The sequence below is a fragment of the Kribbella sindirgiensis genome (assembly GCF_004331435.1).
Classification (GTDB): domain Bacteria; phylum Actinomycetota; class Actinomycetes; order Propionibacteriales; family Kribbellaceae; genus Kribbella; species Kribbella sindirgiensis.
In genome coordinates this window covers 449,663-503,722 of record NZ_SJKA01000001.1, presented here as the reverse complement: position 1 = coordinate 503,722, position 54,060 = coordinate 449,663, and the positions used below count along the sequence as shown (strand labels likewise).

Below are 54,060 nucleotides of genomic sequence, written 5' to 3'. Positions count from 1 at the left end.
GCTCGTGGCAAACGGAACCCGATCGCCGCCTGGCTGGACGGCCTCGGTCTGTTCGGCTTGCGCAGCCACGAGAAGTTCGTACCCGACGGTGTGTTCGGCCTCCCGAAGGAACAGGTCGCGCAGTTCATCCGCCACCTCTGGGCCACCGACGGCTCGGTCCGCTGGGACGAGAAGGCCGACCAGGCACGCATCTACTACGCCAGCACCAGCCGCCGCCTCGTCGACGACCTCGCCCGCCTCCTCCTTCGCCACAACATCTTCAGCCGCATCAAGACCGCGAAGAAGGCGGGCTACCGCGACAGCTATCACTTGCACATCTACGGTGTAGAGAACCAGTTGCGGTTCTGCGCCGGCATCGGCGTCCACGGACTCCGCGGACTGAAGGTGCTGGAGGTTGCGACTGCTCTGCGGGACGTCAAGGCGAACACCAACCTCGACACGGTTCCACAGGAGGTTTGGGCGCAGGTCCGTCAGGTGCTTGCCAACCGCAACGTCACGCACCGCGAGTTCGCCGCGGCCATGGGCACCAAGTTCTCCGGCTCGACGATGTGGAAGCACGCTCCGAGCCGGCAACGCCTCGCCAAGGTCGCCGACATCCTCGACGACGCCGACCTCGAAGTCGTAGCCACCAACGACATCTTCTGGGACACCATCACCTCGATCGAGAGCCTCGGCGACCAAGAGGTGTACGACGCAACGGTCCTAGGCACCCACAATTTCGTGGCTAACGGAATCGCCCTGCATAACAGTCTTGAACAGGACGCCGACGTAGTCATCCTGCTGCACCGGGAGGACGCCTACGAACGCGAGTCGACCCGCCCCGGCGAGGCCGACTTCATCGTCGCCAAGCACCGGAACGGGCCGACTGCGGATGTGGTGGTTGCGTTCCAGGGGCACTACTCACGGTTCGTGGATATGGCGCACGACGGGTAGCTCAGAGGCGTTCGATTGCTACGAAGACTGCTAGGGCGAGCAGTACGGCGTTGATTGCGACGCTGGAGAACTCGGAGCGGCGGGTGTGGGTGATGATGGCGCCGATCATGATGGCGGCCAGGCCGGCGGCCGCGGTGGGGACCAGCCAGGTGGCGAGGTCGAAGAGGCGGGGGAGGATCAGGCCGGCGGCGCCGGCGATCTCCGCGACGCCGATGACCTTGATCAGTTCGATCGGGAACGGGGCCGCCCAGCCCATCCGGGGGTTGCCGGCCAGCGAGGCCTTCGTGGCCGGCACCTTCATCGCGCCGGACATCAGGAACATTGCGGCGAGCAGACCGGAGACGATCCAGACGACGATGCTCATGCCGCCACCGGCTGCCCGACGCGGACCTGCTTGAGGGCGGCGGCCCACGATTCGAGCTGGTCGAACAGGATGGTTGCCTGGTCGGCGTACTGCGGGCCGGGGCGGAACTGGGAGAAGTTCTCGAAGTCGGTGAAGAGCGAGAACGACAACTGCTGACGTATGTCGGCGATCTGGAGCTCCGCGCTGATGGCGCGCAGATGCTCGATCGCGCGGGCTCCGCCGAGCGAGCCGTAGGACACGAAGCCGGCAGCCTTGTTGTTCCACTCGGCGTACAGATAGTCGATCGCGTTCTTCAACACGCCGGACGTGGAGTGGTTGTACTCCGGGGTGACGAACACGAACCCGTCGTACGCCGCGATCGTCGAGGCCCAGGCCTTCGTGTGCTCACCGGCGTACTGCCCGGCCGACGGCGGGATCGCCTCGTCCAGGTGCGGCAGCGGGTAGTCGAGGAGATCGATCAGCTCATAGGTGGCGTCGCGCCGCTCGGCCTGGGTCAGTACCCAGTCGGCGACGGCCTTGCCGTTCCGACCGGGGCGGGTGCTGCCGAGGATGATCGCGATCTTCAGGTCGCTCATGATTCCTTCACAGGGTTGACTTGAATGTTCATGTCAACGGCCACGATAGGTCGATTGACGTGAACGTTCAAGTCATTGCCGTGGTGGCTATGCTGCAGGCATGGGGAAGGAGCCGCGCTGGCTGACGGCCGACGAGCTGGAGACCTGGAAGACGCTGCAGCTCGTCATGGCGCTGCTGACCGGGGAGCTGGGTGAGCAGCTGCAACGTGACTCCAGCCTCAGCTTCCTGGAGTACTACGTCCTCGCCGGCCTCTCCGATCAGCCCGATCACACGATGCGGTTGAGCCGCCTCGCGATCCTGGCCAACTCCGAGCTCTCCCGCCTGTCCCACCTCATCCGCCGCCTGGAGAACCGCGGCCTGGTACGGCGTGAACCCGACCCGGATGACGGACGGTTCACGAACGCGATCCTCACCCCCGACGGGTACGCCGAACTCGTGAAGGCCGCTCCGGGACATGTCGAACGGGTCCGCAAACTGGTGTTCGACCCGCTGACCGAGACCGATCGCCGTGCGCTGCACCGGGCGATGACGAAGCTGCTCCCCGGGCTCCTCGGCGACTGTTAGCGGTTCTTCCAGCGATCCGCGGAGATCGACTCCTGGGCGAGTAGGCGCAGCGAGGCGATCAGGGTCTCGCCGAGGATGGTGCCGATGACCACCGATTCGGCGAGCTGGTCGCGGGTCGGGTTCGAGGTGACGGCATCGATCTCGAGCCGGGTGAAGCTTTCGACCGCGTCCGCATAGGTATCGAGGTGGGCGACGAGGCTGTCCTGGCCGAGGCTGCGGAGCGCGGCGACGGTGTCGATGAGGGTCGCCAGAGCCGGGGCCGACGGCTCGACGGCCCAGCCGCGGGCGGCGATGAGGTCGGTGACCTGCGCGGCGGCGGCCGTCCGCGCCTCGTCGGTGGCGGTCAGGCGGCGGGTGGGCGTGAGCGCGCGGTGGGCGCGGCCGATCTGCTCGTGCAAGGGCTCGGTGTCGGAGTCGAGCGATTCGAGGATCTCCTTCACCGTGGCGACCGGGACCTGTGCGAGTTCGATCAGTGCGCGGATCAGCCGGAGCCGGCGGACGTGGGTGTCGCCGTACGACGCCTGGTTCGGGCTGCTGAGTTCGCCGGCGGGCAGCAGGCCTTCGCGCAGGTAGTACTTGATCGTCGGCACCGGGACGTCGGTGACCTTGCTGAGTTCCCCGATTCGCATCGCTTGCCTTCCTGTTGTCTGTGATGGATAGTATCAGTATCCATAAGCGGATACTTCAACTATCCATAAGGAGCTCAGGATGATCCCGCTCGTACTGATCCTGGGGGCCGTCGGCTTCCGCGCCCTGGGCGCGCTCGGCGTCCGGCGGTTCACGACCTGGCCGGTGGCCGCGGCGCATGCGATGGCGGTGATGCTGGTGCTGACCGCGAGCGCCCACTTCGTCCCGGCGAGCGTGACGGTGATGCCGAACCACGCCGACATGGTGCGAATGGTCCCGCCGTTCCTGCCGTACGCCGACGCGCTCGTCTACCTCACCGGCGTACTCGAACTGCTCGGCGCCGCCGGCCTGGTGCTCACCGCGACCCGCAGGCTCGCCGGGTACGCACTGGCCGCGCTCTTCGTCGGCCTGCTGCCGGCCAACATCCACGCTGCGGTCGCCGACGTACCGTTCGCGGGTGGCGAGGCGACCCCGCTCTGGCAGCGCATTCCCGAACAGATCCTGTACCTCGCCGTTGCCCTCTGGGTAGCGCGCACCGCCCGCGCAGCCGCGCCCGTCAAGGAAGAGGTCTACGCATGAGCGACGCGTCCCGCGTCATCGCCGGCGTCATCCTGCTCACCGTCGTGACGATCGAGTTCGGCGGCTACTTCATGACCAGGATCGTCCGCGGCCAGGTCCCGATGACCGGGTTCCAGAAGTCGTTCGCGCGGGCCGGTCACGCCCACGCCGGCGTCCTGGTGATCTTCAGCCTGGTCGGCTTGCTGTACGTCGACCAGACCGGCCTGACCGGCTTCTGGTTGTGGGTCGGCCGGCTCGGGATCCCGGTCGCCGCGATCCTGATGTCCGGCGGCTTCTTCGCCTCCTCGGCCGGCAAGGACCGCACCGCGCCGAACCAGTTCCTGTGGATCCTCTGGCTCGGCGCAGCGTCACTCGCCGTCGGTGTGCTCACCCTGGGCATCGGCCTGATCGTTGCTTAGGGGGTGTGTGATGGTTCCACGCCTACTGCGGGGCACTCGGCACGGCACCTCGCCGAGCACCTCCTCGCGACGGCGTCGAACCATCACACACCCCCTAGCGCAAAGGCCTGGGCGAGGCGTCCGCCGGCCTCGGTGACCAGTGCGGCCGTCTCCGGTGAGGCCTGGTCGACCGTGAACGATCCGAGGGCGGCGATCGCGGCGACCTGGGTGAGGAGCATGGCCGGGGTGTCGGCGCTGAAGCGGACCTTGCACGACGACGGGCTGACCGGTTCGACGATGCCGCGGACGATCCCTTCGAACGTCGAGGTGACGTCGGCGGCGGGTACGTCGACGGTCAGCTCGATCGTGTGCTGGTACTGCGCCGACACGAACGACTCCAGCAGGTACGACGGCCCGTCCAGCACCCGTGGCGTGAAACGGTGCAGCACCGGGGTCACGGAGGCGATTCGGTCGACGCGGAAGATCCGCCAGTCGTCGCGGTCGGGGTCGAACGCGAGCAGGTACCACCGCCCCGCCAACGTCAGCAGTTGATGCGGCTCCACCCGGCGCCGCGTCGTACCGCGCTGCCGGCCGTGGTAGTCGAAGGCAACGATCTCGTGGTTCCGGCAGCAGCGCGCGAGGACGGCGAGAACCTCCGGATCGACCTGCGGTACGCCGGGTCGCGGGATCGCCTCCGCTGCCGAACCCACGGCCGCGAGCTGCGGCCGGAGGCGCGCGGGCAGCACCTGCTCCAGCTTGGCCAACGCGCTCATCGAGCTCTCGGCCATCCCGCTCACCCCGCCACCGGCCGCGCCGACGAGTCCGAGCGCGACGGCGATCGCCTCGTCGTCGTCCAGCTGCAGCGGTGGCAGGTGCGTCCCGGAGCCGAGTCGGTACCCGCCCGCGGTGCCGGTCGTGCCGGTCACCGGGTAGTCGAGGGACCGGAGCCGTTCGACGTCTCGCCGTACCGTGCGCTCGGTGACGCCGAGCCGGTCGGCGAGCTCGTGACCGGACCACTCGCGCCGGCTCTGCAGCAGCGACAACAGCCGCAGCATCCGGCCCGGCATCTCCTTGCGAGCGCTCATGGACCGATCATGCCTTGAGGACAAGATGTGTCCGCAAGGGTGTCTAGCGTGATCTGCATGATGTTGACGACGACCAGTAACAGGTATGACGAGGCGCGGCTCGGCTTCCAGCGGCGAGACTCGCATCGGCCGGCCGTGATCTTTCCGGTGACGAGCACAGCTGAGGTCGAGGAGGCGGTGCGGTACGCGATCGACCACGACCTGCGGATCGCGGTCCAGGCGTCCGGGCACGGCCTGACGCAGGGGATCGACGGTGGCGTGCTGATCGCGACCGGCAGCTTCAAGAACGTGACGGTCGACGCGAAGGCGAAGACGGCGTGGATCGACGCGGGCGCGACCTGGCGGGACGTGCTCGACGCGACCGCGCCGTACGGTCTTGCGCCGCTGTCGGGCAGCGCACCAGGCGTCGGCGCGATCTCGTACACGCTCGGCGGTGGCCTCGGACTGATGGCACGACGGTTCGGGTACGCCGCGGATCACGTCCGCCGGATCGAGGTCGTGACCGCGGACGGCGTACGACGCGACGCCGAGGAGGACCCGGACCTGTTCTGGGCGCTCCGTGGCGGAGGCGGGAACTTCGGTGTCGTGACGGGGATCGAGATCGAGCTCTTCGACGTACCGACGCTCTACGGCGGCAGCCTGTACTTCGATCTCGCCGAGCACCCGACGGTGCCGGAGCTGTGGCGGGACTGGACCAGGTCCGTGCCGGAGGAGGTGACGTCGGCGATCGCGATCCTGCCGATGCCGAACATCCCGCAGGTGCCGGCGCCGCTGCGCGGGAAGTACATCGGACAGGTGCAGCTCGCGATCCTCGGCGACCGTGGTGAGGACCTGATCGGGCCGCTCCGGGCGATCGGCAAGCCGGCCCTCGACACCGTGGGGGAGCTGCCGTACGTCGACTCGGGGAAGATCTTCGCGGAGCCCGAGCGCCCCGACAGCTACACCTCGCTCAACGTGCTGCTGAAGGACCTCGATGCGCTCGAGACGCTGCCCGAGCTCGCCGGGCCGGGCGCGTCGCGGATGCACGTGATCGCTATCCGCCACCTCGGCGGCGCGCTCGCCCGACCGCCGGAGGTCCCGAACGCGATCGGTCACCGCGATGCGGCGTACTCGCTGACCGTCCTCACCCCGGGCAAGGGCGACGCCGGGCGGGACGTGCTCGAACCGTGGACCGCGTCAACCGTTGGCCGCGCCCTCAACTTCACCTTCGCGAAACTCACCGACGACGAGATCGCCGAGGCGTACGACGACTACGAGCGCCTCGCCGCCCTCAGGCACCGCTACGACCCGACCCGCCGACTGCACGCGAGCCACCCGCTCTAGCGATCAACGCGCAACCTCGGCGGGAACGATCACAGGGCTGCTGTCACGTCGATCTCGACGAGCTGGCCGGGGAATCCGAGTTGGGCCACACCGAGCAGTGTGCTCGCCGTCGTGAAAGCCGGCGCGAGCGGCGATTCGTTGAGCTGCGTCCACACCGCACTCAGGTCCTCACGATCCGGGCTGGCCACGTAGATCACCGTGCGTACGACGTTTTCCGGCGTGGCGCCCGCCGACTTCAGCGCGGTGAGGATGTTCGCGATCACCTGCGCGGTCTGACCCTGGAGGCCGCCCGGGGCCAAGTCACCGGGCGCTTGCAACGGACACTGACCGGCGAGGTAGACCGTGGTGTTCGCCTGCACCCGCGTCACGTGGTGGTACCCAGGCGTCGCATGCAGCCCGTCGGGGTTGGTCCGCTCGATCGTCACGCCTCGACCCAACGCGATCCCTCAGCCCTGGGTCAACAGATTTAGCACGTACCGCTTCTGCCACGGCGTCTCCACCGCGTGCTTGTCGTAATGCCGTCGTACATAGTCGACTGCCTGATCCGCGGGCAGCCCGTCCAGTACCGCGAGACACGCGAGCGCTGTCCCGGTCCGCCCGCGGCCGCCCCCGCACGCGAACTCGACCCGCCCGGTCCCGGTCCGCTCCAGCGCCTCGCGAAAGGTCGTCAGCGCCTGCGCGCGATCCACGGGCAGCCGGAAGTCCGGCCACTTGATCCAGTGCGTCTCCCACGGCACGTCCGGCGGTTCCTTACCGAGCAGATACACGCCGTACGTCGGGAACGGTTCCGCCGCCGCGCCGTTGCGCAGACCACGTCCGCGCACGAGCCGGCCCGACGGCAGCTCCATCACACCTGGTGCGTCCTTGATCCAAAGGCCCACGGGGCCAAACTACACAAGCCGCTCCTCGGTGGACGTGGAGAAGAGGTGCAGCTTGTCGGGGTCCGGCGCCAGGTGGACGACGGTGCCCTTGTCGTTGTGCAGCCGGGTGCCGATCCTGGCGATGATCTGGTCACTGGTGTGCTCGGCGGTCCCGTACAGGAACGCGTCCGACCCCAGCTCCTCGATCACCGACACCTTCACCGGCAGACCGTTGTCCGCGAGATGCAGCGCCTCCGGGCGGACGCCGAGCGTCAGCGTCGTGTCGTCGCCGGCCTTGGCCAGTACGTCGCGCGCGATCGGGACCACGTAGTCGCCGACCTTCGCGCCGCCCTCGACGATCTCGGCCTCGATCAGGTTCATCGCGGGCGATCCGATGAAGCCGGCCACGAACTTGTTCCGCGGACGGTCGTAGAGGTTCAGCGGGGTGTCGACCTGCTGCAGCACGCCGTCGCGAAGGACGGCGACCCGGTCGCCCATCGTCATGGCCTCGACCTGGTCGTGGGTGACGTAGACCGTGGTGACGCCGAGCCGGTGCTGCAGTTCGGCGATCTGGGTGCGGGTCTGGACCCGGAGCTTGGCGTCGAGGTTCGACAGCGGCTCGTCCATCAGGAAGACCTGCGGGTTACGGACGATCGCGCGGCCCATCGCGACGCGCTGACGCTGACCACCTGACAGTGCCTTCGGCTTGCGGTCGAGGTACTCCTCCAGACCGAGCAGCTTCGCGGCCTCCTGCACGCGCTGAGCGCGCTCGTCCTTGTGGATGCCCTGCATCTTCAGGGCGAAGCCCATGTTGTCCGCGACCGACATGTGCGGGTACAGCGCATAGTTCTGGAACACCATCGCGATGTCGCGTTCCTTCGGCGGGGCGTTGGTGACGTCCCGGTCGCCGATGAAGATCGCGCCCTCGTTCACCTCTTCGAGCCCGGCGAGCATCCGCAGCGCCGTCGACTTCCCGGAGCCGGACGGGCCGACGAGCACCATGAACTCCCCGTCCTCGATGTCCAGGTCGAGTGCGTCGACCGCGGCGAGGTCGGTGCCCGGGTAGACCCGGGTGGCTCCCTTGAACGAGACAGTTGCCATGTCGCGCTTCCTTCCCTTCGCCGGCTGGAACGTGCCGGACGATCCGTAGCAAAGGCCCCCAGGTTTGGGTGTCTGCTTGGTGATACATCACCAAGCGTCGTGTACAACGAGCGAACCGGAACTTACATTCCCGGGTGATGTAAGTCTCGCGAACGTCAGAAGTACGGACCTTCTGCACGGGTCGAGTCGCCGATCAGATCGAGCAGGGCGGTGACCGCTCTGCTCGGTCGTCGTCCGGCGATCGTCACCACGGACAGCGTCCAGGTGAGGTCGGCGCCGGTGATCGGGAGTTTGGCGACGCCCGGCTCCGCGGCCAGTTCGAGGTCCGGGACGACGCCGACGCCCAGACCGGCGCGCACGTAGTCCGGGATCGTGGTCAGCTCCGGCACCTCGACCTGGATCCGCCGGGGCCTCCCGATCGCGTCGAAGGCCCGGTCGACCATCTTCCGGTTCCCGAAACCCGTCGGCATGTCCACGAACCGCTCGGTCGCGAGGTCGCCGAGCTCGATCCCGGTGCGATCGGCGAGCGGATGCGACGACGGGACCAGCGCCACGAACGGAACCGTGGCGATGTCGCGGACCTCCAGGCCGGACAGCTCCGGCCGCGGCAGCCCGAGCAGCGCGATGTCCAGCCGGCCGTGCCGTACGTCGTCCGCGAGGCCGGTCGACCCGGTCGGCGAGGTCGCGACCTGGACCTCGACCAGCGGGTACGTGCGATGGAACGCCCCGAGCAGCTCGGCCATGTTCACCAGGCTGAGGCGGGCCAGCGTCCCGATCCGGATGCTGCCACGCAACCCCGACGAAGCCTCCTCCACGGCGGCCCGCGCGCGGTCCAGCGCCTCGAGTGCGGCCTTGGCCTCCGGCAGCAACGCCTGACCGGCCGCCGATAGCACGACGCGCCGGGTCGAGCGATCGAAGAGCGTCGTCTTCAGATCGGTCTCCAGCGCTCGTACGGCGGCCGAGACCGTGGACTGCACCGTGAACAACCGGTGCGCCGCGCGGGTGAAGCTCAGTTCCTCGGCGACGGCGACGAAGTACTCCAGCTGGCGACTGTCCACAGCTCCAATTATCGGATTCGCCGATAAGAGCGTGCAAGAACTTTCGTTGGACTCGATAGATGCGGCGCGGCACGCTGGAACCATGTCCACCATGACGTCTTCGCGAACCGGCGTACGGATCCGGTTCGCTCATGCTCCGGGGTTCTGGGTGATCGCGGCGGCCTTCCTCACCACGATGGCCTTCTCGACGATCCCGACACCGCTCTATGCGATCTACCAGCAGCGCGACGGCTTCCCGACGTACGTGATCACGGTGATCTTCGCCAGCTACGCGGTCGGGGTGATGGCGGCGCTGTACCTGGCCGGGCATGTCAGTGACTGGCTCGGGCGGCGGAGGGTCGCGTTGCTCGCCGTCCTCGCGGAGGTGTTGTCCGCGGCGATCTTCCTGATCTGGCCGGACGTTCCGGGGCTGCTGCTGGCGCGGTTCATCTGCGGTGTCGGTGTCGGCGTACTGACGGCGACCGCGACCGCGCACCTGTCCGAGCTGCGGCAGGTCGCGCGTCCCGGTGAGGATCCGAGTCGGTCCGCGCTGATCTCGAGCATGGTGAACCTCGGCGGGCTGGCGTTCGGGCCGCTCGTGGGTGGTCTGCTGGCGCAGTACGTGTCGGCACCGCTGGAGCGTCCGTACGAGATCTTCCTGGTGCTGCTGCTGATCAGCGCGGTGGGGATCGCGCTGGTGCCGGAGACCGTGGAGCGGTTGGAGGAACGTCCGGCGTACCGGCCGCAGCGGGTCGCACTGCCCTCGTCCGCGCGTCCGCTCTTCTTCGCGTCCGCGATCGGCGCCTTCGCGGCGTTCGCGATCTTCGGTCTCTTCACGTCCCTGGCGCCGACGTTCCTGGCCGGCGTCCTGCACCACACGTCCCGTCTGCTCGCCGGGGTCGTCACCTTCGCCGTCTTCATCGCCGGTGCCGTGAGCCAGGCCGTCTTCGTCCGCCTCTCGCGCCCGGCGCAGCTCCGCCTCGGACTGGTCGCGATGTCCGTCGGTCTGGTGGGCGTCGCGGTCGGCGGGCTCCTCCCGAACCTGTACCTCTTCGTCATCGGCGGGGTCGTCGCCGGTGCCGGGGTGGGCCTGGTGTTCCGCGGTGCCGTGGCGACCGCCGCGGCGCTCGCCGACCCGTCGTCCCGCGGTGAGGTCCTGGCTGCCCTCTTCCTGATCGCGTACGCCGGACTCGCGATCCCGGTCCTCGCGATCGGCCTGGGCATCGCGCTCCTCCCGGCCGAGGTCGCGCTGCTGCTCTTCTCGGCGCTGATCCTGATCCTGGTGAACGCCGCCGTAATCCGGATGCTCGCCGCCCAGCACAGGTGATGTGATGCGGGTGTGGACCTGCAACGCGACTACGGACTGACCGTCTCCTCGCTCGAGCCGCACCCTGGCGGCTTCGCGACCGACGGCTGGGTGGCAGACGGCCGATGGTTCGTGAAGGTGTGGAAGGAAGGCGAGGAGCCGTCAGGGTTGTTGCAGTTGGCCGAGTTGCACGCTCTCGGGCTGCCGGTGGTGGAGCCGTTGCGCACGCTGCAGGGTGAGCTGTCCGCGAAGAACGTCGCTGTCTTCCCTTATATCGAAGGGCGTACGGCGACCTGGAGCGACTGGCGTGTGGTGGCGCGGGCATTGCGGCAGGTGCACGAGGCGCCGGTGCGGGTGACGCTGCCGCCCGCAGACGTCAGCGAGCCGCACATCCGGACCCTGGGGCGGCACCTGCAGCACCCGTGGATCGCGGACCGGGCGGACGTGGTGGCGGCGGCGATCGCGCGGTTGGACGACGTACGAACGCGACTCAAACCGGTGCGCGACGTCCTGTGTCACACGGATCTGCATGGTTTGAACGTCTTGATCGACGACCACGGTGAGGTCGCGGCGATCCTCGACTGGGAGAACGCCGTGATCGGGCCCCGGGAGTACGACGTGTGGGTCGCGGCCGATGGGGATCGGCTGGCGGAGTTCCTCGACGAGTACGGCGCCGACGACCTGGACGCCGACCACCTCGAGTTCGCGCTGCTCGCCCGCGGTCTGCGGGACATGTCCGCCCGGGTGCTGACCGAGGTCGACCGACCCGGCGTCGACACCTGGGGCTTCGACCGAATCGCCCGCGTGGACAGCGATCTCGAGGTGTTTCGCGAGTACTGCAGCTAGACCGCGGCGCCGGGGCCGGGGAGGATGTCGATGTCGTCGGCGTGCATCGGCTTGCCGCAGTGCGCGCAGGCCAGGTCCACGTGGCTGATCTCTCCGCAGGCGTGGTGCCGGTAGAGGACCGGCGGTCCGGCCTGGCCGGCCAGCCATTTGTCGCCCCAGGCAACCATCACCATGAGGACGTCGACCAGCTCCCGGCCGCGGTCGGTCAGCACGTACTCGTACCGCGGCCGGTTGTCGTACGGCCGGCGCTCCAGGACGTCCCGGTCGACCAAGTGGTTCAGCCGCTCGGTGAGTACCTTGCGGGAGATCCCGAGATCCGCCTGGAGCTGCTCGAACCGGGAGAACCCGACCCAGACGTCGCGCAGGATCAACGGAGACCACGGCTCGCCGATCACGTCCAGCGTGCGCGCGATCGAGCACGCCATCTCACTGAAGTCCGTTCGCTGCATGAAACCAGTCTAGCTCTTGGGGTTCCCTAAAGAAACTCCAACATGTTAGCGTTCCTTCAAGGAACCCCAAGGGAAGGTGAACACGATGAGCAAGGTGGTCTGCGCCCTCGCCGTCTCGGTCGACGGGTACATCACCGGACGCGGCTCCGGTCCGAAGCGGGGTCTCGGCGACGCCTCGATGCTGTTCGACTGGTACTTCGACGGCGACACCCCGAGCCGGGTGTTCGACGGCTTCAAGCTGAGCGCACCGAGCGCACGGGTCTTCGACGCGCTCGCCGGTCGGGTCGGCGCGATGGTCGCTGGGCACAAGACGTACGACGACTCGGGCCACTTCGGCGGCGGGAGCCCGCACCCGAAGGCTCCTCTGGTCGTGCTGAGTCATGGTCCCGTGGCGGAGATCAGCGAACAGCAGACGCTCGCCAACACCATCGAGGACGCGATCGCGGCAGGGCGTGAGTTGGCCGGCGGGAAGGACGTTGGCCTGATGGGCGGGGGAGTCGCGACTGCGGCACTCCAGGCGGGTCTCGTCGACGAGATCGTGCTGCATCAGGTGCCGATCCTGCTCGGCAGCGGCCGGCCGTTCTTCCAGGAGCTTCCCGAGCACATCCGCCTGAACCTGATCGAGGCCGTGCCCGCGCCCGGCGTCACCCACCTCCACTACGAGATCGTCCGCTGAAGGAGCAGTGCCATGTTGAAGCCCGCCGTACGCAGCGCTGTCGAGAGCACGTCCATCGCCCACCTGGCCACCGTTCTGCCGGACGGGTCGCCGCACTCCATCCCGCTCTGGGTGAGCTCGATCGACGACAAGATCATCTTCCTGACCGGCCCGAACTCCCAGAAGGCCCGCAACCTCCGCCGCGATCCGCGGGTCGCGCTGTCGCTCGCTCCGGTCGACAACCCGTACGAGCCGGTCATCGTCCGCGGCCGCGTCGTCGAGTGGATCGACGGCGACGCCGGCTGGGACCTCGTCGATCAGATCGCCCAGAAGTACATCGGCCGGCCCTACGGCCGCGACGTCGAACGCGTCGTCGGCGTCATCGAGGTGGACCACCAGACGGTCGGCGTCGGCTGAGCTGTAACGTCCGCGCGCCGCTGACGATATCCAGTGGACGCGAGTCATCTGGAACTCGCCACTTGGGGTTCTGGGGAGATTCGCGAATGCGTTCAGTGATGCGTTCCGTGACAGCTGCCTTGGTGCTGGCCGTGGTAGCCGGAGGCACCGGATCGGCGTACGCCGCGGACGGTACGCCGACCGTCACCGTGGACAGCCCGGCCGTCGACAGCACGGTCGCGCTCGGCGACCTGCCGGTGAAGATGTCGGTCGAACTCGGCGGCGAAGCGTCCGGCCGGGTCGATGTCAGCCTCGGCTACGACGTCAAGGGATCCGTGGAGATCGCGTCCGGTACCTGCGGCAGCGGATGCCAGGTGACCGTTCCGTTGCAGGTCGGCGACTGGAACCACCCCGGTCTCGGCGCGATGATGCTGACGGCCAAGCTGACCACCGCGTCCGGCGGCCAGGCGTTCGGCGGCGGGAATGTCTACGTGACCTCGCCGTCGTCGATCTCCGACCTCCGGCACGTCCGCGACGGGCAGCTGTTCAGCGACGCCGTCGTCGACACGACCGGGACGTTCCGGGTCAGTTCGCAGTACCCGCGGGACGACGTCGCCGAGCTGCGGGTGATCGACCTCGCGACCGGGGCGCCCGTCCTGACGGGATCAGCGCCGTTCGACGTGCCCCGCGGAGTCGACCACGATGCTGTGATCGATCTCGGCTTCGCCGCGGTGCCGGACGGTCTCTACCGCGTCGAGGCCAAAGCGCGCGACGCGTCGGGCTTCTACGGTTCCGGGAAGTACACGTTCGTCCGGGTGAACCATCAGGACCCGGTGCTGTTCGACACCGGGACCGGGACGCAGGTCAGCCCGGCGTACGTCGGTGGGAATCTGAAGATCACCGGACCACTGCTCAGTGGGAGCAAGCCGGATGTCGTGAAGCTGACCGTCGACGGGGTTGACCGGGCGGTGTCCGTGACGCCGGCGTGGAAGACGGTGAACTGGCAGGACCCGGCCACCTCGTGGCAGAACGTCCAGTTCGTCATGGGCGACCCGCAGCTCACGCTCGGTACACACCAGATCTCGTTGAGCCTGCTCGACACTGCAGGTCGGTTGATCGGCGCGCCGGCCGCCAAGACCATCACGGTCACGGACTTCAGCGCCGCGATGTCGGCCCCGAAGCTGGTGGTCGGACGGGCGTCGACCGTCGCGTTCAGCGCGGATCCGCCGGCCGGTAAGCAGCTCGACTCGTGCGAGGTCGGTCTGGCCGGGCCGAGTTCCACCAGTGTTGCCGTCGGCAGCTGGTGTTCGGTGCCGAACCCCCTGCCCAGTCTGCGGAAGTCCGCGACTGTGACGCCGCGGCTCGCCGGTGCGAACAAGTTCACCTTCTTCCTGCACACGACCGACGGTTACGCGCGCAACGTCGCCGTGCCCGCCACGGTGTACGCCGCGCGCCGGGCCACCGTCTCGGCGCCGGCCGTTCCGTACGGCGGCACCGGTACGGCGAAGGTCGTCGTACAGGACATGCGAAGCCTCAACGTCTGGTCCGCTGCGCCGTCGGGTGTCACCGTCTACCTGCAGCGGCAGGCCGTCGGTACGACCCGTTGGGTGACGCTCGGATCCGCGAAGACGGTGGCCGGAGGCGTCGCGTCGATCCCGTTCGTCAGCGCGATCAACGGCGCGTTCCGTGCGGTCCTGGCTTCCAGCGTCCCCGGCGAAACGTTGATCACCCGCGCGATCGGAGCAGTCTCGAGCTCGGTCGTCAGTTGGCGGATCGCGCCTCGGACGGCCGTCCACGGCCGGGCGGTCGCCTACGAGGCGCTGGCGAACCCGTACGACGCCGGAGCGTACGCGATCCTCCAGGTCCGCAAGGTGGGTGCGACCAAGTGGACCTCGGCGAAGACCGTTGCGGTTCCGACCACCCGCATCACCCGCTTCGGGTACGCCTTCCCGAGTGCCGGCACGTGGTACGTCCGCGTCTATCGCCCAGCGACCAAGCAGCATGCCGCCGGACTGTCGATCATCGTCACGGTCAAGGTCAGCTGACCCGAGAGGGCATCTGGCAGCCAGAGCTCCCAGATGCCCTCTAAGATGCGCGCATGGGTGTGACGGTGACGGTTGGGGAGCAGGACGCGTATCTCGCGCGGGTCGGGCGGGCCGGCATGTTGCTGTTACCGATGATCACCGGGATCGGTGAGCAGATCCGGGAGTGGGCCGACGAGTTGGCCGGGGAAGGGATCACCGCGCTGGTGTGGGACCCGTTCAAGGGGCGCAGCACCGACAACGCCACCCGGGAAGAGCTGAGCGGGCTGCTGCGGGAGATGGACGACGATGCCGCTCTCGCCGAGCAGAGCGCGTTGCTGGACTACCTGTTCGACGACCTCGGGTGCAGCAAGGTCGGCGTCATCGGCTGGTGTCTCGGGGGACGGTTCGCGTTCCTGCTCGGGGCGCGCGACCAGCGCGTGGCGAACGTCGTCGCCTTCCACCCGACGGTGCCGTCGAACCGGCCGCCGCATCACACGTACGACGCGATCGCCGAGGCCGCCGGGGTGACGGCGCCGGTGCTGGTGAGCTACCCGAGCGCGGATGCCGCCGTACCGAATGCGGACTTCGAGACGTTGCAGACCGTGTTGCAGGCGCGGACCGCCGGCGCCACGTTCGCGCAGTACTTTCCTGGTGCGGACCATGGGTTCTCGGACAAGTCGCGGCATGACAAGGATGTGAACGCGGACGCGTTCCGGCTGGCTTGGCCGCAGGCGCTCGCGTTCATGCGGTCGACGGTCGCCTGAGTTCGGCTTCCAGTTGGCGGTGCAGCTCGCCGAGGCGGCTACGGCCGGGAGTGCCTTCGGGGTAGCGCCCGAGGATCTCGCGGACAGTGGGCGGGACGCGTTCGACCGCCCATCGGATGACCGTGTCGGCCGCGGCCGGATCGCCGGTCGCCAGCTCCTGCGCGTACGCCGCGTACTGCGCCGCCGCGACGATGTGCTTCACCTGAGTAGCCGCCGCGAACGGATGCAGATAAGCCGACCCAGCCGCACCGACCGCCGCCCGCGCAGCCGCTTCGGCGGCTGCGTCCTTCATCTCACCGGCCGCCTTCAGTGCTGCGAACGCAGTGGTTCGGATGGCCTTCGTTCGTTTGCCTCCGGCGCCGAACTCGCGGGCTGCCTCGATCGCGTCCCGCGCTCGCCGATCGCCCGGCGCGGCCGCCTCGAACAGCGGCAGCGCCTGCTCAGCACAGTCAGCCGTCCACAGACTCAGCTGCCGTAACTCGTCAAGACTCAGCGGGATTTCTTCGTGTCCCATCACGCCGCCCGGCGATGCGCGGTCGGTGTGACCCCTCGGACTCGCTTGAACGCAACACTCAACGCGAAGGCGTTCGCGTACCCGACCCGCCGGGCGATCGTCTCGACCGTGTCCCGCGTCGATCGCAGCTGATCCGCGGCGAGCGTGATCCGCCAGCCGGTCAGGTAGCTCATCGGCGCCTCGCCGACGACCGCGCTGAACCGCCGGGCCAGCGACGCGCGCGAGATCCCGACCCGATCCGCGAGCTCGGTGACGTTCCACGGGTACGCCGGATCCTCGTGCAGCAGGCGCAACGCCGTACCCGCCACCGGATCGGTCTGCGCCTGGTACCACCCCGGCGCGTGCGAATCCGGCCGGGCGAACCACGCGCGCAGCGTGGTGATCAGTGCCAGGTCGAGCCACCGGTCCAGCACGCTCTGCTGACCGGGCGCGTCACGCTGGATCTCGCTGGTGATCATGTCCATCACCGACCCCGCCACCTCGGCCGCCGGTACGACGAGCACCGGCGGGAGGGCGGTGATGAGCCGGCGGTTGACGTCGCCCGCGACCTGATAGGTGCCGCTGGCAACCATCACCTCGCCGGACTTGCGGGCGCCGTACGTCCGCACGCCGAGCCGGGCCGAGTAGTCGATCGGTGCCCCGGGCAACGGTTCGCAGATGCCGCCGGGGTGGATCCGGAGTTGCGGCGCGGTGCTCAGGCTGTCGCTGACGACGTACGGCTCCGGGCCGGTGACGATCGCGACGTCGCCCTGCTCCATCCGCAGCGGCTCGAGCCCGTCGCGGGCCAGCCAGCCGGAACCGCGGACGAGGATCGCGAGTGCCAGCGGCGCCTCGTCCCGGATCTCCAGCGCCCAGGGCAGATCCAGGATCGTCAGGTTGAACACCCCGTCCTGCGCGCGGGTCCCGGCCAGTAGTTCGTCGAGCACGTCCATGGGGCGAGCCTACGTCAGACTGAGCGTTCCGAACATCGAATTGCGGCGTACGGCCATGGTTTGTCTCACCGCGCTCCGGTGGACTAGAGCCATGAACCCGATTCTGATCCTCAGTGGCAAAGGCAAGACCGGCCGTCGCGTCGCGGCGCAGCTCGACGCGCGGGGCATCCCGTACCGGCTCGCGTCCCGGTCCAGCGAGCGGCGGTTCGACTGGTACGACGAGAGCACCTGGGCCGACGCGGTCCGCGGCACCGATACGGCGTACCTCGCGCCGCCGGTCGGGCCGACCGGGCTCGCGCAGGCCGGCAAGTTCGTCGAGCAGGCCGAGGGGCTGCGGCGCGTGGTGCTGCTGTCGGGCCGTGGCGTCGGCAGCCCGGGGCGCGACTTCGCGGTGTACGACGGGCAGCTCGACCTGGAGAACGTCGTGAAGGCAAGCGGCCGGGACTGGACGATCGTGCAGCCGGCCTGGTTCGCGCAGGGCTTCAGCGAAGACTTCCTGCGGTACCACGTGCTGGCCGGTGAGATCCGGGTGTCCACCGGTACCGGGGCGGAGGCGTGGATCGACACCGACGACGTCGGCGACGTGATGACGACGGCGCTGCTCGACGAGTCGTACGTCGGCCAGACGCTCGCGATCTCCGGCCCACGCACGCTCACGATGAGCGAGATCGCGGATGAGCTGACCACCGCGACCGGCCGCAAGATCTCGTACGTCGACCTCGCCCCGGAAGCGCACGTCGCGGAACTGATCGAGCAGGGCCTGACGCCGGAGGACGCCGACGCGGTCCGCGACCTCTTCGCCGTCATCCGCAACCACCGCTCCGAGTACATCTCCGACGGAGTCGAGCAGATCCTGGGTCGCGCCCCGCGTGACTTCACCGACTGGGCCCGCGAAACCGCGGCGACCGGGGTCTGGGCGGTGTGAGGGCGGACGCCCAGCACTCCACAAGTGCGCCCCAACAGACATCGCCACGCTCAGCACCCCGCGCCGGGGCCAATTGATGAGTGCTGGAGATCCGCCTCCCCGCCCACCTGAGGTGCGGGGAGGCGGATCCGGTCAGCGGTGTTGCATCTCGGTCCACTCGTCGTGGGTGAGCTCTTCCAGCTCCGACGCCGGGGTCTTCGCGATGGTGGCGCTGCCGCCGCCGACGGCGCCGCCGCCGAAGACGATGTTGGCCCAGTTGTTCTGGGCGATCAGGATCGACGTGGTCTTGTCGCCGTTGATGTCGGCGGCCGTGGTGGTGTCGGTGGTGTCGCCGTCGCAGTTCCAGTCGATCGGCTGGTTCGCGGCGCCCGCCGTCGTCCTGGTCGAGCCGTTCGGGCACTTCCAGCTCGTCCGGTACGCGGCGCCCAGGCTGCCGAGGCCGACCGTCTCGTCCGGCCGGGCCTCGTTGATCGAGGTCGGCTGGACACTCGAGTAGCCCCAGTACTTGGTGCCGTCGGCCTTGAGCACCCCGCCGAGCTGGAACGAGTAGTTCATCACGCTCAGGTAGTTCGGCTTGTAGTTCAGGTTGTCGGTGCCGCCGTGCTTCAGCCCGATGTTGTGGCCGAGCTCGTGGATGAACGTGCCGACGTTGATGTCGTCGGTCGCGTTCCAGTTGCACTTCGGACCGACCGTGACGATGAAGGTGTCGTTCGGGATGTTGAACGCCTGGCCGCTGCTGCACCCGCCGTCGTAGCTGTCACCCCAGAGCATGTAGTGAAAAACGGCCTTCCGCGCCGACGCGAAGTTGGCGGCCTTGATCGCGTTCGTCTGGGTGGCCGACGGGTTCAGGTCGGCGTCGTACGCGACCTCGTTGCCCCCGCCGAGGTTGTACGTCGTACCGCGCGCGGAGCCGGCGTCGAGGTGGATCTTGATTCCCGTGCTGCCGTCGGGGTTGCTTACCGGGGCGGAGGCGAAGACCTGGACGATCCGGTCGAGGGCCGCCGTGGTGGTGAGCCGGCCGGCCATGTAGTCCATCTCGACGAACAGGTCCTTCTTCTTCGGGTTCGCGCCCATCCCGGGCAGGTCGACGTCGACGACGCCGTCACCGTTCGCGTCGTACCCGTTCGTCTCCCAGGTGTCCGGCAGCGAGTCGCCGTCGGTGTCGGTCGCGACCACCCGCTTGGCGACGGCGGTGTCGGCGTCGGTGTTGGTGAACGGCGCCGCCACCGCGCTCGAGGCGGCGAGCGCGGCGGCGGCCAGAGAAGTCAGTACGGCGAACAAGGCGGGGCGGGGCCTCATCAGATCTCCTTCGGGGGCGGTGGGTGATCTGAGCGCTACCGTAGGTGATTTCTCTCGACGAGGACGGCCCAGCGGGGACAGTGGCCCAATTGGGTCAATCGGCCGAGCGGAGCATCGTGCGGATGCCGACGGTCAGCCCGAGCGCCGCGGTCACGATCGCCGCCACCCAGCCCCACAGCACCGCGCTGGACAGTACGTCGCCCGAGAACAGGGTCCGCTCCGCGTCGACGACGTACGACAACGGGTTGAACTTCGCGGCGACCCGCATCCAGCCCGGACCGGTCTCGAGCGGCAGCAGCATCCCGGACAGGATCATCAACGGGAACAGGAACGTCTGCTGCACCACCCAGAACATCCAGTCCTGCTTGCGAACGGCGATCGCCAGCGCGTAGCTGAACGAACCGAGCCCGACGCCGAACACCGCCAGCAGCGCCAGCCCGATCAACGCGCCGCCGAGGTGCAGGTCGAACGCGAACGGCGTCATCACCGCGATCACGATCACCGCCTGCCCGAACAGCGGGACCATCTCCTTCAGCGCCCGGCCGATCAGCAACGAGGAGCGGGACAACGGCGTGACCAGCATCCGTTCGTGCGCACCGGTCTGGAACTCGAACAGCAGGTTCGCGCCGGTGGTCGACGTACCGAACAGCGTGGTCATCACCAGGATCGACGGGACGAACCACTGCCACACGCCGTCGCCGAACGTGCCGCCCATCGATCCGGACAGCAGCGGGCCGAACAGGGCCAGGAACACCAGCGGCTGGATCATCCCGAACAGCAGACTGAACGGGTCCCGCAGTACCGGCTGCAGTTCCCGCAGCATCACGATCCGGATGTCGCGGAGCAGGTTCCGGGAGGGCTGGGTCGAGGTCTGCGTCGAGGTTGCCGACAGGGTCAGGGTGGTCATCAGGCTGCCTTTCCGTTCGAGTCTTCCCGCAGGCTGCGGCCGGTGAGGTTGAGGAACACGTCGTCGAGGGTCGGGCGGTGCACCTGCGCCGCCGCGATCGGTACGCCGCCGCGCTGGGCGGCCGCGACGAGTTCGGGAAGCGCCGCCGGTCCGTCCGCGACCCGGACGCTGACCTCGTCGCCGACGGCGATCACCTCACGGGCCCCAGGCAACTGTTCGGCCAGCTCGCTCAACCGCGCGATGTTGCCAGGAGCAACGGTCACCGCGAGCCGGTCGCCGGCCAGCTTGGCCTTCAGCCCGTCGGCGGTGTCGTCGGCGATCACTTCGCCGTGGTCCACCACGACGACGCGCTCGGCCATCGAGTCGGCCTCGTCCAGGTAGTGCGTGGTGAGCACGATCGTCATCGAGTACTGCTCGCGCATCCGCAGGATGTGGTCCCACAGGTTCGCCCGGTTCTGCGGGTCGAGGCCGGTCGACGGCTCGTCCAGGAACAGCAGCGACGGCGCGTGCACCAGACCCATCGCGACGTCGAGCCGCCGGCGCTGCCCGCCCGACAGGTCCGACACCTTGCGCTGTGCGAGGTCCTTCAACTCCAGGGCTTCGAGCAGTTCACCGGCGCGCAGCTTGGCGGTACGGCGGTCGTGGCCGTAGATCACGCCCTGCCCGACGAGTTCGTCGCCGACCCGTTGCGAGTGGCCGGCGCCGTTGCCTTGTCCGACGTACCCGATCCGGCGCCGGACCTGGCTGGGGTGCGTGGTCACGTCGTACCCGGCGACCCTCGCGGTGCCCGAGGTCGGCGTGATCAAGGTGGTGAGCATGCGCAGCGTGGTCGTCTTGCCGGCGCCGTTCGGGCCGAGGACGGCGACCAGCTCGCCGGGTTCGACGTCCAGGCTGATGCCGCGGACCGCGTGCACGGTCTCGGTACGGCTCACCACGAAGTCCCGGGTGAGCGCTCGGGTGCTGATCACGATCTCTCCTTCGGTCAGGGGCTCTAGGACCGACATTTCCAGTGAAAGAGGACAGGTTCTGGCCGCTACTCATGGCAATCTGAAGTCATGTCCGAGACCTCAGCCCGATTGCTCGCGCTGCTCTCCTTGCTGCAGGCCCGCCGCGACTGGCCGGGCCAACTGCTGGCCGACCGCCTGGAAGTCAGCCCGCGAACCGTCCGCCGGGACGTGGACCGGCTGCGCGACCTCGGGTATCCCGTGCGTGCGACCAAAGGACCTGACGGCGGGTACCGCCTGGACGCGGGGGCGGATCTGCCGCCGCTGCTGTTCGACGACGATCAGGCGATCGCGGTCGCGGTCGCACTGCAGACCGCGACGACCACGGTCACCGGGATCGAAGAGGGTGCGCTGCGGGCTCTCGCGACGGTCCGGCAGGTGATGCCGGCGCGGCTGCGGCAACGGGTCGACGCCCTCCAGGTGACCACGGTCGACCGCTACGCCCATCGCCGTACGACGGTCGACTCGGACCAGCTGATCGCGATCGGTACGGCGCTCCGCGCGAACGAGGTACTGCGGTTCGACTACGCCGCGCCTCGTACAGCGGACGAGGAATGGGTGCCGCCGCGGAAGGTCGAGCCGCATCATCTGGTGACGTGGGGCGGGCGCTGGTACCTCGTCGGCTGGGACCTGGATCGCAACGACTGGCGAACGTTCCGGGTGGATCGGATGACGCCGAAGACGCCGACCGGTCCGCGGTTCGCGCCGCGCGAACTGCCGGCTCCGGACGTGGCGACGTACATCTCCAGCAAGTTCCGCGGGCAGGACCGCAACCCGTGCCGTGGTGAGGCGATCCTGCAGGCGAAGGCGTCGGACATCGCGCAATGGGCCGGCCATGGCGCCGTGGTGGAGGAGCTCACGCCGACGAGTTGCCGGCTCGCGCTCAGTGGCTGGTCGTGGACGGGTTTGGCTGCGACGTTCGGGATGTTCGAGTGCGATCTGGAGTTCGTCGGACCGCAAGAGTTGAAGGATGCGGCGACACAGTTGGCCGCGCGCTATCGGGAGGCAGCTTCGTGACCGCTGAACTGATCGTCGTGGATGCTGCCGCCTGGCTGAGGTGGCTGCACCAGAACCACGAGGAATCGGACGGTGTCTGGCTAGTGCTGGCCAAGAAGCACGTGACGACGCCGACGAGCCTGACGTACGACGAAGCGCTGGAGGAAGCCCTGTGTCACGGGTGGATCGACGGGCAGCGGCGGAGTCGTGACGAGCAGACGTTCATCCAGCGGTACACACCGCGACGCGCGCGCAGCCTGTGGTCGCAGCGGAACGTCGGCCTGATCGCTCGCCTGGAAACCGAAGGGCGGATGCGACCGGCCGGACGCGCCGAGGTCGAGCGCGCGAAGGCCGACGGCCGCTGGGACAAGGCGTACGGCGGTTCGAGCACGCAGGAGGTCCCCGATGATCTGGCGGCAGCGCTGGCTGCGGAGCCGCGGGCGCAGGCGATGTTCGAGATCCTGACCAGTGCGAACCGGTTCGCCGTCGTGTTCCGGGTCAACGACGCGAAACGCCCCGAAACCCGCGCCCGCCGGATCGCGCTGTACGTCGAGCAGTTGGCGCGCGGCGAGACGATCTACCCGCAGAAGCGGACGCTCTAAACCAGGTCGAGGGTCGCGTCCTGCCTGGCGGTGAGCGGGAAGTAGGCCAGGAAGGTGACGCCTTCTTCTTCGGTGTCGAAGCGGGCGATCCGTTCGACGGCGGGCTCGTAGAACACGTCGCCCGGGTGCAGGACCTGCGGCTCGGCGTCCTCGGCCTGCTGGTAGACGGCCGATCCCGACACGATGTTGCCGAACACGGGGCCGTTGTGGACGTGGGCGCCGAGCGCGGTGTGCGGGTCGATCGTGATCCGGCGGACCTCGACGCGCTGCACCGGGAGCGCCTCCGGCAGGTGCTGATCCAGGACGACGACGCGGCTGATCGATGAGTTCATGGCAGCATCGTACATACCAATAGGTACAGAACGCGCGAGAGTATCGACGTACGGCGGAGTGGGTCGCTCAGTAGACGATCGGGTTGAGCGGGGAGGAGATGGTTTCGCCGGGCTGGTTGCCGGGCATCCAGCTGGCCAGATCCAGCACCTGGTTCGCGTTCGACGGCTCGGAGATCTCCATCGCGGCGTCGACGTAGATCACCGTCATCACGCGACGCGGGATGTCGGTGGTGTTCGCCGGTGCGTGATGGAAGGTCCAGCCGAGGTGGTAGCTGACCTCACCGAGCTCGAACGGCTCGGAGACCTCCGGGAAGTTCTGCTCGGCCAGCACTTCCTGCAGGACGCGCTCCGACTCGTCGCTGATCGGCAGGTCCCGCCCGTACTCGAACGTGTGACTGCCGGCCGCGAACGACAGCGGCCCCATCTCCATCGGGGTCTCCTGCAGCGGGACCCAGAGCGTCACACACCGGTCGGTCGCGAACGGCCAGTAGTACTGGTCCGCGTGCCACGGGGTGACGCCGCCGCCGGACTCCTTGTAGAGCGCCTGGTCGTGGTACAGCCGTACGGACTGCACGCCGAGCAGCTGCGCCGCGATCCGCGCGAGCCGGGGCGACGACACGAACTCCAGCACCCGCTCGCTGTCCTGCCAGAGGTTCGTCACCTGCAGGAACGCCTTGCCGTAGGTGTCGCGCTCGTCCAGCGGCTGTTCCTGGGTGTTCAGCTCGATCACCTTGCCGGTGATCTCCGGCTCGTACTCCGCGATCGTCTCCGCACTCAGCACGTTCTTCAGCTTCACGAACCCGTGCTGCTTGAAGTGCGCGATATCGGACCGGCTGAGGGCGTAGTCGGTCTCGAGCTCCGGGCGGGTCAGAGTCATGGGACCCAAGAGTTCATGAACGTTTCATCGCTGTAAAGATCAGTGATCAAATCTTTGCCCGCCGTGCACGTGCACGTGCACGGCCTACAGAACTCCTGTGTACGTGAGGGCGAAGGTGGCGCAGGGGAGGAGGAAGAGGGTGGCGAGGGTGATGATGCCTTTGAAGGATTGGTGGGGGCCGATGAGTTTGCGGTAGGCCGCGATCAGGACCGGGACCATCACCACCTCGAGGGGCAGCATGGTGCGGGGGATGATCGTGTTGGTGGCGGCGAGGACGACCGACAGGGCGGCTGCTGCGATCCAGGCGGTGTAGCCGATCAGGTACGTCGTGCGCGGGCCGAAGCGGACTGCGATGGTCTGGTAGCCGGCGGCCCGGTCGGAGTCGAGGTCGGCGAGGGTCGTGGGGAGGTAGAGGCCGATCGCGGCGAGCGTTCCCTGCAGGCCCATCAGCCACGGGAAGTCGCTCAGGTCCGGGTTGATCGCGGCCCAGCCGGCCAGCGGCCCGAAGGCACCGAGGGCGACGGCGTTGACGGCGACGTCGAAGCCGGCGCGGGTCTTCAACCGCACCGGCGGGACCGAGTACGCGTACCCGAGCAGTACGGCGAGCAGAACGCCCAGCGCGAACACGATCCCGACATGCAGACTCAGCCCGACCGCCGCCACGGCCGCCGCGAACGCCAGTCGCTTCGCCGCGCGCAGCGTGATCCGTCCGTCGAGCAGCGGCGACTTGGCCTTCCGCGGGTTGAGCCGATCGCTCGGCAGGTCGTACGCGTCGTTGACCGCGAGCACCGCCAGCCAGACCAGCGGACCCATCACGACCGCCCCGACGATCAGCCGCGGCCACTCCTCGAACGGCGGGATCAGCCGATGCGTCGCGAGCAGAATCCCCGTGTAGTAAGGCACGATCGACACCACCCAGAACGCCGGGCGACCGACCGCGATCACGTCACGCACCCGCGGTCCCCGTACCTGCACGTCCGTGCTCACATCACCACTGTGCTCCCGGACGGGCTCCCGTGTCCTCCCTCCACCGAGTGAACCTCCTCACCCGCCCGGCTGGATGTGAGCCACGGAACCCTTCTCCAGCGCGACCCACACCGAGCCGTCGGCGTGGTCGAGGCCGTGCGGCTCGGCGCCCTCACCGAAGGCCACCTGGTCGGTGATGTTGCCCTTGGCATCGACATGGACCAGCTCAGCCGCCGCCCACAGGGTGAGCCAGCAGCCACCGTCAGCTGTCGCCGCGGCGGCATGAGGCTTCGAATCGGCCGGCAGGGCGAATTCCGAGATCGACCCATCGAGGCTGACCCGGCCTGCCTGGCTCGCGAGCAGTTCGGTGAACCAGACGCCGTCCGGTCCCGCGCTGATGCCGACCGGACCCGCGGCGGGTGTCGGCAGGGGATAGCTCGTGACCTCGCCGCCGGTGGTCATTCGCCCGATCGCGTTGGCCTGGTTGAGCGTGAACCACAGATCACCCGCGAACGTCGTGATCATCCCCGGGTACGCGCCCGCCGTACCGATCGGGTACGTCGACACCTCGCCGTCCACCGTGATCCGCCCGATCGCGTCGATGCTCATCAACGTGCACCACAAGGCGCCGTCCGGACCGACGCACAACCCGTACGGCGCGCCCGCGAGCTCGATCGCCGACACCGTTCCGTCGTACCCGATCCGTCCGATCCGGTCGTCGCCGTTGCGCGTGAACCAGACGGCGTCGTCGGGACCGTCGACGATCACGCTCGGGCGGGACCCGGGTGCGTCGAGGTCGAACACGCGGCCCGATACGGTCGCGACGCGTCCGGTGTGGACGAGCGTCGTCCACACCTCACCGCCCGCCGCGACCACGCCGTACGGCGCGCCGTCGACCGTGAACTCATTGACTGACATAGGTGCTCTCCTCGAGATCGATGACGGTGCCGCGCCAGCGGGAAGCGAAGCGGCGGTCGTGGCTGACCACGACGAGTGCGCCGGCGTACCGGTCCAGCGCCGCCTCCAGTTCCTCCACCAGCACCAGGGACAAGTGGTTGGTCGGTTCGTCCAGCAGCAGTACGTCGTACGGCGTGGTCAGCACGCGTGCCAACGCGAGCCGCCGGCGTTGCCCCGTCGACAACGCACCGACCCGTGTCTGCAACTGGTCCTGACGGAACAGCCCCAGCGCCGCCGCGCCCGGATGCCGTGCGAGTGCCGCGCGGAGCGTTTCGTCAGGTCGCGCCTCGGTCACCTCCTGCTGCAAGTAGCCGATCCGTCCGTGGCGCTCGACGTACCCGGAGTCCGGCGGGAGCGCACCGGCGAGGACGTCGAGGAAGGTCGACTTGCCGACGCCGTTCGGTCCGGTGAGCAGGACGCGACCGCCAGCGGGTACGTCGAGCGACGTCGGCGGCAGTCGGTCCGCGACCGCGACGTCGACCGCCTCGAGCCCGGCCGGAGCACCGGTCGTGCGGATCGACGCCGTGAATCGGAGCGGCTTCGCCGGCACCGGCGGCGGGTCTTCCTCCAGGCGGCGCAGCCGTTCCTTGGCGTTGCGGATCTTGCTCCGCTCCGCCTCGTTGACGCGACCGGTCGCCCGGTCGTAGGCCACCTTGTTGCTGTCCTTCATCGGTCGCCCGTACGCGACCCGATCGGCGGTGGTCCGGACGAGTACGCGCATCTCCGCGACCTCGTCCTCCCACTGCTGCCGGGCCTGTTCGAGCCGCGCCCGCTCGGCCGCCTTCTCGAGCAGGTAACCCTGGAAGCCGTTGCCGTACCGCGTGACCCGGTGCGTGTCGCCGTCGACCTCGAACAGCGTCGAGGCGACCCGCTCCAGGAACGCGCGGTCGTGCGAGACGACAACCGTCGTACCGCGCCGGGATCGCAGGTGGTCCTCCAGCCAGGTGGCCGCCGACACGTCCAGGTGGTTCGTCGGCTCGTCGAGCAACAGGATCTCGGGCGACGACGCGAGTACGGCGGCCAGGTGCAAGCGCGCCAACTCGCCGCCGGACAGCTCCGACAACCGGCGATCACCGGGCAAGGTGGAGAGCCCGAGACCGTACGTCGCGCGGGCGAACCGGGCGTCCGCGTCGTACCCCTCACGGATCTCGAAGACGGTCTGGAGTTCGCCGTACTCGCCCAGGACGTCGTCCCGTCCCTCGGCGAGCATGGCCTCCAGCGAACGCATCCGCGCCTCGATCCGGCGCAGGTCGGCGAGCGCGTGATCGGCCAGCGCCTGAACGTCGAGGTCGAGCGGCAGCGGGTTGTCCTGCGCCAGGAAGCCGACGCTCCCGGCGGCCTGGGCCGTACCGTCCGTGGCCGGCTCGAGACCGGCGAGGATTCGCAGCAGTGTCGACTTGCCGGAGCCGTTCTCGCCGATCAGGCCGCTGACCTGCGCGGGTGGGAAGGCGCAGGTGACCTGGTCGAGCACCAGGCGGTGGTCGTAGGACTTGGTGACGTCGTGCAGGGACAGCTGTGCAGACATGAGGAATCTCCTGACCTCTCGCTGGGTTCGTGGTTGGCGAACGGCGGGTCAGAAGATCACTGGCTACTCCCTAAATGCGACGAACGTTGCGTTAAGATGATGCCATGATCGCCGAGGTGCACGCAAGCAGGCCGGGAGGACGGACGGCCCGGGTGCGCGCGGACGTGCTCGCGGCGGTGGAGTCCGAGCTCGCCGAGCACGGGTACGACGGGCTCACGATCGACGCGGTCGCGGCGCGTTCCGGCGTACATCGAACGACGCTCTACCGGCGCTGGAAGACCGTGCCCGGCCTGCTGGTCGACCTGCTCGAGGCCGGTGCCGACGACGCGTGGGAGCCTGCCGACACCGGCTCGCTCGAAGGCGATCTCATCGCCGTCAACCGTGAGATCCACGCCGCGCTGACCGCCCGGCCGTCCATCACCCAGGCGGTGATCGCGGCCTCTTTCCGTACGGCGGCTGCCGCCGACGCACTCACCCGCTTCTGGGAGGACCGCTACGAGCGCACCGCGCTGGTCGTCAGCCGGGCCGTCGCGCGCGGCGAGATCCCGGGCGGCACCGATCCCCATCAGCTCCTGCTGACCGCGACCGCGCCGCTCTATCACCAGCTGGTCCTGCTCAGGCAGCCGATGTCCCGCGACCAGGCTGATCAGCACGCGCGGATCGCTGCGGCGTCGGTCCGCTAATTGCTTTGCGGGCCTGATCCGCCCCACCGTACGGTGACAGCCCCGGCCGATTGGGAGATCCGATGAGCATCAGCCTGCATGCACTGTCCGTCGACGCCAAGGATCCCGCCGGGCTGGCGCGGTACTGGGCAGGACTGCTCGGGTGGGAGCAGGCAGGGGCGACCGAACTGCTCCCCGACGCCAAGACGCCGTTTCGGCTGCGGTTCCTGCAGAGCGACGTCGAGCGGGATCGTCCGTGCTACATCCACTTCCACCTGACCAGTGAGACGCCCGAGCAGCAGCAGGAGACGGTGGCGCGGGCGGTCGAGCTCGGCGGCCGGCACATCGACATCGGCCAGAAGCCGGAAGAAGGACATATCGTCCTCGCGGATCCGGAAGGCTACGAGTTCTGTGTGATCGAGGCGGGGAACAAGTTCCTCGCGGACACCGCGTTCTTCGGCGAGGTGGCCTCGGACGGCACGCGGGAGGTCGGGTATTTCTGGAGCAAGGCGCTCGACTACCCGCTGGTCTGGGACCAGAACGAGGAGACCGCGATCCAGGCGCCGTCCGGCGGACCGAAGATCGCCTGGGGCGGACCGCCCGTGGAACCGAAGCCGCCGAAGAACCGGATGCACTTCGACCTGGTCGTCCCCGCCGGCGGTGACGTCGACGCCGAGGTCGAGCGGCTGATCGGGCTCGGCGCGACCCGGCTGGAGAGCGGTCAGGAAGGCGCGGACGCGATCCCGATGGCCGACCCGGACGGCAACCAGTTCTGCATCCTGACCACTCCTCAGGCCTGACGGCTTGCTCAGACTAGGGTCGTTCTCGACTGTCTAGGTTGAGGAGACGTTGGTGACTGGTCGGTTGGCGAACGAGGTTGTGCTGGTGACGGGTGCCGCCCGGGGGATCGGGCGGGCTGTCGCGGTCAAGGCGGCGGAGGAGGGCGCGGCGGTCGCGCTCGTCGACATCCTGACCGACGAACTGACCGCGACGACCGCGGAACTGGCCGGGACCGGCGCGACGGTGGCCGCGGCCGTCGGCGACATCACCGACGAGGTGTCGGTCCGCCAGGCCGTCGGCAAGCTGACCGACGACCTCGGCCGGCAGATCACCGTGCTGGTGAACAACGCCGGCAAGAACTCGTACGCCGACCCGGCGAAGATGTCCGTGTCCGAGTGGGACGACGTGTTCGACGTCGACCTGAAGGGCGCGTTCCTGATGTCCCGCCAGGTGCTGCAGCCGATGATCGACGCCCGGCACGGCGCGATCGTCAACATCGCCTCGATCCACTCGAAGCTGACCACGGCCGGCATGTTCCCGTACGCCGCCGCGAAGTCGGGACTGGTCGGCATGACCCGCTCGCTCGCCCTGGACGTCGCGCAGTACGACGTCCGGGTGAACGCGGTCAGCCCCGGCTACATCTCCACCGACCTGCTCGAGGAGTTCTTCGACACCATCCCCGGCGAACGCGAGAAGGCACTCGGCGTCCACCCGCTCGGCCGGATCGGTACGCCGGAGAACGTCGCCGAGGTGGTCTGCTTCCTCGCGTCCCCGGCGGCCGCCTTCGTCACCGGCGCCAACTGGGCCGTCGACGGCGGCCTCGGCGTCCGCTACGCCTAGAGCTCTAACCAGGCATACCGGGGTTGTAGGCGCAGGCGGAGGTCAGGTCGTCCGCGGCCGGCTTGGGCGTGGTCTTCGGCTGGGTCGCGGTGGACGGCCGGGGTGAGCTGACCTTGCGGGGGATCGGCGTCGTCCGGGCGGCAGGGTTCAGCGCCTTGGCCACGATCTCGCGCATCCCGGCGTAGTTCGGGTTGCGGCCGGTTGGGAAGTTCTTCTTCTTGTCGAGGTCGACGTTGGTGATCTTCGCCGTCTTCACCCGCGCTCCCAGCGTCGCGAACGCACCCAGCTGGTTCCGCGGGATGTCGGTGCGGATCAGTTTCTCGCCGGCCTTCGCGATCGCGTCGTAGTTGGTCAGCACGTTCTGCGGGGTGGCGCGTTCGACGATCGCCTTGATCGTGCAGCGCTGCCGGGCCTGGCGGGCGAGGTCCGCGGTCGGGACCTTGTACCGGCCGCGCGCGAACCAGAGCGCGTCGGTGCCGTTCAGCTGCCGGTTCGGTCCGGGCTCGAGGTACCGGCTCGGCGGAATCTTCTTGTCGTCGTTGCCGCCGACCGGGACCGGGTAGTTGATGTTCACCGTGATCCCGCCGAGCGCCTCGACCAGCTGCGCGAACCCGGCCAGGTTGATCTGCACGTAGTAGTGGATCTGCAGCCCCAGCGCCTCGCCGACCGACACCTTCAGGATGTCCGCGCCCTCGTTGTCCGACGGGCCGACACAGCCCGGACACAGCTTCGGGATGTTGCGGTACATCGCGTCCAGGTAGAACTCCGGTTGCTCCTCGTCGCCGTTCGGATCCCAGAACCCGGTCGGAAACTTCTTGTGCAGCGGCGAGTTCTCCGGGAACGGCATCCGCATGAAGTTCCGGGTCAGCGAGATCAGCGAGGTGTTGCCGGTCTTGGTATCGATACTCGCGACCATCACGGTGTCGGTCCGGGTGCCGCCGCGGCCCTCGCCGTCGTCCGCGCCGAGCAGCAGGATGTTCAACCGCGGCAACTGCTGCCAGATGTCCTTCTTCGCACTGATCGTCGGCCGCGTCCGGCTCTTCGTCTCGTCGCCCCCGAAGACCTTCGTCACCAGGTTCCGCTGGGCCATCAACGTCTGCGCACCGGTCGCCGTACTCACCGTCATCGCGAAGCAGATCACGCCGATCACCAGCGCCCCGAGCATCCGCGATCCCGGGCCGACGGTCAGCGGACGGAGCATCTTGTACGACGTGACCAGGACGACGATCCACACGAGTCCGATCACCGCCAGGCCGATGATCATCCAGTTCAGCAACGTCGGATTCAGCGCCCACGAGATCACCGCGTCCCGTTTGCGCAGTCCGACGTACGCCGCGCCGCCGTACAGCGCGAGGCTCAGCACGACCAGCGTCGAACCGAGTTTGGTCCGGCGCGCGACGAGGTACGCCGTACCGGGTAGCAGCACGCCCAGGACCGCGATCGCCAGCGCCGCGAGAGCGGACCGTCGGCGGGGACTCGGCCGACGTGCCCGGGTACCGCGCGTCGCTCTGCTCGGGGCCATGACTCCTACGATTCACTGACCCGGCAAAAAGTTGGCATGATCGACCAAGTGACCGACATTCAGGTACGACGAGCGGGAGCCGCTGACGCGGAGTCGCTGGTCCGCTTACGGGGATTGATGATCTCGTCGATGGGCACCGATATCGGCGGACCGGACGCCCCGTGGCGGGTGACCGCGCTCAAGTGGTTCACCGAGCAGTTGGCGTCGCCGGACACGTTCGCGGCGTACGTCGTCGACGACCCGAGCGCCGGCGTGGTCGCGGGCGCGACCGGCAACGTGTACGCGCACCCGCCGGGCCCGAACGACCTGACCACCGTTCGCGGCCACCTGTACAACGTCAGCACCGAACCGGACTTCCGGCGCCGCGGTCTGGCGCGGGCGTGCGTGGGTGCGTTGATGGAGTGGTTCCGGGATGAGACCGGCGTCGGCCAGGTCGAGTTGCACGCGACCGACGACGGCATCGACCTCTACCGCAGCCTCGGCTTCACCGAAGCGAAGTACCCGACCCTGCGTTTCCGGACCACCCGGGCGTAGCACTGTTCGTGTCGGAGGCGGGTTTCGGGGCACAGTGGCAAGGAGGGAGTGAGAACGCGCCCGCCCGGGCGTGCTGGGAGGAGCTCACCGGATGCGTCGCAAGACCGTTGTCGTCGCGATCGCAGTCGTGGTCGCGGGCGGAGTGCTGCTGCCTGCGGGCCGGCACGGGTACTCGGGGCGTGGCGTCGTACCGGCGTCGGTGCAGTCGGACCAGCCTGCCCAGCCCGCTCGGTCGGCGGGACGATCTGTGGTCTCGCAGCGGCCTCCGGAGGCGATCTCCTACCCCGTCGCGGGGACGCGGTCGTACGCCGTACTGCCCGGGGATCCCGCGGTGATCGGGCGGGCGGGGAAGCTGATGCGGTTCCAGATCGCGATCGAGGGCGGAATCACCGGGATCGACCGCGCCGGGTTCGCGCGGTTCGTGCGGGCGACGTACGGCGGGGCCCAGGGGTGGGCGTCCCGCGGGCTGTGGCGGTTCCAGCAGGTAGGGCCGGGGACGAGCCCCGATTTCACCTCGATGCTGGTCACGCCCACGACGCGGGACCTGCTCTGCGGCGCGGGGCCGGACCGGTACACGAGCTGCCGGATGGGGAACCGGGTCGTGCTGAACGTCGCGCGGTGGGTGCACGGCGTACGGAACTACGCCGCGCCGCTGACGACGTACCGGCAGTACATGGTCAACCACGAGACCGGCCACCGGCTCGGCCGCGGCCACGAGCTGTGCCCGGGCCCTGGCCGACCGGCGCCGGTCATGCAACAGCAAACCCTCGGCCTGCACGGCTGCACCGCGTACGCCTGGCCCTACCTGAACGGCACGCGCTACAGCGGCCGCCTAGGTCAGTACGACGACCCGGTCCCTCACTCCTGAATGATCGACAGCACGTTCCCCGCCGGATCCTTGAACCAGGCAATCAACGGACCCGGTCCACGGTTGATCCCGAGCTCGTCCTGCTCGTCGATGTACCGCTCGAACGTGATGCCCTGCGCGGTCAGCTCCCGCACCGTCGCCTCGACATCGTCGACCGGGAAGTTGAGCACGGTGTACTCCGCCGGCACGTGATTGTCCTTCGGATAGACGAGAACCGTGTTCCCGCCGCCTGTCCGCAGGTGCAACAACTCGTTCTCCTCGTGGACGTGGATCCCCAGCGTCGCGCCGTAGAACTCCTTCGCCCGCGCCAGGTCATCCACCGAGAACCCACTGAACGCCTTGCTGTCCTTCAACATCTGATGCCTCCCGATCGACTCGACACCTGCTACGTCGAGACCGCCGGGCCGTTTTCGACACGCCTCGGGTCAGTTGTGCAGGACCTGCGGCAGGGTCGGGTTCACTGCGGCCGCCACCGAGGCGGACTCGAGGCCGTCGGCGACGGTGTGCAGGAGGCGGACCAGATGAGCCGCGTCGGTCGGGCCGAGGATGCCGGTGACGACGTCCAGAACCCGGACGGTGAGGCCGTCGAGCTGGGAGAGACGGGCCTGACCCGTCGACGTGACGATCAGCCCCGGCGTGGTCCGGACCATCCCGAGCGCTTCCAGGTCGGCGATCGCCAGCTCCGCCTCACCGGGCGTGATACCCACCTGCTTCGCGACCTCGTGCGCCGTGGTGCGGCCGTTCGCGATCGCGCTCAGCACCAGAGCGGCCGGCATCTTGATCCCGATCGCTTCCTGCAGACCGAGGATCAGCGGATGCGCGTGACCACGCACGCGTTCCACCGCGTCGAGCAGCCGGAGCGCGTCGCCGATGTCACTGATCAGGTGCTCGGTCTGGACGGCCGCGATCCCCGTCGGACCAGGCCGCACGGGAGACGGTACGACGCCGCCGATGACCCGCTCGGGCACCACGAGGGCGTTCGCCACGACCGGCTCGTCCTTGGATCCCCTCTCCGTGGATCCGTTGCTCAGCGGCCTGATACCAGCGTCTTCGATGGTCACGTCCCCCAGCGTACGGAGCCGTTCTGACAGGTTCGGCGTGTCTTTCCTGAGGAATCCCTGTGAATCTCATGACATCACTGATCTACGCTCCGCCCATGCGGAAACGAGTTCTGGTGATCGGTGGCGGTGGAGGCGGGATCGGTCGCGCGACGACCGACGCCTTCGGCAACGAAGGGGCCGCGGTGATGGTCGCGGACCTCGATCCACACCGTGCGGCCGAAGCCGCCGACGCGGTCCGGGCGGCCGGAGGTACGGCGTACCCGATCGCCGGTGACGTCCGCTCGGCGGCCGGCGTCGAGGCGATGGTCGCGGGCGCGGTCGAGCAGCTCGGCGGACTCGACGTACTCGTCACCGTCGTCGGCGGGCAGGTCGCGTTCGTGCCCGCGGTGAAGCTGCACGAGATGGCCGACGAGGACTGGGACACGATCTACGAGGTCAACCTCCGGTACGTCGTCCGCGCGGTCCGGGCCGCGCTCCGCGTCTTCCTCGACCAGGGCACCGGCGGCGCGATCGTCAGCGTCGGATCCGTCACGGGGTTCATGGCCGCGCCCGAACAGGCGGCGTACGGCGTGATGAAGGCCGGTCTGCTCAGCCTGGCGCGCACGGTCGCCGCCGAGTACGCGCGGGACGGGATCCGGATGAACGTCGCCGCGGCCGGCGCGATCGCGACGGCCGTCGCCAACGCAGTAGTCGACGCCGAGGTCGTCGAGGAGATCCCGGTCGGCCGGTTCGGACGTTCCGAGGAGGTGGCCCGGGCGGTGGTCTACCTGGCCTCCGACGCGGCGTCGTACATCACCGGACAGCAGCTCGTGCTGGACGGCGGCGTCTCCGTGCGCGGCCCGTTCGGGTAATCGAACACAGTGGCGAAAGAATTGGATCCTGGCGGGTCCGAAAAAGTTCTGTGGGTCGGCCAGAAATTCCGGATCCGGGCGTGACCTCGGCTCGGCGTCCTCCGTTGGAAGTGACGTGACGGTGAACACAACACGGCGCACCGGCACCGCGCTCGCCCGCGTTTTCCAGGCCGTCCACCCTCGATGTATCAGCCAGGAGGACCAGTGACAACCGCCACCGCCACCCAGACCATTTCGCGTCGTCGCGTGCGTGTCTGGTTCGGTGAGCACGTGATCGCCGACTACAACGCCGAGCCGGCGTTGGCCGAGCGGTACGCAGACGCCATGAGCCGTCGGTTCGCCGGACTTCGGGTCACCAACGACCCGATGCCCGCCGTCGACAAGCTCCCCGACCCCCTGCCCGGCGAGCGCATGTGGGACGTAGCGCCCCGCTGAGAAAACCTCCGGTCCCTTCCGCGTTCCGTACTCACCAGACAACCCACGCGGAACGTCGCCAGGTCGAGTCGCCTCACCTCGACCACCCGAAGGAACCGGTGCAGTGCTCTTCCAAGAGCACGCGGCGGCAAGCGAGTGCGGGCGTTCTGCCCCTCGCTTGCCGCCGATTTCTCCCCTGTAAATGCGCCTGACGAAAACAAACCACGTTCGCACCGGATCCCCCAGCTCCGGTGCGAACGTTTTTCACTTCTGCGCGTAGTACTCCGGTTTCATCTGGATGAGCTGGACGTAATTACCGTCCGGGTCGATCAGCGTCGCGAACCAGCCGATGCCACGGTCCTCCGGGTGCACCAGCCAGTCGACGTCGAGCGTCCGCAGGTGCGCGGCCGCCGCCTGGATGTCGTCGACGGCGAAGTTCACGATGTGCCGTCCCGGTTCGGCGTTCTTGGCCGCGACGTCGTCGCGCTGCTCGATCACCAGACCGAACCCGCCGAGGTCGAGGTTCCCGTACCCGTCGACCTCCGCCCGGAACCCGTCCCGGTACCACGCCTTCAACCGCTCCGCGTCCGTACTGCCGAGCAACATGCTGTTGAGAATCACGATCTGTCCTCTCCGCCTGACTCTGACCTCGGTACGTCGGAACGGCCTGTCGGCTCTCGACATGACCTGCTCGGCTCGGATGATGAACAGATGAAGTTCACCGCCGAACTGCTGTCCACCGGCAAGAACACCGCCGGCTTCGAGGTGCCCGACACGGTCGTGGAGTCGCTCGGTGGCGGCGGCCGGCCGAAGGTCAGCGTCACGGTCAACGGGTACACGTTCCGTACGTCGATCGCGCGGATGGGCGGCCGGTACCTGCTCGGGTTCAGCGCGGACCGCCGTACCGAGGCCGGCGTGACGCCCGGCGACGTCCTCGAGGTCGACGTCGAACTCGACACCGCTCCGCGCGAACTCGAGATCCCCGAACCGCTGGCCACCGCTCTGGCCGCGGACCCGGACGCCAAGGCGTTCTGGGACACCCTCAGCTACAGCAACCGCCAGTGGCACACCCTCCAGGTGACCTCCGCGAAAACCGAAGCCACCCGCACCCGCCGCATCGAAAAGTCGATCACCGCCCTCCACGAGGGCCGCGCCCGCTGACTCACCTCCACGGGCGACCGTGCCGACGGTCAGCAGTACGAGCGGCAGCCGCGGTCTGCGCCGTACGCGCGGCGACTCGCGGCGACCAACGCCACGGGTGACAACTGCCCGCCCTCATGCCAGCTGTTCAAGAACCGCTGCGGCGCAACCGCCCCGCGCCGAACCCACCACCGGTTCGGCCCTGTCGGCCAACTGATCCCGAAGTGCAGGTGTGGCGGTGTCCCGCGCGCACTCCCCGTCTTCCCCGTCCGCCCAAGAGGCTGCCCCGCCCGCACCTCGACCCCCGGCGCGATCCCGGCCTGGATCGCCGACAGATGCGAGCCGTAGTACCGAACCCCGTCCACCCCTACCACCGAAACCGACAGGCCACCCCGGTCAGCCCCGCGATTGGTCCCCGGATCCCACGAGTCCACCCGCGTCACCTCGTCGACCCGCCCATCAACCGGCGCAACGAACAGACATCCGACCCGCGCGAAGATGTCCGACGCCGGATAGTCATGATGACTCTGCGAAGCGTCCGCCCGGCAACCACCGACGGGAAACACATACCGCGCTGATGGGTGCGAAGGCGCAGGGCTGGAAGGCCGCCTCGTCGGCGCAGGTTTGCTCGGGTATGGCGGAGTGCTTGGTCGCGCCTGCGCGGCCGGCGGCGTCGTGGTGCTCGTTGCCGCCGATGCGGTGGCCGGCTGCGGTCTGCGTGCCGGCTGTGGTGTCGATGCGGTTGATATCGGGTCGGCGGTAGGTGCACTGCGGTTGAAGCCGCCGGCTGCCGACAGCGCGAACAAGCCACCGCCGGTGACGACCACCAGCGCTGCGAGAAAGACCGCCCAGAGGCGCCGCGTCACGGATACCAGAACGCGTTGACTGCTGCAGACGAGTACACGGTTTCACACGGTATCCCGTTCTTGTCGGCATCCATCCGGTCCGGCATGCCGTAGTACCACCAATATCTGACTGCCTCCGCGTACGAGGCCTCCAGCGCGGCCAGGTCCCGGCAGTACAACCCGGCCGTCCAGTACACGACGCCGCTGATCTCGCGCCCGCCCCAGTACGCGGCGACGTCACTGCGGGGATATACCGTCTCGCACGGAATTCCGTTGCGGTCGGCATCCATCTGGTTCGGTTGACCGTGCAGTCGCCAGTAGTCGATCGCCGCAACGTAGCTGTATCCCTTGGCCTTCAGGTCCCGGCAGAACAACCCGGCCGGCAACGACCGGACATCTCCGACCGCCGGCGCCGAGTTCGACGTCCCCCTCACCGTGGGCTTCGGTACGACGGTCTTCGTGGTCACCGACACCGGCGCCGACGCGACCGGCGCAGAGGTCGCGACCGCTGTCGACGGCGAGTTGTCCGCCGCCCGTGGTGCCGGATCGTCCTTCGTCATCAGCACCACGAGCCAGGTCAGCAGCACCAGGATGACGCCGACCGCCACCCCTCCCAGGGCTGCCAGCGTCGTGTTACCGCGCTCGTTCCGCCGATGACAATGCGTGCGTGTATATGGTTCTCCATTCATGATTCCCCCCGCCAGCCATTGAAGCCCCGTCACTCTCCGTTGTCTACGGGGTGGGCCTGGTTCTGTTCATTCGGCGCACATCTGTTGGTCACAGGGGGCGGCGATGATCGCGCCGAATCCGCCTGGGAGAGGACTGTCGATGGGGCACTCGCACGATCACTCGCACGACCACCCGCACTCGCACGAGCACGACCATCACCACCCGAATGCCGAGTTGGATCTGGGGACGCTCGCGGCGTTGGACGAGTCGGTGCCGGACAGTGATCTGTCGCCGGCGGAGGTTTCGCGACGGGCGTTGTTGCGGTCGGCGGGGATTCTCGGGGGTACGGCTGCGCTGGCTGTGACCGGGGCTCAGTTCGCGGCGGCGACGGCGCCCAGGGACGGGTGGATCTTCCAGCACGGGAACCGGCCGACCGTGTGGCTGGCGGGTGATCACCACATTCACACGCAGCTGAGTTCCGACGGCCTGTACCGCGTCATCGACCAGGCCCGCCACGCCACGGCGTACGGGCTGGACTGGCTGGTCATCACGGACCACGGTGGCGCGACGCACGCGCGGATCGGGGTCGACCTGGTCAACCCGCAGATCAAGGCGGCGCGCGCCGAGCTGCGCGACACGCTGATCTTCCAGGGGCTGGAGTGGAACATCCCGGCCGCCGAGCACGGGACGGTCTTCGTCGCGCCGGGCAGTCGCGAGGTCGAGGTCCTGAAGCAGTTCGAGAACGGGTACGACGGCAGCGTGAACAACGCGGGCGCCAACTCGCCGGCCAACGAGGCGCTCGCGGTGTCCGGCATCCAGTGGCTCGGTCAGCAGGTCGACAAGCGCCGGGTCGCGGACGCTCTGTTCCTCGCCAACCACCCGGCGCGCAACGGCATCGACAGCCCGCACGAGATCCGCAACTGGCGCGACGCCGACCCGCGGATCGCGATCGGCTTCGAGGGCGCACCCGGTCATCAGGCCGGCGGCCTCCCGAAGGGCATCGGCGCGGGGAACGCCCGCGGTATCTACGGCAACGCACCGAACCCGAACTCGTTCCCCGGCTACCCGGCCGAGAGCTACCGCACCTGGGGCGGATTCGACTGGATGACCGCGACCGTCGGCGGCCTGTGGGACAGCCTGCTCGCCGAGGGCAAGCCGTGGTGGATCACCGCGAACTCCGACTCGCACGTGAACTGGAACGAGACCTCCCGCCGCCCGGACGGCTCCAGCCAGGAGCAGTTCGACCGCGACGGCCGGTACATGGATCCGGTGTACGGCAACACCGTCAACTCCACCGCGAGCGACTTCTGGCCGGGCTTCTACAGCCGCACCCACGTCGGCGCCGACCGCCGTGACTACCTCGCGGTGATGGAGGGCCTGCGCCACGGCCGCGTCTGGGTCGACCACGGCGCGCTGGTGAAGGGTGTCGAGGTCGAGGTCCGTGAGGTCGGCAAACGGTACGGCGAACCGCTCGGCGGCGCGCTGATCGTGCACAAGGGCCGGCCGATCGAACTCGTCGTACGGATCACGACGCAGACCGTCCCGAACTGGGCGAACTTCGTCCCGGCGCTCAACCGGGTCGACGTGATCCGGGGTTCGGTCACCGGGCCGGTCGGCGACAAGGACACGATGACCGCGCCGAACACCAGGGTCGTCAAGCAGTGGGACACCGCGGGCAAGCGCGGCACGTTCGAGCTGGTGTATCCGCTCGGTCGCGCCGAGGAAGCGCAGTACGTGCGGGTCCGTGGCACCGACGGGAACCGGAGCCAGCCCGGGTACCTCGGCGCGGTGGTCGACCCGGCCGGTCCGAAGCTCGACGTGGTCGGGGACGCGGATCCGTGGGTCGACCTGTGGTTCTACACCAACCCGATCTGGGTGCTGCCGAAGTGATCGTCGCGGTCGACGCCGACAGCTTGGACACGGCCGCGGCAGATCATCTGGTGTACGACCTGGTCGCTGCTGTCGACCAGCCGGTCGTCGCCCTCACCCACATGGTGTCGGGCGACGACCGTCCGCATGTCGCGGTGTCACTCACGAGTACGGCGGACCTCGCCGAGCCGATCCGCGCGATGGTTGCCGACCGCAACGTCGGGCTGGCGGTCACGCGCCCCGGCGCGTCCGAACCGGAGCTGGCCGGACCGAGCCGCCTGGTCCGCGGCGCGTACGTCGCGGCGGTCGAGGCGGCCCTCGGTACGGCGGGACGCGTGGTCCGCTGGCCCGGTCACGAGCAGGCGCACGGCGTACTGCCCGCTGCCGAACTCCGCGTCCGCTGCGGTATCGACCACCTGGAAGCGATCGGCGGCGTCCCGATCGCGGACGACACCTTGATCGACACGCTCGACTTCCTCCGCCCCCTCCGCCGCGACGGCCGCCTGATCCTCCAGGTCCAACCCTCCGCCGGCGCCCTCCTCATCCCCTTCGAACTCCAACACCAACAAAACTGCTGCGCCGACCACTAGCCCCCGAAGCCGTGATCGTTCAGCGACATCTTGTCGCGGGTGATCCCGCAACCGAGACAGAGCTGGTAGCGCTGCCCTTCCTCGTTCCGTTCGGTCTTCCACCTGTGTAGGTGGAGCCGACATCGAAGCGGCTTCTTCATCTCTCGACGGTAGGCGCGCGAGACAGTGCCGAACAGCCGTCAGTGGCGCGCTTCCCACGCGGACGAGTGCTCGAGGACTTCGGGTAGTTCGCCGACTACTCCTAGGCGTTGGGTGCAGCGGGTGAGGGAGACGTAGAGGTCGCGGAGGCCGCGGGGGGATTCGATGACGATGCCGTCGGGGTCGACGACCAGGACGGAGTCGAATTCGAGGCCTTTGGCTTCGCGGGCGGTGAGGACGGTGACGCCGGTCAGTCCGTCGACGGCCTCCTGGATCAGCTCGAGCCGGCTGCGGGACGTGATCACGCCGACCTCGCCGTACGCCGTCTCCTCCGCCGCCATCTTGTAGACGTACAAGGGCTGTTCGGCCGCCGGTACGTCGACGTGCCACGGTTTCACGCCCGTGGAGCGGACCGATTGCGGCGCCTGCGCCGACGGGTCGACCTCACGCAGTACGGCGTGCGCGAGCTCCATCACCTCGGCCGGCGTGCGGTAGTTCAGCGTCAGCTCCGCCAGCCGCCAACGATCGCCGAACGTCTCACCGAGCGCCGACGACCACGACGTACCGCCGCCGATCGAGCTTGTCTGCGCCACGTCGCCGACCACCGTCATCGATCGCAGCGGGCACCGCCGCGCGATCGCCCGCCACGCCATCGGCGACAACTCCTGCGCCTCGTCGACGATCACGTGACCGTACGTCCACCGCCGGTCCGCGGCCGCGCGATCCGCGAGCGTCCGGTCGTCCTCCGCCTCGAACCGCTCGGCGAACGCCTCGGCATCGAGAATGTCCTTCGCAGTAAGGATTTCCGCCTCGTCGTCCTCGTCGAAGTCCGTCGACCCCGAACCGGAGAGCACGTCCAAAGCCCCTTGTGCATAAGCGATCGCGCGCGCCCGCGCCGCCCGCTCACGCGCCGCCTCGGACCCGTCGTCACCGAGCAGCTCCGCCGCCTCGTCCAGCAGCGGTACGTCGGACTGACTCCAGTCGTCGCCGTACCGCAACAGGTGCTCGCGATCCAGCGCCGACAACTGCGGCGCCGCGGACGCGAGCCGGTCCTCGTCGCCGTACAGATCTTCCAGCAGCCGCTGCGGACTGAGCAACGGCCAGAGCCGTTCGAGCAGCGCCTGGACGGCGGGCTCCGCGAGCACCTCGCTGCGCAGTTCGGCGAGGTCGTACTCGTCGAGCAGTTGCTCACCGTCGAGTGGATCGGTGCCGATCAGTTCGGCGTACTGCGTGGTGAGGTGGTCGGTGATCTCGTTGAGGACGAACGGTCGCGCCTGATTGTGGGTGAGGTTGCGGTTGCGGACCCGCGCGTGGACTGTCTCGCACACGGAAGGGTCGAGGGTGAGCTCGGTGCGTTCGACGGTCGCGTGGACCGGGCGTTCGGGGAGCCACTGCCGATCGGCGACCGCCTTCGCGATCACGTCGGCCATCACCGTCCGGCCCTTCACCTCGGCGCTCTCCGGCGACTCGGGGCGGGTCGCGTGCACTCCGGGGAACAGTTCGGCGATCGTGACCAGTCGGACGCCGTCCTCACCGAGTGACGGGAGGACCTGGCCGATGAACCGCAGGAACGCCGCATTCGGCCCGACAACGAGAATTCCGCGCTTTTCCAGTTGTTCACGATGCGTGTACAACAGAAATGCCGCCCGATGCAGTGCGATTGCCGTCTTTCCGGTGCCCGGGCCGCCTTGGACGACCAGGATTCCGGGAAGTTCGGAGCGGATGATCCGGTCCTGATCGGCCTGGATCGTCTGCACGATCGACTCCATCCGGCCGGTCCGGCGGGCGTCCAGCGCCTTCAGCAGGACGGCCTCGCCGATCACGCCGGTGCCTGGTTTGGACGCGTCGGCGGCCTCTCGCCCGAGGTCGAGCTGCTCGTCCTGGACGTCGACCACGCGGCGTAGCCGGGTCTGGATGTGCCGGCGGCGGACGACGCCGTGGTTGGCCACCGCGGTCGCGATGTAGAACGGCCGCGCCGCCGGTGCACGCCAGTCCACCAGCAGGGGTTCGTAGTCGTCGTCGTGCAGGCCGATCCGGCCGAGATGCAGGATCTCGCCGTCGGCGGCGTCCAGGCGGCCGAAGTACAGACCCTCCTCGGCGGCGTTCAGCCGGGCCTGCCGGAGCTTGAGGTCACGGATCCGGCCGTCGCGCTGGTGCAGGGCCTGGGCGTTGCGGGTGTGGACCAGTTGCTCGTCGTCGGCGCGGGCGTCGGTGCGCTCCCGCTCGGCGTCCAGCGCCGCGTAGAACGTGATCAGGTTGGCCTGTTCGGTGTCGACTGGATTCGGCAATTCCTGTCCCTTGTGTTAAAATCCGTGCCGTTGGTTCAAGCCGCATTTCTGGAATTCTCCGAGCGGCAGCCACAAATCCTTGAGTTTATCCGGTGCCCGGGTTTTCCTGTAGTGGTGTTCCACGCCATCGTCCCGCCGTACCTGCTCGAGCAGCTCGAGCGATCCGCGGGTGACCCAGGAGTTCGGGCCCGGATCAGGCAGTCGTTGCAGCACGACGCCGTACTGCGAACGCGGCCCGCGGCCGGCCGGGAGCGGGTGACCGCGACTGACGGCGGCCGGCAGCGCAAGGTGTACGACGCGGAGAACGGGACCGACCTGCCCGGCACCCTGGTCCGCTCCGAGGGCGACGACCCGGTCAAGGATCAGGCGGCGAACCAGGCGTACGACGGCACCGGCGCGACCTGGACGTTGTACCAGGAGTGCTTCGGGCGCGACTCGATCGACGACGCCGGCCTGGTGCTCACCTCGACGGTGCACTACGACCGCGGGTACGCGAACGCGTTCTGGGACGGCGCCCAGATGGTGTTCGGCGACGGGGACGGCGAGATCTTCGGGAACTTCACGTCGGCGATCGATGTCACCGGCCACGAGTTGACGCACGGCGTCACGCAGTACACGGCGAACCTCACGTACGAGGGGCAGTCGGGCGCGCTGAACGAGAGCATGTCGGACGTGTTCGGGTCGCTCGCGAAGCAGTACGCGCTCGGCCAGAGTGCCGCCGACGCAGACTGGCTGATCGGGGCGGGACTGTTCCAGCCCGGTGTGCAAGGTGTCGCGCTGCGGTCGATGAGGGCGCCCGGGACGGCGTACGACGATCCGCGGTTGGGGAAGGATCCACAGCCGGCCGAGATGTCGGCGTACGTCGACACGCAGGACGACAACGGCGGCGTACACATCAATTCGGGGATCCCGAACCGCGCGTTCTACCTGGTCGCGGCGGAGCTCGGCGGGAACGCGTACGACGACGCGGGCAAGATCTGGTACGGCACGCTGACGTCGGGCAGCCTCTCGTCGGCGGCCGGCTTCAAGGAGTTCGCCGCCGTGACCCAGGCGGTGGCGCGTGAGCTCTACGGCGGCGAGTCGCCGCAACTCGCCGCGGTCACCAAGGCCTGGCAAACCGTCGGTGTCCTGGGAGACTCGACCTCACTGATGAACGCCGCCCAGACGAACCTCGAAACCAGCACCCCACCCGCCGCCCCGCCCGACCAGCCGTCGTCCGTCGAGTGAACACGAAGGCGTGGCTCTGGCCGGTCAACGCGGTCGGGATGCTGGTGATCGCGGTCGCCGCGATCCTGCAGCCGGTGACGATGCTGACGTGGCCCTGCGACGATCCGATGTGTGATCCGCACGGCTACGTGGCGATCTTCAGCGTCTTCCCGACGGCGTTCGTGGTGATCGTCGCGCTGATCGCCCTCGGCCTGCTGAACGGTCGCAGGCGGTCAGGGTTCGGTGTGGCGATCGGTGCCGCCGCGGCGTGTGCCGGAATGCTGGTGCTGTTCGGCGAGGTTCTGATCGGGGCGGTGCGCTGGCCGCTCGGGGCCGTGACGCTGGTGGTCGCGGGACTGGCGATCGAGGGGTTGCGGTCCGCACCCCTCCCCTCTCCTCTCTAATCCTTCCCTCCCTTCGTCCTTCCGATGAGACGGGTTGACCTCAAGTCCTGTTGAGGTATTAGCGTCGTTGGTCGTGACAGTTCATCCGCTCCGGCTCGTCGTGCTGACGCGCAACCTCGACGCCGGGCGGTTCGGGACGGCGGTCACGCGGTGGTTCGCGCGGGAGGTCGAGCGCGCTGACGAGTTCAAGCTCGACCTGATCGACCTGAGTGCGGTGCCGCTCGCCGAGTTGCCGCGGCGAATCGAGGACGCGGACGCCGTGATGATCGTCACGGCGGAGTACAACCACGCGTACCCGGGTGACGTGAAGACCGCGATCGACGCCGTACGCCGGCCTTGGTACGCGAAGCCGATCGGGTTCGTGGTGTACGGCGGGCGCTCGGGCGGACTGCGTGCGGCGGAGCAGCTGCGACTCGTCTTCGGCGAGCTGCACGCGGTGACGATCCGCGACAGCCTCGGTTTCCGCGAAGAGGATTTCACCGCCGACGGTGAGCCTGCCGACCCGACGACGTCAACGGCCGCCGCCGCCCTCCTCCGCCAACTCGCTTGGTGGGCCCGTTCGCTGCGCGACGCGCGCGCGGAGACGCCGTACCCGGAATAGGTTCTCGCCGGCGGTGGTTGGCAGTTGAACGTGACCGCCGAACCGATGCCCCTGTCTGTGCTCGACCTCTCGCCGGTGCCGGCGGGCACCCGGCCGTCGCAGGCCCTGCACGAGACGCTCGAACTGGCCCGCATCGCGGAGGCCGCCGGGTATCACCGGTTCTGGCTGGCGGAGCACCACAACATCCCCAGCGTGGCGAGCTCCACCCCTGAGGTGATGATCGCGGCGGTGGCGGCCGCGACGTCGACGATCCGGGTCGGATCCGGCGGGATCATGCTGCCGAACCACTCCCCGCTCAAGGTCGCCGAGACGTTCCGCGTCCTCGGCGGGCTGTACCCGGACCGCATCGACCTCGGCCTCGGGCGCGCACCCGGCACGGACCAGCGCACGGCGCTCGCGTTGCGCCGCAGCCGCGAAGCACTCGGCGCCGACGACTTCACCGAGCAGTACGCCGAACTCCGCGCGTACGCCGAAGGGTTCCCGGCGGGGCATCCGTTCGAGCCGATCAGCGCACAACCGGACGACGTACCGCTGCCGCCGGTGTGGATCCTCGGGTCCAGCACGTACGGCGGTCAAGCGGCCGCCGCGCTCGGTACCGGGTTCGCGTATGCCGGCCACTTCGGGACACTCGATCCGGCCGGCGTCATCTCGGCGTACAAGCGGGACTACCAGCGCTTCGAGCACGACGGCGGACCGCACGCGATCCTCGCGCTGGCCGCGATCGTCGGCGAGACCGAGGAACGTGCGCAGCAACTCGCCCGTGCGAACGCCCTCTCCATGCTCCGCCTCCGCACCGGCCGCCCGGGCCCGCTCCCGTCGCCCGAGGAAGCCGCTGCCTACCCGTGGTCGGAGGCGGAAGAGGCCGCCGTCGAGGAGTGGGCCGGCCTGGTGTCCGTCGGCACCGCCGACCAGGTGGCCGCCGACCTCCAGCGCCGCGCCGCCGCGGCCGGCGCCGACGAGCTCATCATCACCACCAACATCCACGACCCGGCAGAACGCCGCCGCTCGTTCGAGCTCCTCGCCCAGACCTGGGGCCTCAAGCCCCGCTGACACACACCCCGAGCGCACCCGCCACCCGCCCCCGGGCATTTCGTGGGTAGACGTCTGAGATGCAGGGTTTGCGGCCCGGATCTCGAACGCAAACCCTGCATCTCAGACGTCCACCCATCAGAGGTGGGTCGCCCGGACGTGTTCGAAGATGAGGCTCGTTTCCGCGTGGCTGACCGCTGGATCGGCGGTCAGGTGGTCGAGCACGAACTCCCGGAGCGCGTCCGGGGTCGCCGCGGAGACGTGCAGTAGGTAGTCGTTCGCGCCGCTGACATGGAACAGCGACAGCACTCCGGGGAGCCGGGGGACCTTCGTGCGGAAGCGGTCGATCTCGTCGCGGGAGTGCGCGCCGATGCGGATCGCGATCAGCGCCTGCAGCGGCTGACCCAGCGCGGCCAGGTCCACGTCCGCGTGGAAGCCGCGGATCACCCCACGTTCGCGCAGTGACCGCACGCGCGTGAGACACGTCGACGGCGCGATCCCGGTCGCCTCGGCGAGCGCGTTGTTCGCCATCCGCCCGTCGGCGGTCAGCAACCGGACCAGTTTCCGATCGACCTCGTCGAGCCCTTCGGGCACCGGCCTCGGAGCCGGTCCGGGGCTCCGACGATCCTTCGGCATGCCACCACTGTAGAGCTCATCCACAGAATCCACAGTGTGTGGATGAGCCTGTGGACGAATTTTCTTCGGAACTATTGCGTGACAATCGCAGAAGATTCCATCCTCACCTCCAGTCCACTTGGTGAGGAGGCAGCGATGACCCAGCTCGACACCCGGTCCGTCCACGCCGGCCGCGACGACCTGGCCGCTCTCGGCGTCCACGTCCCCCCGATCGACCTGTCCACCACCTATCCGCTCCCCGACGTCCACACCGGCGGAGCGTCGTACGACGAACTCGCGCAGGGCCGCGGTCCTGATGGCGGGAGCCTCGTCTACCAGCGCCTGTGGAACCCGAACGTCGCGCGCTTCGAGGACGCGCTCGCGGAACTGGAGCACACCGACGGCGCGGTCGCCTTCGGTTCCGGCATGGCCGCGCTCACCGCGTGTCTGCTCGCCACCGTCGCCGCGGGCCGTCCACACGTGGTCGCCGTACGGCCCCTGTACGGCGGCACCGACCACCTGTTGTCCACAGGCCTCCTGGGGACAACCGTCAGCTACGTCGAGCCGAGCGAGGTCGCCGGAGCGATCCGCCCGGACACCGGCCTGGTGATCGTCGAGACCCCGGCGAACCCGACCGTCGACCTCGTCGACATCGCGTACGTCGCGACCGCGGCCGGCGACGTACCGGTCCTGGTCGACAACACCTTCGCGACGCCGGTCCTGCAGCAACCGGCTCGGCACGGGGCGAGCCTGGTGTTGCACTCGGCGACCAAGTACCTCGGCGGTCATGGCGACGTTATGGGTGGCGTCGTCGCGGCCGGCGTGGAGTGGGTCGGCCGGCTTCGGCAGATCCGCGCAGTAACAGGTGGCCTGCTGCACCCGTTGGCGGCGTACGAACTGCACCGGGGACTGCAGACGCTGCCGGTTCGAGTACGGGCGCAGCAGGCAACCGCCATCAAGGTCGCGGACTGGCTGTCCGCGCAGCCGACCGTCGAGCGGGTCCACTACCCAGGCCTGACCGATCCGGCCGGTCTGATCGGACGGCAGCAGGCGGGACCGGGCGCGGTGCTCGCGTTCACGCTCAGCGGCGGGTACGAGGCCGCATCCCGGGTGGCGAGCGGCCTGAAGCTGATCACGCACGCCGTCTCGCTGGGAGGTGTCGACACCCTCATCCAGCACCCGGCCGCCCTGACCCATCGCCTGGTCGCGTCGGAGGCCAAGCCGACGGATGCCCTGCTCCGCCTCAGCCTCGGCCTGGAAGACCCCGAAGACCTAACCGCCGACCTGGCCCAAGCCCTAACCCTCGCCTGAAACGCTCTTTGAGCACGCACCAACCACATCGCGACCGCGAAAGTGGTTGGTGCGTGCTCAAAGACGGATTCTGCTGCGGGCAGAACGCGGCGGGGAGTCTGCTCAGGGCAGATTCGGAGCGGTGGACCTTCGTGGGGTGGCACACTCGGTACAGGAGATCCGGAGGCGAGGAGGGCCAGACGTGTTGCTACGCCAGGTGATCGGAAGCGTTTTCCGCCGGCTGCGGCGCGAGCGGGGAATCACCCTGCGTGAGCTCGCCGAGTTGGCCCAGGTGTCGGTGCCGTACCTGTCCGAGATCGAGCGCGGTCGCAAGGAGCCGTCCTCGGAGATCCTCGCCGCGATCTGCCGGGCGCTCGACCTGGAGCTGTCCGACCTGCTCGCCGAGGTCCAGTTCGACCTGACCACCGCGGTCCGGTCGACGCTGCCGGTCCGGCTCCAGACCGCCGCGATCCGCGTCGAGGACGCCGCATCCCGCCGCATCCCGTCCGGCCCGCGCGCGTACTCGAGCCTGCCCACGGCCTACACCCTCGTCGCCTAGAAATCAGTCCCGCCAGGCGGCCGATGTCTCTAGCCTGACCTGGTGCCGAACCATGTGAAGCGCCGCGCGCCCGCCGCACCGGGCTCGATCCCGGCCGTCCTGAAGATGTTCGAGTCCGAGGTCCGCTTCTACCGCGAGATCGCGCCGGTCGTCGGCGTGCGCGTGCCGGAGTGCTACCAGGCGGAGTCCGATGCGGATGGAACACTGCTGGTTCTGGAGGACCTGTCCGCGTGGACGCCGGGCGCGGAGCCGGCCGCCGGCGCGCGGGCGCTCCGCGTACTCCACGACCGTTGGCGTGGACGAGCGGACCACGAGTGGGCGTGGCTGCGACGGGTCGGCGCCGGCGACGAGTTGGTGGCAGAGCTCTACGACCGTACCTGGCCGGCGTTGGCGCGGCGGTCCGATCTGTCCGCGCCGGTTCGTGCGTACGGCGAGCGCCTGGTCGGGAGCGTGCTGCAGGCTGAGGCAGACGTCGCGCGGGCAGGAGAGCTGACACTGGTCCACGGCGACGCCTCGGCGCAGAACATGCGGACGGGACCCGACGGGCAGGTGGCGTTGCTCGACTGGGAAGACGTGTCGGCGGCACCCGGCGTACTGGATCTCGCGTGGTTCCTGGTGTCGTCCGTCGAACCGTCCCGGTGGCCGGAAGCGTTGACGGCGTACGGCGAGATCGACGGGCTCGACGTGGTGCTGCCGTCGGTGATGGTGCAGGGGTACCTGAGCATGTCCGATCTGCCCGACGGTGAGGGCGCAGAGTGGAACGCCCGACTCGAAGCCGCGGCGGTGAGGTTGTGAGGTACGTCGTACGTTTTCCGGTCGATGATCCGGAGCTGTCGGCGTTACACGCTGCCGCGTTCGAGGGTGAGCTTGACGTGCAGCCGTGGGCCGAGCGGCTGGAGCGGTGGGCGCTGACCTGGGTGGGGGCCTTCAGCAACGATCAGCTGGTCGGGTTCGTGCAGGTGTGCTGGGACGGCGGTGCGCATGCGTTCGTGCTGGACACCGCCGTCCATCCGGATCACGGTCGGCAGGGGATCGGCAAGCAACTCGTGCTGACCGCGGCCGAGGAAGCCCGTAAGGCCGGGTGCGAATGGCTGCATGTCGACTACGAGCCGCACCTCAAAGCCTTCTACGAGGACGCCTGCGGCTTCCGCCCGACGGATGCCGGTCTGCTCAAGCTCCGATAGCCGTCAGGCGTTCGGTCGAGATGCAGGATGTCAGGCAGCGTTCCTTCGCGTCGCCGAGCAGGTCGGCCGTCCACGTCGTGAAGCCGCCGTCGCCCAGACCCGCACTGCCGCTGCCCAGACCCGCGCCGCCGAGGCCGATGCCCAGCGCTGTCCCGGCGTAGTAGTTCGCACTCGCGGTACGCCCAGCGTCCTCCGTGAACGCGACATCCAGCGCCGGGCGGACCGTGTCCTCGATACGGTCGCGCAGCGCCGACTCGGTGAAGGCCGTGAACGTGAGCTCGGCCTTGTCGCCGAGCACGGCATGCCAGAAGCTCAGGTGGTCGATCAGCAGTTCGGCCTCGGTCCGGCACGACCCGGTGTCCCGCGCGCTCGACACCAGCACGAACAGCTCGAAGTGCGCCGACATCCCGGGACCGTCGAACGGTTGCGCGCGCACCACCCGCTGACACGCCGCCAGGTGCACCCGGTCCTGCCCGGCGCGACGCCGTACGGCGGCCTCGATCGCCAGCTCGTTGGTCGGATCGCTGGCAACCTCGGTGCCGCGGATCGTGCTGACCACCTGGTGCTGGTTGATCGTCGCGATCGCCGAACAGGTACCCAACGGCGTCACCGGAGACAACTGCACGCCGTCGAACTTCTCCGGAAGCAGCTCCCACAAGCGCTGCTGCGTCTGCACCAGCTCCCGCGGATCGATGGTCGACGGCTGCACGAACCGGTCCTGCTGCCAGCGCTGCAGAAGCCGCGCCGGCGTCACCTTGGCCGCGCGCTCACGCGTCACGTCCAGGAGGACGGACTGCAACTCGGACTGGCTCAAGCGGTCCACGAGGGCGTCCCGGCTGCCGTCCGGCAGCTTGGCCCAGAATCGTTCGCTGACGTCTCCCATCGCTCTACTCTGACGGATAATTCCCCTTATCCGCGCACCATTTTTGCCGTACCTTCGGAGGTATGAGTCCTCCGTGTTGACGCACTGACCGAGGTTTGACAGTCCGGATCATCGCCTTCGAGGCGTTGCAGGACTTCATCCCGCTCTACCCGCTGTACCAGTTGCTGTTCGCCGACCACGGGTTGTCGGCTGCCCAGATCTCGACGCTGTTCGTCATCTGGTCGGCGACCGGGTTCGTTCTCGAGGTGCCGTCCGGCGCGTGGGCCGACTCGTACTCGCGGCGCAAGCTGCTGATCCTCGGCGCGCTGCTCAGCGCCCTCGGGTACGCCGCCTGGATCACGCTCCCGTCGTACGCCGGATTCGCGCTGGGCTTCGTCCTGTGGGGTATGTCGTCGGCGCTCATCTCCGGGACCTACGAGGCGTTCGTGTACGACGAACTCGCGGCCCGGGACCGTGCCGATCGCTTCCCGACCGTGCTCGGTCGCGCCCGTTCCGCCTCGTTCGTCATGAACCTCGCGGCGACGGCGCTCGCCACTCCGCTGTTCGCGCTCGGTGGTTACACGCTGGCCGGAGTCGTCAGCGTGCTCAGCTGCCTGCTGCAAGCGGTCGTGGCGTGGTCGTTGCCCGAGGCGCGCGCGGTGGAGGTGGCGCGGGAGTCGGACGAACCAGGCGCCCGCGCGGCCTTCGCCGCGTACCTTCACATGTTGAGGTCCGGCGTGGCCGAAGTGCTGACCAGACGGCTGGTGCGGCGGGCGGTTCTTCTGGTCGCGTTGCTCGGTGGGTTTCTGGCGTTCGACGAGTACTTCCCGCTGCTCGCCCGGGAGACCGGTGCCGCGACGAGTGTGATCCCGTTGCTGATCGCGGGAACCGTGGCCGCGCAGGCGATCGGCAGTGCGCTGGCGGGACCGGCGTACAAGTTGCCTGTGGCAATCTTCGCGACGGCGCTCGCGGCGACCGCGGTGCTGATTGCGACCGGTTCGCTGAGCGGGTCGGCGTGGGGGTTCCTGCCGATCGCGTTCGGGTACGGGCTCATGCAGCTGGTGATCGTGGTGTCCGAGTCGCGCCTGCAGGACGCGATCACCGGCCCGGCGCGGGCGACCGTGACGTCGGTGTCCGGGCTGTTCGCCGAGGTCTCCGCGATCGCGGTGTACGGCGGGTTCGCGCTCGGATCGGTGTGGTTCACGATGTCGATCCTCGTGGCGGCGTTGACCATCCCGGTGCTGCTGACCGCGTTCGTCGTACCGTTCGCGCTGCCGTCACCGCGTAGTTCGGTGAGCACCGAAGCGTCCGATACCTAGCCTCACATCATGAGCGGGAAGGACGTTTCATCGGTATGAGGAAGCAGGGTGTGCTCGCCGGCGGCGCGGCCGCGGTGACGGTGGTGTTGTGGGCGTCGGCGTTCGTCGCGATCCGCCACGTCGGCCAGGAGATGTCGCCCGGTGCGCTGACGCTCGGGCGGCTCCTGGTCGGCAGTGTGCTGCTGGGGATTTTCGTGTTCACCCGGCCGCGGCGCCGGCCGGCTCCTGGAGACTGGAAGCTCCTGCTGGTGTGCGGGTTGCTCTGGTTCGGGGTCTACAACATCGCGCTGAACGCGGCCGAACAGCACCTCGACGCGGGGACCACGTCGATGCTGGTGAACACCGGGCCGCTGCTGATCGCCCTGCTGGCCGGGATGTTGCTGGGTGAAGGCTTCCCGCGGCAGTTGGTGATCGGCAGTTTGGTCGCGTTCGGCGGAGTGATCGTGATCGGGCTGTCCTCATCGCACGGCGGTGCCGATACCTGGGGCGTGCTGCTCTGCGTGTTAGCTGCGGCTGCCTACGCGATCGGTGTCGTCGCCCAGAAGCCGTTGCTCGGCCGCCTGCCCGCGCTCGAGGTCACCTGGTTGTCCTGCGTGATCGGAGCCGTCGCCTGCTTGCCGTTCGGGCCGGCGCTGCTGCGCGAGGTGGCTGATGCGCGCCCGTCCACGGTGTGGTGGGTGGTGTTCCTCGGTGCGTTTCCGACCGCGATCGCCTTCACCACCTGGGCCTACGCGTTGGCCCGGACCACAGCCGGCCGGATGGGCGCCACGACGTACCTCGTGCCGCCGCTGACGATCTTCCTCGGTTGGCTGCTGCTCGGCGAAAGCCCGGTGCTGCCGGCGTACGCCGGAGGCGTGCTGTGCCTGGGCGGCGTCGCGCTCTCGCGTTACCGGCGGATGCCGGCGACCCAGGTGGACAGCCCGGACTCGAAGCCGCTGTCGAAGTCGTAGGCGAGGCCGTCCGCGCCGAGCTCGTTGACGATCCGGGTCAGGGTCGGAGCCTTGTGCGCGGGCAGCGCGCGGACCCGGGTGAGCAGGTCGGGGGCGAGCTCGAACGTCTCCGCACGGACCGACGCCTCGCCGAGGCTGAAACCGTGGATGAAGTCGATCAGGGTATTCGCGGCCTCGAAGATCTCCCGCGGTGCGAGGCCGGCCCGGTCGAGGGCGCGGTAGAACGGCTCCATCGTGACCACGACGACGTCCGACACCGCTGAAGCGTCCGACAGCACCTGGAGCGCGAGGTTCGGGTGCTGCCGGAGACCGTCCCGGTAGGCGCGGGCAGCCTGCTTGAGTTGCTCGTCCCACGGAACGGCGTCACCGGGGTCCGGGAGTTCCAGGCCGGCGAACACGAGCTCCGCGAGACCGGCGAGCACGGCGGCCTTGTTCGGCAGGTGGTGGTACAGCGACATCGGGTTGACCTGCAACGTGGCCGCCAGCCGTCGCATGGTCAGCGCGTCGATGCCCTCGTCGTCGACGATCCCGAGCGCGGCGGTCAGGATCACCTCCCGGCTCAGCCGCTCCTCCCCGGCGCGGGGCCGCCCGGAGCGCTTGCCGTCATTAATCATACGACGTATGGTACATAATCGTACAACGTATGGATAAGGAGGGCGGCATGCAGCCGTTGGCAGGGAAGGTGGCGCTGGTGACCGGCGCGACCCGGGCAGCCGGCCGGGGGATCGCGGTCGAGCTCGGCGCGGCCGGCGCGACCGTGTACGTGACCGGGCGGAGCACGCGGGACCGGCGGTCCGAGATGAATCGGCCGGAGACGATCGAGGAGACCGCCGAACTGGTCGACAAGGCCGGCGGCCACGGCATCGCCGTACCGGTCGATCATCTGGATCCTTCGCAGGTCCGAGCCCTGGTCGAGCGGATCGAGCGTGAGCAGGGCGCATTGCACATCCTGGTGAACGACATCTGGGGTCAGCACGGCGAGCCCGAATGGGACAAGACCGTCTGGGAGAGCGACCTCGAGGGCGGTCTGCGGCTGCTGCAGCTGGGCGTGAACACGCACGTCATCACCAGCCACTACGCGTTGCCGTTGCTGATCAAGTCACCCGGCGGACTGGTGATCGAGATGACCGACGGCACCAGCGAGTACAACGCCGACAACTACCGCGTCTCGTTCTTCTACGACGTCGCGAAGGGCGCGGTCGGACGGATCGCGTTCGCGTTGGCGCACGAGCTGGACAAGTACGACGCGACCGCCGTACTGCTCACCC

The 54,060-nt window shown here is 68.8% G+C and carries 64 protein-coding genes (2 of these 64 only partly in view); 35 read left to right on the top strand and 29 right to left on the bottom strand.

All coding sequences use genetic code 11. From position 1 onward, the window contains the following. On the top strand, positions 1–933 hold the 3' portion of the coding sequence (locus E0H50_RS02555; protein ID WP_131285013.1) for a replicative DNA helicase. It extends 2,142 nt beyond the left edge of the window; 933 of the gene's 3,075 nt are visible here — the last part of the coding sequence; its start codon lies off the left edge, out of view; it ends in the stop codon at positions 931–933. Position 934: 1 nt separating this feature from the next. Here E0H50_RS02555 and E0H50_RS02550 read toward each other — a convergent pair whose 3' ends face one another. Then, positions 935–1,297, bottom strand: coding sequence for a DoxX family protein (locus E0H50_RS02550; RefSeq protein WP_131284288.1), 363 nt, complete (start codon positions 1,295–1,297; stop codon positions 935–937). Next, positions 1,294–1,872 (bottom strand): NADPH-dependent FMN reductase, encoded by a 579-nt coding sequence (locus tag E0H50_RS02545; protein WP_131284286.1) that lies wholly within the window; start codon positions 1,870–1,872, stop codon positions 1,294–1,296. The genes E0H50_RS02550 and E0H50_RS02545 overlap by 4 nt, the downstream gene beginning before the upstream one ends. Positions 1,873–1,972: 100 nt before the next feature. Between E0H50_RS02545 and E0H50_RS02540 the strand changes: the two genes are divergently transcribed. Further along, positions 1,973–2,437 carry a MarR family winged helix-turn-helix transcriptional regulator gene (locus E0H50_RS02540; protein ID WP_131284284.1) on the top strand — a complete coding sequence of 155 codons (465 nt, stop codon included), beginning with the start codon at positions 1,973–1,975 and terminating at the stop codon, positions 2,435–2,437. On the opposite strand, the gene E0H50_RS02535 is transcribed toward E0H50_RS02540, so the two are convergent. Next, complete coding sequence (locus E0H50_RS02535; protein WP_131284282.1) at positions 2,434–3,066, bottom strand: MerR family transcriptional regulator; 633 nt, start codon at positions 3,064–3,066, stop codon at positions 2,434–2,436. The genes E0H50_RS02540 and E0H50_RS02535 overlap by 4 nt on opposite strands. A gap of 79 nt (positions 3,067–3,145) precedes the next feature. Between E0H50_RS02535 and E0H50_RS02530 the strand changes: the two genes are divergently transcribed. Beyond that, positions 3,146–3,643 carry a DoxX family protein gene (locus E0H50_RS02530; RefSeq protein ID WP_131284280.1) on the top strand — a complete coding sequence of 166 codons (498 nt, stop codon included), beginning with the start codon at positions 3,146–3,148 and terminating at the stop codon, positions 3,641–3,643. Then, complete coding sequence (locus tag E0H50_RS02525; RefSeq protein WP_131284278.1) at positions 3,640–4,041, top strand: hypothetical protein; 402 nt, start codon at positions 3,640–3,642, stop codon at positions 4,039–4,041. The genes E0H50_RS02530 and E0H50_RS02525 overlap by 4 nt, the downstream gene beginning before the upstream one ends. A gap of 83 nt (positions 4,042–4,124) precedes the next feature. Here the strand turns inward: E0H50_RS02525 and E0H50_RS02520 are convergent, their stop codons facing one another. Further along, positions 4,125–5,105, bottom strand: coding sequence for a helix-turn-helix transcriptional regulator (locus tag E0H50_RS02520; protein WP_131284276.1), 981 nt, complete (start codon positions 5,103–5,105; stop codon positions 4,125–4,127). A 57-nt stretch (positions 5,106–5,162) separates the two neighbouring features. Here E0H50_RS02520 and E0H50_RS02515 point away from each other — a divergent pair, with 57 nt between their 5' ends. Next, the gene (locus E0H50_RS02515) at positions 5,163–6,428 is read left to right on the top strand and encodes an FAD-binding oxidoreductase (protein ID WP_131284274.1); all 1,266 of its coding nucleotides are present in this window, start codon (positions 5,163–5,165) and stop codon (positions 6,426–6,428) included. 29 nt (positions 6,429–6,457) lie between these two features. On the opposite strand, the gene E0H50_RS02510 is transcribed toward E0H50_RS02515, so the two are convergent. The 4 genes from E0H50_RS02510 to E0H50_RS02495 form a co-directional block, all read right to left on the bottom strand. Further along, positions 6,458–6,853 carry a RidA family protein gene (locus tag E0H50_RS02510; protein WP_131284272.1) on the bottom strand — a complete coding sequence of 132 codons (396 nt, stop codon included), beginning with the start codon at positions 6,851–6,853 and terminating at the stop codon, positions 6,458–6,460. Positions 6,854–6,874: 21 nt separating this feature from the next. Continuing rightward, positions 6,875–7,309 carry a phosphatase domain-containing protein gene (locus tag E0H50_RS02505; protein ID WP_238150724.1) on the bottom strand — a complete coding sequence of 145 codons (435 nt, stop codon included), beginning with the start codon at positions 7,307–7,309 and terminating at the stop codon, positions 6,875–6,877. A 9-nt stretch (positions 7,310–7,318) separates the two neighbouring features. Further along, on the bottom strand, positions 7,319–8,389 hold the full coding sequence (locus tag E0H50_RS02500) for an ABC transporter ATP-binding protein (RefSeq protein ID WP_131284270.1): 1,071 nt from the start codon (positions 8,387–8,389) through the stop codon (positions 7,319–7,321). Positions 8,390–8,544: 155 nt separating this feature from the next. Continuing rightward, positions 8,545–9,447 carry a LysR family transcriptional regulator gene (locus tag E0H50_RS02495; protein ID WP_131284268.1) on the bottom strand — a complete coding sequence of 301 codons (903 nt, stop codon included), beginning with the start codon at positions 9,445–9,447 and terminating at the stop codon, positions 8,545–8,547. A 91-nt stretch (positions 9,448–9,538) separates the two neighbouring features. On the opposite strand from E0H50_RS02495, the gene E0H50_RS02490 reads away from it, so the two are divergent. Together E0H50_RS02490 and E0H50_RS02485 are read left to right on the top strand one after the other, a co-directional pair. Continuing rightward, positions 9,539–10,753, top strand: coding sequence for an MFS transporter (locus tag E0H50_RS02490; protein ID WP_238150723.1), 1,215 nt, complete (start codon positions 9,539–9,541; stop codon positions 10,751–10,753). Positions 10,754–10,765: 12 nt separating this feature from the next. Continuing rightward, positions 10,766–11,578, top strand: a complete 813-nt coding sequence (locus E0H50_RS02485; RefSeq protein ID WP_131284264.1) for a phosphotransferase enzyme family protein — start codon at positions 10,766–10,768, stop codon at positions 11,576–11,578. Here the strand turns inward: E0H50_RS02485 and E0H50_RS02480 are convergent. Further along, a complete protein-coding gene (locus E0H50_RS02480; RefSeq protein ID WP_131284262.1) occupies positions 11,575–12,027 on the bottom strand; it encodes a winged helix-turn-helix transcriptional regulator in 453 nt (150 codons plus the stop codon). The genes E0H50_RS02485 and E0H50_RS02480 overlap by 4 nt on opposite strands. Before the next feature lie 85 nt (positions 12,028–12,112). On the opposite strand from E0H50_RS02480, the gene E0H50_RS02475 reads away from it, so the two are divergent. The 4 genes from E0H50_RS02475 to E0H50_RS02460 all read left to right on the top strand — a co-directional run bounded on the left by E0H50_RS02475 (position 12,113) and on the right by E0H50_RS02460 (position 15,866). Then, complete coding sequence (locus tag E0H50_RS02475) at positions 12,113–12,703, top strand: dihydrofolate reductase family protein (protein WP_131284261.1); 591 nt, start codon at positions 12,113–12,115, stop codon at positions 12,701–12,703. A 12-nt stretch (positions 12,704–12,715) separates the two neighbouring features. Next, a complete protein-coding gene (locus E0H50_RS02470) occupies positions 12,716–13,099 on the top strand; it encodes a TIGR03618 family F420-dependent PPOX class oxidoreductase (RefSeq protein WP_131284259.1) in 384 nt (127 codons plus the stop codon). A gap of 107 nt (positions 13,100–13,206) precedes the next feature. Then, positions 13,207–15,123 (top strand): hypothetical protein, encoded by a 1,917-nt coding sequence (locus E0H50_RS02465; RefSeq protein WP_131284257.1) that lies wholly within the window; start codon positions 13,207–13,209, stop codon positions 15,121–15,123. Positions 15,124–15,176: 53 nt separating this feature from the next. Further along, on the top strand, positions 15,177–15,866 hold the full coding sequence (locus E0H50_RS02460; RefSeq protein WP_131284254.1) for a dienelactone hydrolase family protein: 690 nt from the start codon (positions 15,177–15,179) through the stop codon (positions 15,864–15,866). On the opposite strand, the gene E0H50_RS02455 is transcribed toward E0H50_RS02460, so the two are convergent. Both E0H50_RS02455 and E0H50_RS02450 read right to left on the bottom strand, forming a co-directional pair. Next, the gene (locus E0H50_RS02455; protein ID WP_131284252.1) at positions 15,844–16,380 is read right to left on the bottom strand and encodes a putative immunity protein; all 537 of its coding nucleotides are present in this window, start codon (positions 16,378–16,380) and stop codon (positions 15,844–15,846) included. The two genes, E0H50_RS02460 and E0H50_RS02455, sit on opposite strands and share 23 nt — an antisense overlap. Beyond that, positions 16,380–17,312 carry an AraC family transcriptional regulator gene (locus tag E0H50_RS02450; protein WP_131284250.1) on the bottom strand — a complete coding sequence of 311 codons (933 nt, stop codon included), beginning with the start codon at positions 17,310–17,312 and terminating at the stop codon, positions 16,380–16,382. Before E0H50_RS02450 ends, E0H50_RS02455 begins: the two co-directional genes overlap by 1 nt. Before the next feature lie 91 nt (positions 17,313–17,403). On the opposite strand from E0H50_RS02450, the gene E0H50_RS02445 reads away from it, so the two are divergent. Beyond that, on the top strand, positions 17,404–18,237 hold the full coding sequence (locus E0H50_RS02445) for an NAD(P)H-binding protein (protein ID WP_131284249.1): 834 nt from the start codon (positions 17,404–17,406) through the stop codon (positions 18,235–18,237). A 132-nt stretch (positions 18,238–18,369) separates the two neighbouring features. Here E0H50_RS02445 and E0H50_RS02440 read toward each other — a convergent pair whose 3' ends face one another. The 3 genes from E0H50_RS02440 to E0H50_RS02430 form a co-directional block, all read right to left on the bottom strand. After that, positions 18,370–19,536 (bottom strand): zinc metalloprotease, encoded by a 1,167-nt coding sequence (locus tag E0H50_RS02440; RefSeq protein ID WP_131284248.1) that lies wholly within the window; start codon positions 19,534–19,536, stop codon positions 18,370–18,372. Between the two features lie 94 nt (positions 19,537–19,630). Further along, on the bottom strand, positions 19,631–20,443 hold the full coding sequence (locus E0H50_RS02435; RefSeq protein ID WP_131284247.1) for an ABC transporter permease: 813 nt from the start codon (positions 20,441–20,443) through the stop codon (positions 19,631–19,633). Further along, positions 20,443–21,411, bottom strand: coding sequence for an ATP-binding cassette domain-containing protein (locus tag E0H50_RS02430; RefSeq protein ID WP_131284246.1), 969 nt, complete (start codon positions 21,409–21,411; stop codon positions 20,443–20,445). Before E0H50_RS02430 ends, E0H50_RS02435 begins: the two co-directional genes overlap by 1 nt. An 87-nt stretch (positions 21,412–21,498) precedes the next feature. Between E0H50_RS02430 and E0H50_RS02425 the strand changes: the two genes are divergently transcribed. Both E0H50_RS02425 and E0H50_RS02420 read left to right on the top strand, forming a co-directional pair. Beyond that, positions 21,499–22,464 (top strand): helix-turn-helix transcriptional regulator, encoded by a 966-nt coding sequence (locus tag E0H50_RS02425; RefSeq protein ID WP_131284245.1) that lies wholly within the window; start codon positions 21,499–21,501, stop codon positions 22,462–22,464. Beyond that, positions 22,461–23,045, top strand: coding sequence for a YdeI/OmpD-associated family protein (locus tag E0H50_RS02420; RefSeq protein WP_131284244.1), 585 nt, complete (start codon positions 22,461–22,463; stop codon positions 23,043–23,045). Before E0H50_RS02425 ends, E0H50_RS02420 begins: the two co-directional genes overlap by 4 nt. Here E0H50_RS02420 and E0H50_RS02415 read toward each other — a convergent pair. The 5 genes from E0H50_RS02415 to E0H50_RS02395 all read right to left on the bottom strand — a co-directional run bounded on the left by E0H50_RS02415 (position 23,042) and on the right by E0H50_RS02395 (position 27,702). Then, positions 23,042–23,377, bottom strand: coding sequence for a cupin domain-containing protein (locus tag E0H50_RS02415; protein WP_131284243.1), 336 nt, complete (start codon positions 23,375–23,377; stop codon positions 23,042–23,044). The two genes, E0H50_RS02420 and E0H50_RS02415, sit on opposite strands and share 4 nt — an antisense overlap. Positions 23,378–23,444: 67 nt before the next feature. Continuing rightward, positions 23,445–24,254: a phytanoyl-CoA dioxygenase family protein gene (locus E0H50_RS02410; protein ID WP_131284242.1), complete on the bottom strand. Its 810-nt coding sequence runs from the start codon at positions 24,252–24,254 to the stop codon at positions 23,445–23,447. Between the two features lie 84 nt (positions 24,255–24,338). Further along, complete coding sequence (locus E0H50_RS02405) at positions 24,339–25,241, bottom strand: UbiA prenyltransferase family protein (protein WP_131284241.1); 903 nt, start codon at positions 25,239–25,241, stop codon at positions 24,339–24,341. Positions 25,242–25,298: 57 nt separating this feature from the next. Next, complete coding sequence (locus E0H50_RS02400; RefSeq protein ID WP_131284240.1) at positions 25,299–26,138, bottom strand: Vgb family protein; 840 nt, start codon at positions 26,136–26,138, stop codon at positions 25,299–25,301. Beyond that, the gene (locus E0H50_RS02395) at positions 26,125–27,702 is read right to left on the bottom strand and encodes an ABC-F family ATP-binding cassette domain-containing protein (protein ID WP_131284239.1); all 1,578 of its coding nucleotides are present in this window, start codon (positions 27,700–27,702) and stop codon (positions 26,125–26,127) included. The genes E0H50_RS02400 and E0H50_RS02395 overlap by 14 nt, the downstream gene beginning before the upstream one ends. A 104-nt stretch (positions 27,703–27,806) precedes the next feature. On the opposite strand from E0H50_RS02395, the gene E0H50_RS02390 reads away from it, so the two are divergent. The 3 genes from E0H50_RS02390 to E0H50_RS02380 all read left to right on the top strand — a co-directional run bounded on the left by E0H50_RS02390 (position 27,807) and on the right by E0H50_RS02380 (position 29,984). Continuing rightward, positions 27,807–28,385 carry a TetR/AcrR family transcriptional regulator gene (locus E0H50_RS02390; RefSeq protein ID WP_131284238.1) on the top strand — a complete coding sequence of 193 codons (579 nt, stop codon included), beginning with the start codon at positions 27,807–27,809 and terminating at the stop codon, positions 28,383–28,385. A gap of 62 nt (positions 28,386–28,447) precedes the next feature. Continuing rightward, positions 28,448–29,164 (top strand): VOC family protein, encoded by a 717-nt coding sequence (locus tag E0H50_RS02385; RefSeq protein ID WP_131284237.1) that lies wholly within the window; start codon positions 28,448–28,450, stop codon positions 29,162–29,164. A 52-nt stretch (positions 29,165–29,216) separates the two neighbouring features. Next, a complete protein-coding gene (locus E0H50_RS02380) occupies positions 29,217–29,984 on the top strand; it encodes an SDR family NAD(P)-dependent oxidoreductase (protein WP_131284236.1) in 768 nt (255 codons plus the stop codon). 4 nt (positions 29,985–29,988) lie between these two features. Here the strand turns inward: E0H50_RS02380 and E0H50_RS02375 are convergent, their stop codons facing one another. Beyond that, positions 29,989–31,506: an LCP family protein gene (locus E0H50_RS02375; RefSeq protein WP_131284234.1), complete on the bottom strand. Its 1,518-nt coding sequence runs from the start codon at positions 31,504–31,506 to the stop codon at positions 29,989–29,991. Positions 31,507–31,542: 36 nt separating this feature from the next. Between E0H50_RS02375 and E0H50_RS02370 the strand changes: the two genes are divergently transcribed. Beyond that, positions 31,543–32,040, top strand: a complete 498-nt coding sequence (locus E0H50_RS02370) for a GNAT family N-acetyltransferase (protein WP_238150722.1) — start codon at positions 31,543–31,545, stop codon at positions 32,038–32,040. Positions 32,041–32,131: 91 nt separating this feature from the next. Continuing rightward, positions 32,132–32,908, top strand: a complete 777-nt coding sequence (locus tag E0H50_RS02365) for a DUF3152 domain-containing protein (protein WP_131284232.1) — start codon at positions 32,132–32,134, stop codon at positions 32,906–32,908. Here E0H50_RS02365 and E0H50_RS02360 read toward each other — a convergent pair. Next, entirely contained in the window at positions 32,899–33,264 is a 366-nt protein-coding gene (locus tag E0H50_RS02360) for a VOC family protein (protein ID WP_131284230.1), read from the bottom strand. The genes E0H50_RS02365 and E0H50_RS02360 overlap by 10 nt on opposite strands. 69 nt (positions 33,265–33,333) lie before the next feature. Further along, complete coding sequence (locus tag E0H50_RS02355) at positions 33,334–33,969, bottom strand: MarR family transcriptional regulator (RefSeq protein WP_238150721.1); 636 nt, start codon at positions 33,967–33,969, stop codon at positions 33,334–33,336. Positions 33,970–34,064: 95 nt separating this feature from the next. Between E0H50_RS02355 and E0H50_RS02350 the strand changes: the two genes are divergently transcribed. Beyond that, positions 34,065–34,820: an SDR family NAD(P)-dependent oxidoreductase gene (locus E0H50_RS02350; RefSeq protein WP_131284228.1), complete on the top strand. Its 756-nt coding sequence runs from the start codon at positions 34,065–34,067 to the stop codon at positions 34,818–34,820. A 204-nt stretch (positions 34,821–35,024) separates the two neighbouring features. Further along, on the top strand, positions 35,025–35,255 hold the full coding sequence (locus E0H50_RS02345) for a hypothetical protein (protein WP_131284226.1): 231 nt from the start codon (positions 35,025–35,027) through the stop codon (positions 35,253–35,255). 243 nt (positions 35,256–35,498) lie between these two features. Here the strand turns inward: E0H50_RS02345 and E0H50_RS02340 are convergent, their stop codons facing one another. Further along, positions 35,499–35,855, bottom strand: coding sequence for a VOC family protein (locus tag E0H50_RS02340; protein WP_238150720.1), 357 nt, complete (start codon positions 35,853–35,855; stop codon positions 35,499–35,501). 90 nt (positions 35,856–35,945) lie between these two features. Here E0H50_RS02340 and E0H50_RS02335 point away from each other — a divergent pair, with 90 nt between their 5' ends. Continuing rightward, a complete protein-coding gene (locus E0H50_RS02335; RefSeq protein ID WP_131284224.1) occupies positions 35,946–36,395 on the top strand; it encodes a YdeI/OmpD-associated family protein in 450 nt (149 codons plus the stop codon). Between the two features lie 29 nt (positions 36,396–36,424). Here the strand turns inward: E0H50_RS02335 and E0H50_RS02330 are convergent, their stop codons facing one another. Beyond that, the gene (locus E0H50_RS02330) at positions 36,425–36,940 is read right to left on the bottom strand and encodes a M23 family metallopeptidase (protein WP_131284222.1); all 516 of its coding nucleotides are present in this window, start codon (positions 36,938–36,940) and stop codon (positions 36,425–36,427) included. Positions 36,941–37,236: 296 nt separating this feature from the next. Then, positions 37,237–37,827 (bottom strand): hypothetical protein, encoded by a 591-nt coding sequence (locus tag E0H50_RS02325; RefSeq protein WP_131284220.1) that lies wholly within the window; start codon positions 37,825–37,827, stop codon positions 37,237–37,239. 220 nt (positions 37,828–38,047) lie between these two features. Here E0H50_RS02325 and E0H50_RS02320 point away from each other — a divergent pair, with 220 nt between their 5' ends. After that, complete coding sequence (locus tag E0H50_RS02320; protein ID WP_131284218.1) at positions 38,048–39,778, top strand: PHP domain-containing protein; 1,731 nt, start codon at positions 38,048–38,050, stop codon at positions 39,776–39,778. After that, on the top strand, positions 39,775–40,347 hold the full coding sequence (locus tag E0H50_RS02315) for a hypothetical protein (RefSeq protein ID WP_131284216.1): 573 nt from the start codon (positions 39,775–39,777) through the stop codon (positions 40,345–40,347). The genes E0H50_RS02320 and E0H50_RS02315 overlap by 4 nt, the downstream gene beginning before the upstream one ends. 179 nt (positions 40,348–40,526) lie before the next feature. Here E0H50_RS02315 and E0H50_RS02310 read toward each other — a convergent pair whose 3' ends face one another. Further along, positions 40,527–42,773, bottom strand: coding sequence for a HelD family protein (locus E0H50_RS02310; protein WP_131284214.1), 2,247 nt, complete (start codon positions 42,771–42,773; stop codon positions 40,527–40,529). A 114-nt stretch (positions 42,774–42,887) separates the two neighbouring features. Here E0H50_RS02310 and E0H50_RS02305 point away from each other — a divergent pair, with 114 nt between their 5' ends. From E0H50_RS02305 to E0H50_RS02290, 4 genes are all read left to right on the top strand, one after another. Further along, a complete protein-coding gene (locus tag E0H50_RS02305; protein WP_131284211.1) occupies positions 42,888–44,000 on the top strand; it encodes a M4 family metallopeptidase in 1,113 nt (370 codons plus the stop codon). Beyond that, on the top strand, positions 43,997–44,383 hold the full coding sequence (locus E0H50_RS02300; protein WP_131284209.1) for a hypothetical protein: 387 nt from the start codon (positions 43,997–43,999) through the stop codon (positions 44,381–44,383). Before E0H50_RS02305 ends, E0H50_RS02300 begins: the two co-directional genes overlap by 4 nt. 73 nt (positions 44,384–44,456) lie before the next feature. Continuing rightward, complete coding sequence (locus E0H50_RS02295; protein ID WP_131284207.1) at positions 44,457–44,984, top strand: NADPH-dependent FMN reductase; 528 nt, start codon at positions 44,457–44,459, stop codon at positions 44,982–44,984. 30 nt (positions 44,985–45,014) lie between these two features. Further along, a complete protein-coding gene (locus E0H50_RS02290; protein ID WP_238150719.1) occupies positions 45,015–46,034 on the top strand; it encodes an LLM class flavin-dependent oxidoreductase in 1,020 nt (339 codons plus the stop codon). Positions 46,035–46,151: 117 nt separating this feature from the next. Here E0H50_RS02290 and E0H50_RS02285 read toward each other — a convergent pair whose 3' ends face one another. Further along, positions 46,152–46,649: an Lrp/AsnC family transcriptional regulator gene (locus tag E0H50_RS02285; RefSeq protein WP_131284203.1), complete on the bottom strand. Its 498-nt coding sequence runs from the start codon at positions 46,647–46,649 to the stop codon at positions 46,152–46,154. A gap of 135 nt (positions 46,650–46,784) precedes the next feature. On the opposite strand from E0H50_RS02285, the gene E0H50_RS02280 reads away from it, so the two are divergent. The 4 genes from E0H50_RS02280 (at position 46,785) to E0H50_RS02265 (ending at position 49,661) form a co-directional block, all read left to right on the top strand. Further along, on the top strand, positions 46,785–47,939 hold the full coding sequence (locus E0H50_RS02280; RefSeq protein WP_131284201.1) for a trans-sulfuration enzyme family protein: 1,155 nt from the start codon (positions 46,785–46,787) through the stop codon (positions 47,937–47,939). A 181-nt stretch (positions 47,940–48,120) separates the two neighbouring features. Further along, entirely contained in the window at positions 48,121–48,477 is a 357-nt protein-coding gene (locus E0H50_RS02275) for a helix-turn-helix domain-containing protein (protein ID WP_131284200.1), read from the top strand. Between the two features lie 42 nt (positions 48,478–48,519). Continuing rightward, a complete protein-coding gene (locus E0H50_RS02270; RefSeq protein WP_131284198.1) occupies positions 48,520–49,272 on the top strand; it encodes a phosphotransferase family protein in 753 nt (250 codons plus the stop codon). Beyond that, positions 49,269–49,661 carry a GNAT family N-acetyltransferase gene (locus E0H50_RS02265; protein ID WP_131284196.1) on the top strand — a complete coding sequence of 131 codons (393 nt, stop codon included), beginning with the start codon at positions 49,269–49,271 and terminating at the stop codon, positions 49,659–49,661. Before E0H50_RS02270 ends, E0H50_RS02265 begins: the two co-directional genes overlap by 4 nt. Here E0H50_RS02265 and E0H50_RS02260 read toward each other — a convergent pair. After that, a complete protein-coding gene (locus tag E0H50_RS02260) occupies positions 49,648–50,544 on the bottom strand; it encodes a hypothetical protein (protein WP_165546977.1) in 897 nt (298 codons plus the stop codon). The two genes, E0H50_RS02265 and E0H50_RS02260, sit on opposite strands and share 14 nt — an antisense overlap. Before the next feature lie 95 nt (positions 50,545–50,639). On the opposite strand from E0H50_RS02260, the gene E0H50_RS02255 reads away from it, so the two are divergent. Continuing rightward, positions 50,640–51,842, top strand: coding sequence for an MFS transporter (locus tag E0H50_RS02255; RefSeq protein ID WP_202867979.1), 1,203 nt, complete (start codon positions 50,640–50,642; stop codon positions 51,840–51,842). 35 nt (positions 51,843–51,877) lie between these two features. Next, positions 51,878–52,792 (top strand): DMT family transporter, encoded by a 915-nt coding sequence (locus E0H50_RS02250; protein ID WP_131284194.1) that lies wholly within the window; start codon positions 51,878–51,880, stop codon positions 52,790–52,792. On the opposite strand, the gene E0H50_RS02245 is transcribed toward E0H50_RS02250, so the two are convergent. After that, on the bottom strand, positions 52,729–53,406 hold the full coding sequence (locus tag E0H50_RS02245) for a TetR/AcrR family transcriptional regulator (RefSeq protein ID WP_131284192.1): 678 nt from the start codon (positions 53,404–53,406) through the stop codon (positions 52,729–52,731). The two genes, E0H50_RS02250 and E0H50_RS02245, sit on opposite strands and share 64 nt — an antisense overlap. Before the next feature lie 47 nt (positions 53,407–53,453). Between E0H50_RS02245 and E0H50_RS02240 the strand changes: the two genes are divergently transcribed. Further along, on the top strand, positions 53,454–54,060 hold the 5' portion of the coding sequence (locus tag E0H50_RS02240) for an SDR family oxidoreductase (protein WP_131284190.1). It continues 305 nt past the right edge of the window; only the first 607 of its 912 coding nucleotides appear in the window; it begins with the start codon at positions 53,454–53,456; the stop codon falls past the right edge of the window.

Excerpts from the sequence above, each read along its gene's own strand:
- E0H50_RS02550 (WP_131284288.1), bottom strand. The coding sequence starts at position 1,297 with ATGAGCATCGTCGTCTGGATCGTCTCCGGTCTGCTCGCCGCAATGTTC.
- E0H50_RS02545 (WP_131284286.1), bottom strand. The coding sequence starts at position 1,872 with ATGAGCGACCTGAAGATCGCGATCATCCTCGGCAGCACCCGCCCCGGT.
- E0H50_RS02540 (WP_131284284.1), top strand. The coding sequence starts at position 1,973 with ATGGGGAAGGAGCCGCGCTGGCTGACGGCCGACGAGCTGGAGACCTGG.
- E0H50_RS02535 (WP_131284282.1), bottom strand. The coding sequence starts at position 3,066 with ATGCGAATCGGGGAACTCAGCAAGGTCACCGACGTCCCGGTGCCGACG.
- E0H50_RS02530 (WP_131284280.1), top strand. The coding sequence starts at position 3,146 with ATGATCCCGCTCGTACTGATCCTGGGGGCCGTCGGCTTCCGCGCCCTG.
- E0H50_RS02525 (WP_131284278.1), top strand. The coding sequence starts at position 3,640 with ATGAGCGACGCGTCCCGCGTCATCGCCGGCGTCATCCTGCTCACCGTC.
- E0H50_RS02520 (WP_131284276.1), bottom strand. The coding sequence starts at position 5,105 with ATGAGCGCTCGCAAGGAGATGCCGGGCCGGATGCTGCGGCTGTTGTCG.
- E0H50_RS02515 (WP_131284274.1), top strand. The coding sequence starts at position 5,163 with ATGATGTTGACGACGACCAGTAACAGGTATGACGAGGCGCGGCTCGGC.
- E0H50_RS02500 (WP_131284270.1), bottom strand. The coding sequence starts at position 8,389 with ATGGCAACTGTCTCGTTCAAGGGAGCCACCCGGGTCTACCCGGGCACC.
- E0H50_RS02490 (WP_238150723.1), top strand. The coding sequence starts at position 9,539 with ATGACGTCTTCGCGAACCGGCGTACGGATCCGGTTCGCTCATGCTCCG.
- E0H50_RS02480 (WP_131284262.1), bottom strand. The coding sequence starts at position 12,027 with ATGCAGCGAACGGACTTCAGTGAGATGGCGTGCTCGATCGCGCGCACG.
- E0H50_RS02475 (WP_131284261.1), top strand. The coding sequence starts at position 12,113 with ATGAGCAAGGTGGTCTGCGCCCTCGCCGTCTCGGTCGACGGGTACATC.
- E0H50_RS02470 (WP_131284259.1), top strand. The coding sequence starts at position 12,716 with ATGTTGAAGCCCGCCGTACGCAGCGCTGTCGAGAGCACGTCCATCGCC.
- E0H50_RS02460 (WP_131284254.1), top strand. The coding sequence starts at position 15,177 with ATGGGTGTGACGGTGACGGTTGGGGAGCAGGACGCGTATCTCGCGCGG.
- E0H50_RS02455 (WP_131284252.1), bottom strand. The coding sequence starts at position 16,380 with ATGGGACACGAAGAAATCCCGCTGAGTCTTGACGAGTTACGGCAGCTG.
- E0H50_RS02450 (WP_131284250.1), bottom strand. The coding sequence starts at position 17,312 with ATGGACGTGCTCGACGAACTACTGGCCGGGACCCGCGCGCAGGACGGG.
- E0H50_RS02445 (WP_131284249.1), top strand. The coding sequence starts at position 17,404 with ATGAACCCGATTCTGATCCTCAGTGGCAAAGGCAAGACCGGCCGTCGC.
- E0H50_RS02440 (WP_131284248.1), bottom strand. The coding sequence starts at position 19,536 with ATGAGGCCCCGCCCCGCCTTGTTCGCCGTACTGACTTCTCTGGCCGCC.
- E0H50_RS02435 (WP_131284247.1), bottom strand. The coding sequence starts at position 20,443 with ATGACCACCCTGACCCTGTCGGCAACCTCGACGCAGACCTCGACCCAG.
- E0H50_RS02425 (WP_131284245.1), top strand. The coding sequence starts at position 21,499 with ATGTCCGAGACCTCAGCCCGATTGCTCGCGCTGCTCTCCTTGCTGCAG.
- E0H50_RS02415 (WP_131284243.1), bottom strand. The coding sequence starts at position 23,377 with ATGAACTCATCGATCAGCCGCGTCGTCGTCCTGGATCAGCACCTGCCG.
- E0H50_RS02410 (WP_131284242.1), bottom strand. The coding sequence starts at position 24,254 with ATGACTCTGACCCGCCCGGAGCTCGAGACCGACTACGCCCTCAGCCGG.
- E0H50_RS02400 (WP_131284240.1), bottom strand. The coding sequence starts at position 26,138 with ATGTCAGTCAATGAGTTCACGGTCGACGGCGCGCCGTACGGCGTGGTC.
- E0H50_RS02395 (WP_131284239.1), bottom strand. The coding sequence starts at position 27,702 with ATGTCTGCACAGCTGTCCCTGCACGACGTCACCAAGTCCTACGACCAC.
- E0H50_RS02390 (WP_131284238.1), top strand. The coding sequence starts at position 27,807 with ATGATCGCCGAGGTGCACGCAAGCAGGCCGGGAGGACGGACGGCCCGG.
- E0H50_RS02385 (WP_131284237.1), top strand. The coding sequence starts at position 28,448 with ATGAGCATCAGCCTGCATGCACTGTCCGTCGACGCCAAGGATCCCGCC.
- E0H50_RS02375 (WP_131284234.1), bottom strand. The coding sequence starts at position 31,506 with ATGGCCCCGAGCAGAGCGACGCGCGGTACCCGGGCACGTCGGCCGAGT.
- E0H50_RS02370 (WP_238150722.1), top strand. The coding sequence starts at position 31,543 with ATGATCGACCAAGTGACCGACATTCAGGTACGACGAGCGGGAGCCGCT.
- E0H50_RS02365 (WP_131284232.1), top strand. The coding sequence starts at position 32,132 with ATGCGTCGCAAGACCGTTGTCGTCGCGATCGCAGTCGTGGTCGCGGGC.
- E0H50_RS02360 (WP_131284230.1), bottom strand. The coding sequence starts at position 33,264 with ATGTTGAAGGACAGCAAGGCGTTCAGTGGGTTCTCGGTGGATGACCTG.
- E0H50_RS02350 (WP_131284228.1), top strand. The coding sequence starts at position 34,065 with ATGCGGAAACGAGTTCTGGTGATCGGTGGCGGTGGAGGCGGGATCGGT.
- E0H50_RS02335 (WP_131284224.1), top strand. The coding sequence starts at position 35,946 with ATGAAGTTCACCGCCGAACTGCTGTCCACCGGCAAGAACACCGCCGGC.
- E0H50_RS02320 (WP_131284218.1), top strand. The coding sequence starts at position 38,048 with ATGGGGCACTCGCACGATCACTCGCACGACCACCCGCACTCGCACGAG.
- E0H50_RS02285 (WP_131284203.1), bottom strand. The coding sequence starts at position 46,649 with ATGCCGAAGGATCGTCGGAGCCCCGGACCGGCTCCGAGGCCGGTGCCC.
- E0H50_RS02280 (WP_131284201.1), top strand. The coding sequence starts at position 46,785 with ATGACCCAGCTCGACACCCGGTCCGTCCACGCCGGCCGCGACGACCTG.
- E0H50_RS02260 (WP_165546977.1), bottom strand. The coding sequence starts at position 50,544 with ATGGGAGACGTCAGCGAACGATTCTGGGCCAAGCTGCCGGACGGCAGC.
- E0H50_RS02250 (WP_131284194.1), top strand. The coding sequence starts at position 51,878 with ATGAGGAAGCAGGGTGTGCTCGCCGGCGGCGCGGCCGCGGTGACGGTG.
- E0H50_RS02245 (WP_131284192.1), bottom strand. The coding sequence starts at position 53,406 with ATGATTAATGACGGCAAGCGCTCCGGGCGGCCCCGCGCCGGGGAGGAG.